This is a genomic window from Collinsella ihumii (assembly GCF_030385545.1).
In the GTDB taxonomy this organism is placed as follows: domain Bacteria; phylum Actinomycetota; class Coriobacteriia; order Coriobacteriales; family Coriobacteriaceae; genus Collinsella; species Collinsella ihumii.
Genome location: NZ_JAUEIQ010000012.1, coordinates 1 through 57,671, shown reverse-complemented (window position 1 = coordinate 57,671; position 57,671 = coordinate 1). Strand labels below are relative to the sequence as shown.

Below are 57,671 nucleotides of genomic sequence, written 5' to 3'. Positions count from 1 at the left end.
AGCAGATGTCGAGCATGCCGTCGGCAGGATCGGCATCCGGGCAGATGCGAAAGCCGGAGCCGTACGTCGGGCCTATCTGCACGGCGAAGGCTATGGTGCGCATGCGCTCGGCCGGCGCCCCGTCGATCGATGCCATGACCGGGTAGTCGCGGTAGTGCCTCCCCGCGGCAGAGAACCCGCTTGCGAGATAGAGCGGCGTTCCGGTAAGTCCGGTCGATGCGCGCAGCCTGTACGTGCCGAGTGCGATCGCCGCGTCCATGCCGAACGAGAGCGTCTGCACGAAATACTCGGTGCGCGCGCCTCTGGCACGGCCGACGGGTCCCTGCGTGACCTCGTCTGTATCCGCAGGCGTGTATTCGATGCGCCCCACGTCGAGCGGCTTGGCCTTGCACGACAGGATCGCCGCCAGATCGCGGTCGCGCGAGATCTCCCGCATGCCGAGCGTGCGCGCGTAGTCGTTGCCCGACCCGACGGGAATCACGCCGAGCGCGGGGCGCGCCTGCGCCTCGATGCGCATGAGGCCGTTTGCCGTCTCGTGCACGATGCCGTCGCCTCCCACCGCGAGCACGGTGTCGTAGCCCATCGCGCGCGATGCCAGCTGCGTGGCGTGGTGCGGCCGCTCGGTGCACACGAGGTTGAACGCGCTCCCGTCGTGCAGATACATCTCGAGAAACCGCTTGAGCTGCTCTCCGACTTCGGCCGCGGCGCCCGACTGCGCGGCGGGGTTGCAGATGATGAGGGTTCTTCCCAGGTTCGTCTCGTCGCTCATGCTTTTGCATCCTCACTCGTTGCCGCGTCCTCGCGATGGCGCTCCAGCGCTGCTTCGACCGTGTCGCCCTGATCGACTTCGAGCGAGCGGCGCTTGGGCGTGACGATGCGCTGGGCGGGGTACACGCCGCGGTGCCCGGCGACGAGATAGCTGATGAACGCCACGATGACGAAGTAGGCAGCCGCCTGCCCCCCGAACATGTCGACCGAAAGCATGATGGTGGTGATGGGCACGTTCAGCGCGGCCCCGAACACGCCGACCATGCCGAGCGCCGCCATGAAGCTCGGCTCCACGCCCGAGATCTGGCCGATCCAGCCTCCGAGCGCGGCGCCGATGCCGAACAGCGGGGTCACCTCGCCGCCTTGGTAGCCGGCGCCGAGCGTGAGCGCCGTGCACGCCAGCTTGGCGACCACGTCGGCCGGGCCCGTCGAGCCCTCGAAACCCGCCGTGACGAGCCATTCCGACAGGCCGCCGTAGCGGTACAGACCGCATGCCGCATAGACGCTCAGCAGCACGAGCGACCCCACCAGGGCGGCGACCAGATAGTTTTTGATGCGCGAGGCGTAGATGCGCTTGACGGTGCGGATGGAAAGCGAGAACAGCCGCGCCATGAGGCCGAAGGCGACGGCGGCCGCCACCACGAGCGCGACGGTGGCGGGCTCCATGGCGGGGACGGAGGCGATCGTGTTGAACGCATGGGTCGTCCCGAGCGTGCGCGCGGTGAGGTCGCCCACAAACGAGGCGATCAGGCAGTACAGGCCCGCGCTGTAGTTGAGCTTGCCGATGGTGCACATCTCCATGCCGAAGAACGCCCCGGCCAGCGGCGTGCCGAACACGCCGCCGAACGCCGCCGAGATGCCGGCGAGCATGAGGTCCTGGCGCTCGCGCCCGTCGAGGTGGAACAGCGTCGCCACGTTGCTCGCGATGGTGCCGCCGATCTGCACGGCGGTGCCCTCGCGTCCGGCCGATCCTCCCGCCGCGTGCGTCGCCACCGAGCACACGAACGTGAGCGCGGCCATGCGCGCGTGGATGGGCGTGCCGGTGATGGAGCTGTCGATGACGAGGTTGTTGCCCCGCGCGGCGCGCAGGCCGTGGTTGCGGTAGACCCAGGCGGTCGCGAGGTTCACGACCGGCAGCAGGGCGAACATCCACAGATGGTTCTCGCGCGCGCCGGTCACGAGGTCGAGCGCCGCCAGAAACGCCCAGGCGGCAGCCCCCATCAGGGCCGAGACGAGGACGGTCAGGCAGACGGTGCGCAGGCTTGCGCGCATGTTGCCCAGGTCGCGCATGGCATCGCTTGCGAGCATGCGCTCGGTATGCGCCAGCTCGAGCCCCAGCGTGTTGACGAAGCCGGTGCCGTGGCGCCTCAGTTTTCGCTGTATATCTTCAGGTCGTCCCGACATGGGCGCGTCCTTGCTCTAGAGGGGTGGATAAGGGTACGGATGCATTATACGCACCGGCGGCGTCGGGGGACGGGCGGCGCGTGCGGGAAGCGGAATGTAATGCGCCCGAAAGAAACTCAGCACATATGCGGGCTCCTGATTATACTTAACTCAGAATACAACCATCGAAAGGCGGGGTGTGATGGCCGACGAGAACATGATCGCGCTCGAGCAGGCGCAGGCTATCGTTTTGGATCACGTGGAGCCGACCGAGCCGATACGCCTCCCATGCTGGCGCGCCGTGGGCTTTCCGCTCGCGGCCGACGTGGCGACCGATATCGACCTGTCTCCGTTCGCGAACAGCGCGATGGACGGCTACGCGGTGCGCGCTGCGGACCTTGCGGGCGCATCTCCCGAAGCGCCCGTGGTGCTCGACGTCATCGGGCACGAGGCGGCGGGCCATGTCTTCGAGGGCACGATCGGGGCGGGCCAGACGGTGCGCATCATGACCGGGGCGCCCATGGCCGACGGTGCCGACGCCGTGGTGAAATACGAGGTCGTCGAGGTGCTTGACGGCGACGGGAACGAAGGGTCGCGCGTGCGCTTCACCGCGCCGATCGCCGAGGGCGAGAACGTGCGCGCCGCGGGCCTCGAGGCGCATGCCCAAGAGGTCGTCATGCGCGCGGGGGAGACCGTCACCGCGGCGGGGGCGGGCCTGCTTGCGTCTGCCGGCGCCGCCGAGGTCGAGATCCACCGCCGGCCCGTGCTCGGCATCATCTCCATCGGCAGCGAGCTCGTCGCCCCCGACCGCGTGCCCGCGCGCGGGCAGATCCGCGACGCCAACTCCTCGGCGCTCATGGCGTCCGCCCTGCAGGCGGGCGCGGACGCGAGGTTCTACGGCATTGCGACCGATGACGAGGACGAGATCTCCGCCAAGATCCATCAGGCCATGGCGGAGTGCGACTTCGTGATCACGAGCGGCGGCGCGTCCGCGGGCGACTACGACTACGTGACCGCGCTCGTCAGGCGCGAGGGCGAGGTCCTGTTCGACCGCATCTCGCTGCGCCCCGGCAAGGCGATCACGTTCGGCCTGATCGGCGGCGTGCCCTACCTGGGCCTTTCGGGCAACCCCGCCGCCGCCGCGGTCGGGTTCGAGATGCTCGCCCGCCCCGCGATCCGCAAGATGCTCGGCTTTCGCGACCTGGTGCGCCCCGTGCAGTCCGCGCGCGTGACGCATGATGTCAAGAAGGGGCAGCAGCGCCGCTTCTACGACCGCGCGCGCGTGGAGCGCGACGATGCGACCGGGGAGCTGCTGGTCAGCGAGGCGTCGTCGCAGAACTCCGCCTTGCTCGGGACCCTGCATCATGCGAACTGCCTGCTCATGGTCCCCGAGGGTCTCAAAGGCTACCAGGCGGGGGACGAGGTGTGCTGCGTGCGCATCGATATCGAAGAGGGCGCGGTTCTGTAGACGGCCGGGGGCCGAACGTTTTGAGGAGAGGTAGCTGCATGGATATCCGTATCGCCATCGTCACCTGCTCGGACACGCGCGACATGGCGGCCGACGAGGCCGGCGCCGCGCTCGAGGAGCTGATCCGCGCCCAGGGCTGGACGGTCGCGTCCCACGAGGTCGTGCACGATGAGGTGGACGAGATCTCGGCGGCCATCGTGCGCGCGGCCGACGACAACCGCTCGAACATCGTGATCACCTGCGGGGGAACGGGACTGTCGTTGCGCGACGTGACGCCCGAGGCCACACGCGCCGTGTGCGACCGCGATGTGCCCGGCATCGCGGAGGCCATGCGCGCCTACTCCATGACCAAGACGAGGCGCGCGATGCTCTCACGCGCCGTCTGCATGCAGCGCGGGGGCACGCTCGTCGTCAACTTCCCCGGGTCCACGAAGGCGGCGCGCGAATGCTGGGAGGGGATCGCCGACCAGTTCGAGCATGCGGTCAGCATGACGGCTGGAGCCGGCCACTGAGCGGTTTGGCATGTTGACGGCGTCGTATCGCCCTTCCGGCGGTGCGGCGCCTCACGGGGAAAAGGTCGATTAACTCGTCCCCGCTCTCCCCGGGAAAGGGAGGGACAAGGACCGATGACACAAAGCGGACCGTTTGGCACGCTAAAGGGGGTCAGTAAAGGCTCTTGGCGTGCCAAACGGTCCGCTTTGTGTCATCAGGCCCCGCTTTCCTTCTCGAAAGACGCGGCATGGCCTTCGCGACTCCTCGGGAATAAAAAATTATTCTTAGGCAAGGACACTCTCGAACAGAACTATTCTGAACTCAGTATAATAATAGCAACGAATTGCGAGCGTTCGCCGCACCGTGTTGGGAGCGGGGCGGCGAGCGTTAGCGCAAAACATCTCGGGAAGGATGAACCATGCTCAAAAACCATCTGACTCGTCGCGCGTTCGCCGCGATGGGCTGCACGCTCATGCTGGGCGCCGCGCTTGCCGGCTGCAGCTCCGATACCACGGCCGCCCAGGGTTCCACCCAGGCGGATTCCGGCTCGGCAGAGCCCGCCGCCGAGTCCGTCGAGCTGCAGATCTTCGCCGCCAACTCCCTTGAGAAGGCTATGCCCGAGGTCGAGGCGCTCTATACCGAGCAGACCGGCGTGACCTTCGCCGACACCCAGTACAAGGGCTCCGGCGACCTCGTCGAGCAGATGCGCGGCGGCGCCCCGGTCGACATCCTGATCACGGCCTCCGCCGGCACCATGGACGACGCGGTCGAGGGCGAGCTCGTCGATGAGTCCACGCGTCAGGACATGTTCGTGAACGACCTCGTGATCGTGCGCGGCGAGGGCTCTGACGTCCAGATCAACTCCCTCGAGGACGTCGCCAACGTCGACGGCAGCATCGCGATCGGCGAGCCGGGCGCGGTGCCCGCGGGCAAGTACGCCAACCAGTCGCTCGCCAGCGTGGGCCTCTACACGAACGCCGAGGGCGAGGGCGGCGAGTACGCTCCCGAGATCGCCGACAAGGTGAGCCTCGCCGACAAGGTCGGCACCGCGGCTCAGTACGTCTCGACCGGCGACTGCACGATCGGCTTCGTCTACACCTCCGACGTCTACCGCTACGACGGCATCGAGGTCGCCTACACCTGCCCCGATGACTCCCACAAGCCCATCGTGTACCCCGGTGCCGTGTCCTCTACGTCCGAGAACGCCGAGGCTGCTGCCGACTTCCTCGAGTTCTGCATGACCGACGAGGATGCGCTCGCCATCTGGGCCGAGTACGGCTTCGAGCTGGCGTAAGCCGCGCGGCTGATATACTCGAAAGCCGGGCTGCGCCTGCAGTTTGGCACATGAAGAGGCGGTCTCGTTCGCTCGGGGCCGCCTTTTTTCCACAGGGCGATGTGATGGGGATGAGGGCATGACGGGAAGAGCCGCAAGATACTTCCGGGGCCGCCGGAGCCTGCTGGTCGCGCTGCTCGCGACGCTGCTGCTATCGGTGCTGTGCGCGCTTCCGGCGCGCGTGTGGGCGGACGGCGGCGAGCAGGCCCAGGAGGATTCGGCGATCGACGAGACGGCGGGCTTCGGCCTGAACGGGTTCGTGCGCTACAACCGCGGCGCCCAGCGCCTGGTCGATGATACCGATCTGGGCTACCGCTTCCCGGTCGCTGAGGGCAGCACGGTCGTGGTCATCAACATGCCCCAAAGCATCTGGGTGCATGTCGATCCGGATGCGGCCCAGGCCGCCGGGTTCGAGGCCGATGACGAGGACGACGTGAACGCGCTCATCGCCTTGATAAAGCAGCTGGACGAAACCCATTCGCGTGGCGGCGTGCTGCTGGCGGATGAGGACAAGGTCTGGGTCGTCTCCACGCAAGACGAAGTGGTCGATGGCTCCTACCGCTACATCTTCCGGGTCCAGGTCGGCGACGGATATTACACGTCGGTGCAGCCCGCCGAGGTCGCGCAGGGCTCGACGCCGTCGGAGACCGCCGCGGTGAGCGGGCTCGATTTGGGCGAAGGCGCCCTGTGGGTCGATAACGCGCAGCTGGTCGCCGCCGCGGATGTGGCGATGGAGGCCGCCCCCACCTGGCAAGACGAGCTCGCCTCGTTCTTCACCGGCTTGGACATGCGGCCGTTTTGGGTGTCCCTCAAGACGAGCGCCGTCGCGCTCGTGGTGACGTTCGTGCTCGGCCTTGTCGCCGCATGGAAGACCATGGGCACCTCGAGCCGGCTGAAGGGCCTGCTCGATTCGGTGTTCACCATCCCGATGGTCCTGCCGCCCACGGTCTGCGGCTTTCTGCTCCTGCTGCTGTTCGGGCAGTCGACGCCGGTCGGTCGCTGGCTGATCGAGCACGGGGTCGCGCTCGTGTTCACCTGGCCGGCCGCCGTGATCAGCGCCATCGTCGTCTCGTTCCCGCTCATGTACCGCACCGCGCTCGGCGCCTTCGAGGGCCTGGACGCGCAGATGCTCGACGCAGCCCGCACGCTCGGGTGGTCGGAGGCGCGCATCTTCCGCTGCCTCATGCTGCCGCTCGCCTGGCCGTCGATCGCCGCCGGCACCGTGCTCGCCTTCGCGCGCGCCATGGGCGAGTTCGGCTGCACGCTGTTTTTCGCCGGCAACTACGCGGGCGAGACGCAGACCATCCCCATCGCGATCTACTTCCAGTGGATGAGCGGCAACACCGACGTCGCGCTGTTCTGGGTCATCGTCGTCATCCTGTTCAGCTTCCTCGTGATCCTGTTCATCAACATCTACACGGCGCGCTCGCAGCGCTACCGTGCCCGCGGCATCTCGCGCGCCGAGCGGCGCCAGATGGCCGCCTCGGGCAAGGCGGATGCGCTTGAGGAGCATGGCGGAGACGCGCTGCGCATCGATCGCGAGGCGCTTTCTGAGCTTCTGCTGGGCGGCTCCTCGACGGACGCGGCATCGACGGAAGGGAGGCGGTAGCCCATGTCGCTGTCCTTGGCGATCAAGAAACGCTACCCCGGGTTCACGCTCGACATCGAGCTCGAGGCGGGCGAGGAGCGCATCGGTCTTCTGGGCGCGTCGGGTTGCGGCAAGAGCGGCACGCTGCGCTGCATCGCGGGCGTCGAGACCCCCGATGAGGGTAGGATCGTGGTGAACGGCGTCACGTTCTTCGACTCGAGCGCGGGAATCAACCTCACGCCGCAGCAGCGGAAGTGCGCCCTGCTGTTCCAGAACTACCAGCTGTTCCCGAATCTGACGGTCACGGACAACGTCCGCGCCGGCATGGACCATGCGGTCGATTCCCGCAGGCAGCAGGAGGATGCCCTGCGCTACCTGCAGATTTTCGGCATGGCCGAGTACGCCGATCGCTACCCCTCGCGTCTTTCGGGCGGGCAGCAGCAGCGCGTGGCGCTCGCCCGCATGCTCGCCGCGCGACCCGGGATCCTCATGTTCGACGAACCGTTCTCCGCGCTCGACTCCTATCTCAAAAGCGCCCTCGAGCAGAACCTGCTCGACGTGTTCTCCGTCGTCAATCGCACCGTTCTGTACGTGAGCCACGACATCGACGAGGCCTGCCGCCTGTGCCAGCGCATCGCCGTGATGCACAACGGGCGCATCGAGGAGGTCGGGACCGTGTCCGACCTCATGGAGCGTCCCGCCACGCTGGCGGCGCTGCACCTGACGGGATGCAAGAACACGAGCCCGGCGCGAAAGGCGGGCCCGACCACGGTGGAGGCGCTCGACTGGGGCATGGTGTTCGACGTGGGGCACGAGGTCCCCGAAAACGTTGCCTACCTCGGCATCCGCGCGAGCTATTTCCATATCGACCGCGAGCGCCCGGCGGGGGAGCGTGGGCGCAACAGCTACGAGCTCAAGGTCGCCCGGGTGAGCGATGCGCGCTTCGAGCGGCTGGTGCTGCTCGACGTGCCGCGCGCCGACGCGCCGAGCCGCCTGCAGTGGCGCGTGAACAAGGTGGGCGTGCCCGAGGAAGGGCTTCCGCACGAGGGCGACGTGCTGCGCATGCATTTCGATGCCCGGCGCATCCACCTGGTTTCCCGCTAACGATGGGTTCGTTCCTTAAGACATCTTCGGTGCTTCTTGCCGTTCGCTTAATGCTGCGACGATTCTGAATAGGGGACTCGCGATCGAGCATAATGGCCCCAGCGGCAGACGCCGCGTGCACTCACAAGGCGGTGAGCCATCTGGAACAGGGCCGATGTTCTCGAGCGCGCCGAGAAAGCCGGCCCCGCTGCAGGTGGCCTCCGCCGGACGAGAAGGTCCGCCGGAATAGCTGTCTTCCGACGGACCTTGCTGTTTCGCCTTGTTCTGCCGCATCGCTCGCAGGTCACTCGATCGTGACGCGCGTCCCGTTCGGGAGGTTGTCGTAGAGCCACTTGGCATCCGATACCGTCAGGCGCACGCAGCCGTGCGATGCGGGCTGACCGAGCTTCTCACCCTCGGCGGGCATGTAGTTCCCGGCTGCGTCGGTCGGCACGCTGTGGAACAGGTAGTCGCCGTAGAACTGCACGTAATAGCGACCGCCCATGGCCTCGCGGCGGTTGTAGAACGAATAGCCGCGGCCCGTGACCGAGTAGGTCCCGCGCGGGGTGCAGTCGTTGATGCCCAATGAGCAGACCATCGCGTACAGCACCTCTGTGCCGTCGCGCACGAGCACGACCTGGTTGGCGATATCGACGTGCACGTTGAGGTTCGCGCGACCGGAAAGCGAGGGATACGCGCCTCCCGAGGCCCCCTGCCAGTCGCCCATGGGCATCCCCTCGTACCAACGGCCGCTCACCTTGTCGAAATAGCGCCACGTATCCCATGTCGGCACGTACGTCATGCCGTAGCTCACCGCTCCCGTGATGGGGTCGAGGTAGTACCACGCATCGTCGATGAGCTGGAGCCCATAGGCCATGATGCCCGTCGCCTGGTCGTAATACACCCATTTGCCGGACGGGTCTCCGTCGAGATAGGCGAACCCGTGGACCATGGCTCCCGTGTACTGATCGAACAGGTACCAGCCCGTATGTTCGGCATCGTAGTTCACGAACGCCTCGCCGTGCGCCATCTTGCCGGTCGTCCAGTCGTAGTAGACCCATTTGGGCCCCGCGGAGTCCTCGATGAGCGTGATGCCCTTGGCCATCTCGCCGGTTATGGGGTCAAAGTAATACCAGGCGTCATATCGATAGTCCTCGCCTTTGACCATGGCGCGGTTCTCGTCGAAGCGGACCCATTTTCCTCCCTTGTCGCGGTCCGATTCGTCGACGGGGATGAACACGTCCTTGTCGCAGGCGATGGAGCCGTCGGCGTCCGCCCAGTACCAGGCATCGCTGTCGGGGTCGTAGAACGCATGGTCGCGCGCCATCTCGCCGTCTTCGTACCAGTGCTCCTTGGTCGCGTCCCAGCCGTCGCGAGGTGCGGAATCCTGCTCGCTTTCGGTGGTGCTAGGCTGGACGGGCTCCCGTTCGGCGAATGCCGGCGGGGGCGCGACGACCAGCGCGAGCGCGAAAGCCAGAGCGCACGGGAAGGCGAACGTACGGTTTCGTGACAACATTTCCGCTCCTCTCAGCTGCAAGGTCGGTATGTTCCATAAGTGTAGCGCTCCGGAGTAGCGCTCTGGACGATGGTGCGAGCGCGATCCGAGCGGCGCCTTTTGGCGGGAGCGGTACTGCTTGGGACGGGGCCGTTCATCTCGCCGAGAGCGCCGTTTGCCGAACGGAGCCTTGTTCGACATAATTCCGGCCCCCTATATTATCCTCGCGATGTGATAAAGCTGTCCGCCGGCAACACATCTCGCACGCGATTGAAGCGAACGAGGGGAACGCGAGCATATGCCCTTCGATTCGGCGCCGTCGTCGTGCTGGCCAGGTTCTCGCGCCCTCGGTGTGAAGGGAGACGGGTGCGAGACGCTGCGGGAGAGGACGGACTGCCGAGCTTTTGCCAGAGCCTTGCCGAGCGGCATGGCGCTGTGGCGACAACACGGAAACGATTCAGAACTCACACCTTGTGCCTGATAGTCGGCGCATCGATCGACCCGCCTGGCTGAGCCTGAGCCCGGTTGGCCCTGCGTGCGCCGTGAAAAGAGAGAAGAGGGGTAACCATGAGCGACAACACCAACGAGACGACCGCGGCCGCCGAGTACGATTTCTATCCCATGTGGGAATCGCTCGGCATGGACGTGCCCGCCCACGACATGCTGCTGGGGGCGGTGGGGCAGATGTTCGGCGACGTGTTCCTCGCCCAGGAGAACCGCCCGGCATCCACGGATTACCTCAACCAGGTCGTGGCGGGCATCCACTCCGGTCGCATCAAGGAGATGCTCGACAAGAAGGCGTCCGGCGAGGCCAAGAAGATCGTCGGGTCGTTTTGCCTGTATGTGCCCGAGGAGATCGTGATCGCCGCCGGGGGCATCCCGGTCGGCCTGTGCTCCGGCGCCGATTGGGCGACCGACAAGGTCGAGGAGCACCTGCCGCGCGCGACCTGCCCGCTCATCAAGAGCTTCGCGGGCTTCAAGCTGGGCAGCGTCTGCCCGTACATCGAGTCGAGCGACCTGGTGATCGGTGAGAACACCTGCGACGGGAAGAAGAAGGCCTACGAGTTCATGGCCACGCAGGTGAACATGTACACGGTCGACATCCCCAACGTCCACAACGCCCAGACGCTTGAGCTGTGGAAGGGCGAGGTGCGCAAGCTCGCCGAGCGCGTCGAGCAGGAGACCGGTCAGAAGATCACTGCCGAGAGCCTCAAGGCCGCCATCAAGCTCGCGAACGACAAGCGCCGCGCCCTGCAGCGCCTGTCCGCCACGCGCGCCGCGGATCCGGCGCCCATCTCGGGCCTCGACAGCCTGCTGACCGTCCAGGCCGCCTTCATGGATGACGCCGAGCGCCTGACCGGGGCGATTAACGCCATGGCCGACGAGTGCGAGCAGCGCGCGGCCGACGGGGTTGGCGTGGCGCCCAAGGGTGCCAAACGTATCCTGTACACCGGCACGCCGATGGCGGTGCCCAACTGGAAACTCTTCAACATCATCGAGAAGGCCGGCGGCGTCGTCGTGGGCGAGGAGGCGTGCACGGGCTCTCGCTACTACAAGGACCTGGTGGACGAGTCGGGCGAGACGGTCGACGAGATGCTCGATGCCATCGCCGAGCGCTATTTCGGCATCAACTGCGCGATCTTCACGCCCAACGACGGGCGCATCGAGGATATCGTGCGCATGGCCCGCGAGCTCAACGCCGACGGCATCATCGACTGCTCGCTGCAGTTCTGCACGCTGTACGAGATGGAATCCTTCACGGTCGAGAAGGCCGCCGAGCAGGCGGGCATCCCGTTCATGCACATCACGACCGATTACGCCAACGAGGATGCGGGCCAGCTGACCACGCGCATCGAGGCCTTCCTCGAGATGCTGTAGTCCCGCATACCGGGGATGCGCGCCGGCGGCGCGGGCCTGTCATCGACTGCATGCAGAGGCCCGCGCCGCCGGTCGCAAGAGATCTCGCAGGTATCTGCGTGCCCGCTGGGCTTGTTGAGGGGAAAGGGGATGCCGGCCATGGCAGGCGGATATGGAATCGGCGTCGATATCGGTTCGACGGCAACGAAGGTCGCGGTGCTCGATGCGGACGGCGCGATCGCGCACACCGAGCTCATGCCGACGGGCTTTTCAAGCGTTGACGCCGCCGGTCGCGTGGAGAGCGCGCTGCGGGCCGCCGGTTTTCCCGTCGACGACCCGGATACCCGCGTCGTCGCCACCGGGTACGGCCGCATCGCGGTGCCGTACGCGGACAAGGTGGTAACCGAGATCACCTGCCACGGCATCGGCGCCGCCCGTCTGTTCGGCCCGACGGGCACGGTCGTCGACGTTGGGGGGCAGGACACCAAGGTCATCCAGCTCAAAGGCGGCCGTGTAGCCAAGTTCGCCATGAACGACAAGTGCGCTGCCGGCACGGGGCGCTTCCTCGAGATCATGGCGGACCGCCTGGGCGTGTCGCAGGCCGAGCTGTCGGCGCTTGCCCGCGAGGGGTCCGAGACCAAGATCTCGAGCATGTGCACGGTGTTCGCGGAATCCGAGGTCATCAGCCTCATCGGTCGCGGCGTGCCGCGCAGCGATATCGCGCGCGGCGTCATCGATTCGGTCGTAGCGCGCGTCGCGGCGCTTGCGGGCCAGTCGTCCGGAGGCCCGTTCTTCCTGACCGGCGGCCTGTGCGAGAACGGCTTCGTCATCGAACGGCTCGGGGCGATGCTGGGCTCTCCGGTGGCGACCTGTCCCGAGGCGCGCTACGCCGGCGCCTTGGGCGCCGCCGACCGCGCCCGCGCGCTGGCGCGTTGATGCAGGCCGGCACGCTGCGCCCCGCGGCGTTGTTCCGTCGACGGTACGCATAGGGCACGCGCCTCCGTCGAGGGTACGGTATAGGCACGTTTTTCGCTCGGAAGCGTGCCTATACCGTACCCTCGATAGGGTGACGTGCCTATAGCGTACCGTCGACCGTCCTTAGGCATCCGCCCCGCCCTCAAGCGACTCGAAGGGCGGGGCGGCTTTTTGCGCAGGCGGCAAGATGCGCGGATGCGGCCTGTCTATACCGCGTTGCCGTCCTGTACCCTGTCGGCGCTGCAGGTATGCTACGATGGCGTGCTGTTGTCCATACAAGTCGATCGCCTGGAGAAGACGCAATGCCTGCCGGATTGCTGCCCATCATCTACCTTGCGTTCGTGGCGCTCGGTCTGCCCGATTCCGCCATCGGCTCGGCATGGCCGGCCATGGCCCCGTCGCTCGGGGCGAGCCTTTCGTGGGTCGGCGCCGTCACGATGATCATCTCTGCGGGCACGATCGTGTCGAGCCTGATGTCGGTGCGCGTGGTCGAGCGGTTCGGGACCGGACGCGTGACGGCGGCAAGCGTGCTTCTGACCGCGCTCGCGCTCATCGGCTTCTCGCTGTCCCATGAGTTCTGGCAGCTCTGCCTGCTGGCCATACCCTACGGCCTGGGGGCCGGCGCCGTCGATGCGGCGCTGAACGCCTATGTCGCCGTTCATTACGAGAGCCAGCATATGAGCTGGTTGCACTGCATGTGGGGCGTCGGGGCGAGCGGCGGCCCGATGATCATGGGCGCCTGTTTGGGGATGGGCGTGTGGAACGACGGGTTTCGCGCGCTTGGCGCCATCCAGCTTGCGATCGTGGCGGTGCTCACGCTGTCGCTGCCGCTGTGGCGCGACCGCAAGCTGCCCAAGGCGAAGGGTCGCGAAGGGGGTGCTCCGGTTCGTCGCACGCGGCGCGAGCTGCTGCGCATCGACGGCGTTGTCGCGGTGCTCCTGTGCTTCTTCTGCTACTGCGCGGTCGAGGGCACCTGCGGCAACTGGGCCGCGTCGTACAGCTCGCTCGCGGCGGGCGTGCCGACGCAGACGGCGGCGAGCTGGGCGTCGATGTTCTACATCGGCATCACGGTCGGCAGGGCCCTCAGCGGCTTTCTGTCGCTCAAATGCTCCGATAGCCAGATGATCCGCTTGGGGCAGGCGCTCATCGCGGCCGGCGTGCTCACCATGATCTCGCCATGGGGCCACGACGTGCTGGCGCCCGCGCTCGTGCTGATCGGTCTTGGCTGCGCGCCCATCTACCCGTCGATCATCCACGCCACGCCGGCGCGCTTCGGCGACGACGTGGCGCTCGAGCTTACCGGTATGCAGATGGCGATCGCCTACGTCGGCTTCCTGGTGTGCTCGCCTCTGTTCGGCATCCTCGCGCAGTACATCTCGATCGAGCTGTACCCGATCTACCTCGGCGTGTTCCTCGTGATCATGGTCATCGCCGCGGAGAAGGTGAACCGCGTCCAGAAGACCCGTGCGGCGCGAAGAGCGTAGCGGCAGGTTTTCGTCCCGCTGCGTATGGGGGGCTGTCCCTCGTATGCGCGGTGGAGCAAGGCTCCTGGTCTATACCACAATGTGATGCACAGGTCGAGGCGGCTTCTCGGCGAACGGATGCTATTTGGGCTTGTCCGCGCATCCCTTACACGATGCTGACACAAGCGTTACCGCATCCTCATGCTGCAGGTGGCAAATAATGGACCCCTCCATGGTAGGCTAATCGTGGGCATACGCCCGCAGGCGCAATCGACTAGGAGGAGACAAGATCATGCGCATCAACGACAAGGCGTGCCGCGCTATCGTGGCCGGCCTCGCCAGTGTGACCGTTGCCGCCGCCGCCTTTGCACCCGCAACGGCCTACGCAGCCTACAAGAGCTACCATGATGTTCCCGCCGACCATTGGGCGGCGACGAGCGGGGTCATCGACTGGGCGGACCGCAACGGCGTCATCAACGGCTTCCCCGATGGATCTTGGGGAGCGGACCAGCCCGTCAACCGCGCCCAGGCCGCGGCCATTCTCTACAACCTCGCCGGACAGCCCGCCGTGTCCGGAGAGCCGCGCTTCGATGACGCCTCTGAGCTCGGCTGGGCAAAGACCGCCGCGACATGGGCCCAGCAGCAGGGGATCTTCTCCGGCACGGTGCATGCGGACGGCCGGCTCACCTTCGATCCCTGGGATTCGCTGACCCGAGAGCAGGCGGCAAAGATCCTGTGCGTTCTCGCGGGAAACAGGGCCGGCAACACGTCTGTTCTGAACCGCTATCAGGATGCCGGGTCTGTCTCGGAATGGGCCCGCGAAGTCGTCGCTTGGGCGGTTCAGGCCGGCGTCATGGGCAACGGCGGCGCGCTCAACGGCAACCAGCCCTGCACCCGCAGCGAGTTCGTCTCGATGACCAAGACGACCGACAGCCGCTTCCTCCACTATGGAGACGAGTGGGATGACGACTGGGATCTCGACGACGACGGGTGGGACGACGACCGCGACGACTGGGACGACGACTGGGATGATGACCGGTACGACGACGATGACGACCAGTGGGACGACGGTTGGGATGACGACCACGATGACAACTGGGACGACGACCACGATGATGGCTGGGACGACGATCGGTTCGACGATGACTGGGATGACGACCGGGACGACAATGACGACGATGACGACGATGACGACGACCGCGACGACTGGGATGATCACGACGATGATGACGACCGGGATGATCGCTGGGACGACTAACGCTGCCATAGCGCTTGTGGTGACAATTTGAGTTGTTGCGAGCTTGCGGGACGTGCCCTATACTGAGTAGGCCTTGGGACAAGCAGGGTCAGAGACCCCAGCTGCTCAACACCTTCGGGACGTGGCGCAGTTTGGTAGCGCGCCTGCTTTGGGAGCAGGATGTCGCAGGTTCGAATCCTGTCGTCCCGACCATATCTTGCGGGCGTAGTTCAATGGTAGAACCCCAGCCTTCCAAGCTGATGACGCGGGTTCGATTCCCGTCGCCCGCTCCAGAAAAACAGCAGGTCAGACACGGCAAACGGTCTGACCTGTTTTCTTTTTGTCGTAGGTGCCAGTAAGCGTTGCCAGTAAATTGCCAGGATGGGTTGCTTGGGTAAGTGCAAATCAGGGACGTACCTTCTGCATGCACTTTTGCAAATCGGGGACACCCCTTTGGCGTGCACATCGGGCTCTCTGGGCAAGCCGGTACACGAACCGCAGAGTCCGGATATGCGCTCGGTGGGCGTCCGGCACCGCAAAACCTCAGGAAAGCGGGGGTCAATATATTAGATAAATGAATTTGGTATCAATCTTCGAGGTACTTAAGAGACACGGACAAATCCGACAAGCTCCTGACCTGCGGTTTCTCCGAGGAGACTACCGCGAGGGTCATCGCAGAACGCCTGGAGCGCCCCGAAAACGCCCTTTTTACTGCGAAGATTGATACCAAATTCAAAACGAGGCACCCGCGCACCTTGATAAAACCTTTTACCAAGGTGCGGTTTCGCCGCCGGGCGGATACGGCGCATCGGTGCGCTCTGAGACGCGGTCGTTTTGCCCACCGATGGGTTGTTTGGGGACGGGTTCATTTCAACCCATTCTGCCCGAACCCACTTCGTTTCAAATCGTCACATCGAAACCGTCTGGCGTCCCCGCCCTTCCGGCAGGGGCGTAAGATAGATGCGCGGTGAAACGATGGGAAAGGGGTACCGCATGTCTCAACAGCAAGCTCATGATCTTCCGACGCCCGAATGCCTGGCGCCCGCTGCCATCGAGGCCAAGGCGGAGGCCGCTGCCGTCACCAAGGCGCAGCTTCCGTTCGGCAAGGCGTTCGTGCTCGCCATGTTCGCCGGCGCGTTCATCGCGTTCGGCGGGTTGTTCTTCACGGTCTTCCTCGCCGACACCGATCTTACCTGGGGGCTGCAGCGCGTCATCGGCGGCCTGTGCTTCTGCCTCGGCCTTGTTCTCGTGCTGCTGTGCGGGGCGGAGCTGTTCACGGGCAACTCGCTCATGGTCTGCGCCCTCAAGTCGGGAAAGATCTCCGCGGGCGACCTCGTGCGCAACTGGATGACGGTCTGGCTCGGCAACTTCGCCGGCGCGCTCGTCGTGGTGGCCCTCGTGTTTTTCGCCGGCATCTACAAGCTCAACGGCGAGACGGTCGCCGCGTCCATGGTGTCTGTCGCGGCCGGCAAGGTGACGCCCGACTGGGTCACGCTGTTCTTCCGGGGAATCCTGTGCAACATCTTCGTGTGCCTTGCCGTATGGATCGGTTTCGCGGGCAAGACCGTGGTCGACAAGGTCGTGGGCATCCTGCTTCCCATCTCCGCGTTCGTGGCCTGCGGTTTTGAGCACTGCGTGGCGAACATGTACTTTTTGCCGATGGGTGCCATGATGGTCGCGAACGGCTACGGGTCGGAGATCGCCGGTGCGGCCTCGCTGAACATCGGGGGCATCCTGTTCAACCTGTCAGCGGCGACGCTCGGAAACATCGTCGGCGGCGCGCTCATCGTGGCGCTCGGCTATTGGTTCGTCTATCACAAGCAGGAGTAGTCTCGGGAGCGTTCTGCGAACGAGCTTCTCGTCTGGGGCGGGTGCGTCGCGGCGCGCCCGCCCTTTGCCTTGTGTCGACGGGGCCCGCCGTTCGCATCGCGAGGGCGTCCGCATAGCGAAAGATCGTGCCTGACGAATTGTCTGGCAATCAGATTATTTATAATTATCCTTACCGTGAGGATAATGATTGCCCGCCAGCCTGCCGCGCGGACGGGTCGAGTTGAAAGGACGACGCCCATGATCGAGATCAACTGCTTCGGTGAGACCTGTCCCAAGCCCGTCATCCGTGCCATGAAGGCGCTGCAGGACCCCGCGTCGAGCGGCTCGGTCCGCGTGCTCGTGGACAACACGGTGGCGGTCGAGAACCTCAAGCGTCTGGCGTCGAGCAAGCAGGGCGAGGTGGCGGTCGACGAGATCGAGGGCGGATGGGCCGTCGCGATCTCGGGCGTGTCCGCCCAGGCCGCCGAGAATCCCGCGGGGGATGAGGCGGCGCTCGCCGAGGCGGGCATCGCGTGCCCGGTGCCGGAGGCAGCCCCCACAAAGCAGCCGGTCACGGTCTTCGTCGGCTCTCGTGCACTCGGCCAGGGCGCGCCCGAGCTCGGGAACATCCTGATCAAGGGCCTCGTGTACGCCATGTCGCAGGCGGAGGAGCCCCCGCACCGCATCGTGTTCTTCAACGACGGCGCCGCCCTCACCTGCGAGGGCTCCGAGCTCGTCGAGGACGTGCGCGAGCTTGAGCGTCGCGGCTGCGAAGTGCTGACCTGCGGCACCTGCCTCGACTTCCACGGCCTGCGCGACAAGCTCGCCGTCGGCGGTGTCACGAACCTGTACGCCATCTCGGAGTTCGTGCTCGGTCCCGACAAGGTCGTGACGCTGTAGGCCACGCGGTCTGGGGGAACCTCGGCATGATCTACTTGAACAACGCTGCGACGACGATCCGAAAACCGCCCGCGGTGACCGAGGCGGTCGTTGCCGCCCTCGCCGGGGCGGGCAGTTGCTCGCGCGGCGCGTCGACAAGCGATCTGGTCGCGGCCCGGTCGGTCGCGAGCGCCCGCGTCCGGCTCGCCCGCCTCATCGGCTTCGCGCATCCCGAGCGCGTCGCCTTCACGCAGAACGCCACGATGGCGCTGAATACCGCCCTGTTCGGCATGCTGCACGAGGGCGACCATGTGATCACGACCGATTTCGAGCACAATTCCGTGCTGAGGCCCCTGCACGAGCTCGAGCGCCGCGGTGTCATCGAGCTTGACTACGTGCGCGCAGACGCCAGCGGGCGGCTTCGCATGGAAGAGCTCGAGGGGCTGTTCAGGCCCACCACGCGCGCGGTCGTCGCCACGCACGCCTCGAACCTCACGGGCGCGGTAACCGATGTGCCGGAGCTTGTCCGCGCGGCGCACGGGCACGGCGCCCGGTTCGTGCTCGACGCGTCCCAGACGCTCGGCGCGCTGCCGGTCGGCATGGACGCGCTCGGCATCGACGTCCTCTGCTTCACCGGTCACAAGGCGCTCATGGGTCCGCAGGGCACCGGCGGCCTTGCGGTCGTGCCTGACCTGGAGCTCGCTCCGCTCGTTCACGGGGGCACCGGCGTCAAGAGCGCCGACCCCTTCCAGCCGCCGAGCTACCCGGAGCATCTCGAGGCGGGGACCATGAACGCCCATGGGCTCGCGGGCCTCGATGCCGCCCTCGAGTTCCTGCTCGAGCTGGGCGTCGAGCGCGTGGCGGAGCACGATCGGAAGCTGAGGGAGCGTTTCATCCAAGGCGTCTCGTCCATCCCCGGTATCGTCGTGTACGGCGATCGCGACGGCCACGGGCACACCGGCGTGGTGGCGCTCAACCTCGAGGGCATCGACTCGTCGAGTCTGGCCGACAGGCTCGCCTGCGAGTACGATATCGCCACGAGGGCCGGTTTGCACTGCGCCCCGCGCATGCACGCTGCGCTCGGCACGCTCGAGCGCGGAGCGGTACGGTTCTCGTTCGGATGGTATACGACCGAAGAGGATATCGATGCGGCGATCTTTGCGCTGCGGGACATCGCATGCAATCTGTGCGATGACAGGTGATCTTCGGGCTGTACGAAAGGGGACCCGATGGGTCGTGTAAGGACCGAGCGCTACGTCGCCTCGTTCTCCAGCACGTTCGATGCGATGGAAGCCGAGCGCCTGTGCCATGAGGCCGGGGTCGAGGGGCGCATCATCCCGCTGCCCGTCGAGATCGACTCCGAATGCGGCATGGCGTGGTCCATGCCGCATGACGAGGCGGTGCTCGCGGCGTTCGAGGCCTCGGTCGCCGGGCATCTCGTTCCCGAGGGCATCTACGCCCTCGTGCTGTAATCCACCCACGGCGCGGTCTCGTGCGAGCGGGCCCTTAAGGCCTGCACGGGAGCCGGCCGCGCGCCGCGCGGGGCGCGGCGAGGAAGGAAGGTCCTATGGAAACCAAGGTCAAACTGACGAAGCTCGCCGACTGCGCCGGATGCGGGGCCAAGGTGGGCGCAGGCGAGCTCGCGAGCCTGTTCGAGGGCTTTCCCGATATGCGCGACCCCAACCTGCTCGTGGGCTTCGACCATGCGGACGATGCGGCGGTCTACCGGCTGCGCGACGATCTCGCCATCGTGCAGACGCTCGACTTCTTCCCGCCCATCGCCGACGATCCGTTCACGTTCGGGCAGATCGCGGCGGCAAACGCCCTCTCCGACATCTACGCGATGGGCGGCCGCCCCATCACGGCGCTGAACATCATGGCGGTGCCCGAGAGCATGCCCAAAGACGCGGTGCGCGAGATACTGCGCGGCGGCGCCACCAAGGTCGCCGAGGCGGGCGCCATCGTCGCGGGCGGGCACAGCATCTACGACGACGAGCCGAAATACGGCCTGTCCGTCACCGGCGTCATCGATCCGGCAAAGCTTCTGCGCAACGACACCGCGCAGGTCGGCGACGTGCTCATCTACACTAAGCCGGTCGGTATCGGCGTGCTGACCACGGCGCTCAAGGGCGGGCTCGCGGGGGAGGACGAGCGCGAGCTCGTCGAGCGGATCATGAGCACGCTCAACCGCGCGGCGGCCGAGGTGGCGCGCCCGTATCGCGTGCACGCCTGCACCGACATTACGGGCTTCGCCGTGCTCGGGCACACACTCGAGCTGGCGCAGGGCTCCGACACCCAGGTCACGTTGGATTCGACGGCGTTCGAGTTCCTGCCGGGCGTGCTCGACTACGCCGCCATGGGCATCCTCCCCGCGGGCGTGTACCGCAACCGCCGCTATGCCGAGGCCGAGGTGAGCATCGCCGATTCGGTCCCGCTGGCCGTGGCTGACGTGCTGTTCGATCCGCAGACCTCCGGCGGCCTGCTGTTCTCCGTGCATCCCGATGACGCGGATGCGCTCGAGGCCGCGCTCAAGGCGGCGTCTCCCGCCGTCCCTGCCGTCCAGCGTATTGGAGCGGTCGGGGAGTACGAGGGGTCCTCGCGCGTCATCGTGAGATAGCCTTCCGGGCATGGGTCATTTGGGGACGGGTTCGTTTCAGCCCATCCCCAGATGACCCAAAGATGTTTCAGGCGCGTAATAATGCGAAACAACCGTGAAACGTTTTTGCAACATCCGAAACCATTACGACATTTGTGAGCAGGCAAAACGCGTCTCACCAAAAATGTTCCATATACTTTGTTACGGTAAAGAAGGCTTCGCGCGTGTAGCATGGGTGCCGCATTCGAGAGGAACGAATGGAGAGGTAACCCATATGTCGTATTCTGAGAAAGTTATCGCTGAGCTTCGCGATCGCTATGCCGATCAGCCCGAATTCCTTCAGGCCGCCATCGAGGTTCTCGAGACCATCGAGCCCGCTCTCGAGGCGCATCCTGAATTCGAGGAGGCCGCCTTGCTCGAGCGCCTCGTCGAGCCCGAGCGCGTCGTGATGTTCCGCGTGCCGTGGGTCGACGACGAGGGCAAGATCCAGGTCAACCGCGGTTTCCGCGTTGAGTACAACTCCGCGCTCGGCCCCTACAAGGGCGGCCTGCGCTTCAACCCGACCGTCACGCTCGGCATGCTGAAGTTTCTCGGCTTCGAGCAGATCTTCAAGAACAGCCTGACCACGCTGCCCATGGGCGGCGGCAAGGGCGGCTCGGACTTCGATCCCAAGGGCAAGTCCAACCGCGAGGTCATGGCGTTCTGCCAGAGCTTCATGACCGAGCTCGCCCGTCACATCGGCCCCAACACCGACGTGCCCGCAGGCGACCTCGGCGTCGGCGGCCGCGAGATCGGCTACCTGTTCGGCCAGTACAAGCGCCTGAAGAACGAGTGGAGCGGCGTGCTCACCGGCAAGGGCCTCACCTTCGGCGGCTCGCTCGCCCGCACCGAGGCCACCGGCTACGGCCTCGTGTACTTCGTCGACGAGTACCTCAAGAGCTCGGGCGATTCGTTCGAGGGCAAGACCGTCGTGGTCCACGGCTCCGGCAACGTCGCCATCTACGCCATCCAGAAGGTTACCCAGCTCGGCGGCAAGGTCATCGCCGCTTCCGACACCAAGGGCTGGATCGAGGATCCCGACGGCGTCGACTACAAGGTGCTCGAGGGCATCTACAACAAGAAGCGCTCCGGCCATGATGCCGGCGTGAGCCTCGCGATGTACGTCGACGAGCGCCCGGGTGCCACGTGGCACGACGGCGACGGCCGCGGCGTGTGGCAGCTGCCCTGCGACATCGCGCTGCCCTGCGCCCGCGAGAACACCCTGCACCTCGACGACGCGAAGGCGCTCGTGGCGAACGGCTGCAAGGTCGTCGGCGAGGGCGCGAACATGCCCACCACGCCTGATGCCACCATCTACCTGCAGAAGAACGGTGTCGCGTTCATGCCCGGTAAGGCGGCGAACGCGGGCGGCGTGCTCGTGTCCGGCCTCGAGATGAGCCAGAACGCCGAGCACCTGTCCTGGTCGTTCGAGGAGGTCGACGGCAAGCTCGAGAGCCTCATGCGCGGCATGTTCCACAACGTGGACGACACCGCCCGCGCCTATGGCCACGAGGGCGACTTCGTCACCGGTGCCAACATCGCCGGCTTCCTGAAGGTCGCCGACGCCATGATGGCCCAGGGCGTCTGCTAACGGCCCGAGGCGCATCGCAGCGGATCTGCTGATCGCAATACGTCCGAGATGATGGGCGCCCCGCACCTTGGTTGGTGCGGGGCGCCCATTCGTTCCGAATGCGAGGCCTTCATTCCGGCGCTGCCCGGTTCGGGCCTCTCGGTTTGTATCATGGGGACGGCCAGGAGGGCTGCGGCAGCGCGGCTCGCAACGATTGATACATGCGAGATGGAGGGGCATATGGCTGACGAGAGGGATCGCGTGCAGGGCGAGGAACTGTCCGACGACGAGCTGAACGAGGCTTCCGGCGGGTTCTTTGGGGCGAGGTTTCCCGTGACGTTCGTGTGCCCCGCGTGCGGCAGGACGGTCGAGTACATGTTTGGATCGACTCCGGAGTGCCGGGTGTGCCGTAAACCCATGAAGCGCATGCTCATCAACTAGGGAACACCGACCGATTGCTTTTGTGCCGATCGGACTCCCGGAGCGTGTGAAGGGGCGGTTGTATCCGTCCGCGTGCGGAACCGCACCTTGGTTAAAGGTTTTATCAGGGTGCACGGGCGCTTCATATTTAATTTGGTATCAAAACTTGGGCAATAAGGGCCGCTTACGGGCTGATCGAAGGTCCTCCCCGGGGGCTCCGGAACCGGCCCGCCAAGGAAACCGCAGGTCACAGGCATGTCAAATATGGCCGTTTGCTATTCATACTTTCCGTTTTGATACCAAATTCTATTTTGAGATATAGTGACCCCCTCTTTCCTGGGGTTTTGCGGTGCGGTTTGCCCATCGCGCGTATACGGGCAGATTCCGTGTCTTACGAGAGGGGCGAAGAGGTGCCGATGACACAAAACGGACCGTTTGGCACGCTAAAGGGGGTCTGTAAAAGGAGTTAGCGTGCCAAACGGTCCGCTCTGTGTCACAGGGCCCGCCCCGCGGAGGTTATTCATGTTAGTCCCTGTTATGCCACCGTGGATACGGGGCTCGTGCAAGCGCGCGCCGAAGGGGCGTCCCCGCCGTGCAAAAGTGCATGCAGAAGGTACGTCCCCGATTTGCATTCCGGGCTCCCGGGCCGCTGTGGCGCCTTCCCGCAGAAACCGTCGCGACGTCGAGCATGGGTTGGAAAGAACCCGTTCTCAACCAACCCACCCGCGCCCCGCGCCGGGAATCCCGATGCGAGGCGCGGGCGGCCCGTGCAACTACAGCGCGGAGGCGCCCCGTTCGCCCGTTCGGATGCGGACGACTTCCTCGACGGGAGCCACGAAGATCTTGCCGTCGCCCACCTCGCCGGTGCGCGCGGCGCTGCAGATGACCTCGATCACCTCGTCTACCTGGGATTCCTGTACAACAAGGTCGAACTGCACCTTGGGGATGGTGTTAAGAAGGACCTCGGTGCCGCGCACGTACTCCTTCCATCCGTGCTGGTTGCCGCAGCCCATCACCTGGACGATGGTCATGCCGCGGACGTTTGCGGCGAACAGCGCGTCCTTCAGTGCCTCGAGCTTCTCGGCGCGAACGATCGCGGTGATTCTCTTCATTTCGCTTCCTTCCTTCTTGTGTCGTCGTCGTGTCGGCGCCCGCTCCCGTGCGCGGCTTCCCCGTGCGCGGCGGTGCGTCCGAACGCGAGCGAGCGGACGCGGCGGATGAGCTGAGCCGCGGGGATCGGGGATCGCATCATGGAGCGGCTCATGATCAGTCCAATCCGCTGAACGCCGGGTACGCGCTCTCGCCGTGCTCGGCGACGTCGAGGCCCAGCGCCTCGTCGGCTTCGTCAACCCTGATCTTGCCGCCCATCAGCGCGCGCACGACGAAGGCGATGACGAGGTCGAGCACAACCACGATGACCAGGGTCACCGCGATGCCGAGGATCTGGTCGATGAGCAGCGCGGGGTCGCCGGTGTAGAGCAGGCCGCCGTGCTCGGTCCATGAGAGCTCGGGCACGCAGAACAGGCCCGTGAGCACGCCGCCCAGGATGCCGCCCACCCCGTGGCAGCCGAACGCATCGAGCGCGTCGTCGTAGCCGAAACGGGCCTTGAGGTGCGAGATGGCCAGGTAGCATACGGGGGACACGATCGCGCCCATGACGAGGGCCGCCCACGGCTCGACGAAGCCGGCGCCCGGCGTGACCACCACGAGGCCCGCCACCAAACCGGTGCTCGCGCCCACGAGGGTGGGCTTGCCGGTGCAGACGCGCTCGACCACCATCCACGAGGCCAGGCCCGCGGCGCTCGCGGTCACCGTGTTGAGCACCGCCAGCGCGGCGATGCCGTCGGCCGCGAACGCGGAACCGCCGTTGAAACCGAACCAACCGAACCACAGCAGCCCGGCGCCGAGGGCGACGAACGGCACGTTGTGCGGACGGTAGCTCATGACGCCGAATCCGCGGCGGCCGCCCACCATGAGGCAGAGGATGAGGCCGGTCACGCCCGAGGAGATGTGCACGACGTCGCCGCCCGCGAAATCGAGGGCTCCGATGACGTCACCTATGAGCGATCCCTCGCCGCCCCATACCATATGGGCGAGCGGTGCGTAGACCACGAGCACCCAGATGCCCATGAACAGCGCGATGAACCCGAAGCGCACGCGTCCGGCGAGCGAGCCGGTCACGATCGCCGAGGTGATCATGGCGAAGGCCATCTGGAAGGCGATGTCGACGACGCCGGGGTAGGTCGCGTCGGCGGGTGGGTTGCTCGCCTCGGCGAGCAGGTCGGATACGGTCGGCAACGCGAGCATCTGGTCAAAGCCCCCGAAGAACGAGAGCGAGCCGTCGCCGCCGTAGGCGAACGACCAGCCCGCGACAACCCATAGGATGCCGACGAGCCCGATGATGCCGAAGCACATGAGCATCGTGTTCACGACGTTCTTCCGGCGCGCTAAGCCGCCGTAGAAGAACGCCAGACCCGGTGTCATGAGGAACACGAGCATGGTGCAAACGAGCATGAAGGTAGTGGAGCCGCTGTCGAACATGGTCACTCCTTTGTTCGGATGTGCAGGACGCGGCCATGATGGCATGGGGTCCTGGCGAATCCGGGAGCTGGATTTCGAAAACCCGAATCGTAACCGGTGCGAATCCTTCTCGCATCCGGCCGGAAACCGAACCGCAACGTTGGAAACGAGGATTTATCGCAGCCGGTACTTTTGGGGACCATCGGGTGGGGCCGGTGGGGACGGGGTCGTTTTTACTTACTTCGGCACCCGGGCACACCGAGGGGCGCACGGTCGGGCGCGTATTTTGTGCTTGCACCGACGCATGGGCGCATATGTTGTGCCGCTCCGTTACACTAATCGGGTTCTGCCAAGGAATCGACCTATCTTGAGGGATGGGGGAGGAATGCTCAGATTCGGAAGATACGTCCGGGCGGCGAACGTCGAGGACGCCCTCGAGGTGCTCCGCTTCCGCAAGGGGGCACAGGTCATGGGAGGCGGTATGTGGATGCGTCTGTCCGACCGCACCGTGCCCTGCGTGATCGACCTGTCGGACTGCGGTCTCGACAAGATCGAGGAGACCGAGGACGAGTACCGTATCGGTGCCTACGTGACGCTGCGCGACCTCGAGTGCGCGGCGGATTTCAACTACCGTACGGGAAACGTGCTCAACGCAGCCGTCCACGATATCGTGGGCGTGCAGTTCCGCCAGCTCGCGACCGTCGGCGGCAGCGTGTTCGGGCGCTTCGGCTTCTCGGATGTGATCTGCGCGCTGCTCGCGCTCGACTCCGAGGTCGAGCTCGTCGGAGCCGGCCGCGTTCCCCTCGCCACCTTTATCGATATGCCCTACGAGCTCGACGTCCTGACCCACGTCATCGTGAAGAAGCACGACTACCAGGCGTCCTATCAGTGCCTGCGCAAGGCGGCGACCGATTTTTCGACCATCAACGTGTGCGCGGCGCGCTGGGACGGCACCTGGCACGTCGCCGTCGGATCCCGTCCGGCGAAGGCGCGCCTGCTTGCCGGCGAGGCGCTCGGCGTGAGCTCCGCCGAGCCGACCGCCGATGAGATCGCGCGCGCCGTCGAGGCGGTCCGCGGCCTTGCCTACAGTTCCAACATGTGGGGTTCCGAGCGCTATCGCCGCCACCTTGCCGGCGCGCTCACGGCCCGTTCCATCGTACAGGCGGCGCGCTACGCCTCGACCGAGGCTTACCAGGCGGCGCTTGCCGCGTGCACCCGCGAGGAGGCGATTCGATGAGCGGAAAGCTGATGGATATCACGATCAACCTGAACGGCAAGAAGGTCGCCGCCGAGGTGGCGCCCGACATGTCGCTGCTCGCCTTCGTGCGCGACCACGGCTGCAAGTCCGTGAAGTGCGCCTGCGAGACGACGAACTGCGGCCTGTGCACGGTGTGGCTCGACGGCCGCGCGGTGCTGTCGTGCGCCGTGCCCATGGCGCGTGCGAACGGTCACGCCGTCACCACGCTCGAGGGCCTGCAGGAGCAGTCCGCCGATTTTGCCCGCTGCATGGCCGAGGAGGGCGCCGAGCAGTGCGGATTCTGCTCCCCGGGCCTCATCATGAACGTGCTCGCCATGGAGCGCGAGATCCGCGAGCGTGCCGAGGCGGCGGGCGAGCAGGCGTATATGCCCACCGATGCCGACATGGACTCCTATCTCGCCGGCAACCTGTGCCGCTGCACGGGATACGCGAGCCAGCGCCGCGCCATCCGCCGCTACATGTCGAGCCGCTTCGAGCCGGCGCCCGAGGGCGCACCGACGGCAATCTTCGTCTCCGGAGAGGGGGAGTAGTCCATGAGCATGATCGTCACGCGGGAAAGCGAGCGCGAAAACCTCACCCACGTCGGCTCCCGCACCGTGAAGCGCGACGCCGCGGCGCTTCTGTCCGGCAAGCCCCTGTTCACCAATGACATCGCCCCGGCAGACGTGCTTTGCGTCAAGATCCTGCACAGCCCGCACGCCTTCGCGCGCATCCGCGACATCGACACGTCGCGCGCGGAGAAGGTGCCCGGCGTGGTCGCCGTCTACACCTATAGGGACGTGCCGAACCGCCGCTTCACGCTCGCCGGCCAGTCCTATCCCGAGGCGAGCCCCTACGACCGCCTGATTCTCGATCGGACCGTGCGCTACGTGGGTGACGAGGTTGCCATCGTCGCCGCCGAGAACGATGACGCCGCAGCCCGCGCGCTCAAGCTCATCAAGGTCGACTACGAGGTCATGGAGCCCGTGCTCGACTTCACGAAGGCGAAGAACAACCCCATCGTCATCCACACCGAGGACAACTACCACGTCAACGGCGCGTGGATCAACAACGACCGCATGCACAACGTCGTGGCCTCCGGCCTCTCGGAGCACGGGGACCTCGACGCCGCATTCGCGCAGGCCGACATCGTGGTGGACGAGACCTACCACACGCTTGCGGACAACCAGGGCATGATGGAGACGTTCCGCTCCTTCGCCGAGCTCGACGCCTACGGCCGCATCACGGTGACCTCCTCCACGCAGGTGCCCTTCCACGTGCGCCGCATGGTGGCCAACGCCCTCGACATCCCGCAGTCGCGCGTGCGCGTGATCAAGCCGCGCATCGGCGGCGGCTTCGGCGCCAAGCAGAGCGGCTGCAACGAGATCTTCTGCGCGTTCGTCACCTACAAGACTGGGCGCCCCTCCAAGATCATCTACACGCGCGAGGAGACGTTCAGCTCGTCCAACTCGCGCCACGAGATGCAGATGCACGTGCGCCTCGGTGCCAAAAACGACGGCACGATCGTGGCGATCGACCTGTATACCCTCTCCAACCAGGGCGCATACGGCGAGCACGGTCCCACGACGGTCGGCCTGTCCGGCCACAAGAGCCTGCCGCTGTACAATCGCGCGCTGGCGAGCCGGTTCGCCTTCGACGTCGTGTACTCCAACACCATGCCCGCCGGGGCCTACCGCGGCTACGGCGCCACGCAGGGCCTGTTCGCCGTCGAGTCGGCCGTCAACGAGCTGGCGGACCGCCTGGGCATGGACCCCTGCGAGCTGCGCCTCAAGAACCTCGTCCAGGAGGGCGAGCGCCTGGCCCAGTACGACGACAACGTGCTGTACTCGTGCGGCGTGTCGGCATGCCTCGAGCGCGCGATGGAGATGATCGGCTGGAAGGACAAGCCGCTCCGTCGCGACCTGGGCGACCGCGTGCGCGCGCTCGGCTGCGCGCTGTCCATGCAGGGCTCCGCCATCGCGCGCATCGACATCGGCTCGGTCGACCTGCGCCTGGAGGAGACCGGTTTCTACACGCTCTCCATCGGCGCGACCGATATGGGAACCGGCTGCGACACCATCTTGGCCCAGTTCGCCGCCGAGGCGCTGCGCTGCGATACCGACCGCATCGTCGTGCACGGCGTCGACACGGACGTGTCGCCGTTCGACACCGGCTCGTATGCGAGCGCTTCGACCTACCTGACCGGCATGGCCGTGGTGAAGGCCTCAGAAAAGCTCATCGCCGAGCTGCGCTGCCGCGCTGCGGGCTTCATGGGCGTGGACGCCGCCGACGTGCTGTTCGATGGCGACGAGCTGCTGGCGTTCGAGCCCGGCATGCTCGATATCGACGGCGCCGAGGCCGATCGCCCCGAGTTCACGGACATCGACGACGACATCGACGCGATCGCGCGCTCCTACCGCGTGGCCCAGGAGGCGCCCGATGCCGAACCGGTGGCGCGCATGACGCTCGCCGAGCTCGCCAACAAGCTCGTGTCGGGCGGCGACGGCGACTGCCTGACGGCGCATGCCGCCGCGAGCTCGCCCACGAGCCCGCCGCCCTTCATGAGCGGTATCGCCGAGGTCGACGTCGACAAGGCGACCGGCAAGGTCACGGTCGTCGATTACGTGAGCGTGGTCGACTGCGGCACGGTCGTGAACGAGAACCTCGCCCGCGTGCAAGCCGAAGGCGGCATCGGCCAGGGCATCGGCATGGCGCTCACCGAGGACGTGCAGTACAGCGACCGCGGCCGCATGCGCACCCGCTCGTTCATGAGCTACAAGGTGCCCACGCGCCTCGACGTGCCCAACATCCGCGTGGAGTTCGCGCCGAGCTACGAGCCGACCGGCCCGTTCGGCGCCAAGTCCATCGGAGAGGTCGTCATCAACACGCCGAGTCCGGCCATCGCGAGCGCCGTGGCGCACGCCACCGGCAACTATGTGCGCACGCTGCCGATCACGCCCGAGAAGGCGCTGTTCGGAGAGTAGGGATCTAGGGCTGCAGGGGATGAGGGCCGCATCGGCGCGGCCCCGCCCCTGCGCGTCCCGGCTCGCGCGGGGTGGGAAAACCGCCGTTTGCCCCGCGCATGTGCGCGTCGCGTGAGCATGGGTAGCGCGAAAAGCTTCATCGCCCGCGTGCAGGCGCTATCTGCTATCATTCATAAACTGTGCGCAAATAGGCGGGCGTGGCGGAATTGGTAGACGCGCTGGATTTAGGTTCCAGTGGGCTTCCCGTGAAGGTTCGAGTCCTTTCGCCCGCACCATTTTCGCCGTATCAACCGGTTACAAGGGCTATCGGCACCCTGACCATGCCGACAGTATGTAAGAGGAGGAACGTTGAACATCACTTCTGACGTGAAGGACGCAAAGCTCACCGCGACGGTCACCATTCCGGCCGCCGACGTCGACGCTGCCATCAAGAAGGCCTACCGTGAGGCTGCCAAGAAATACCGCTTCCCGGGCTTCCGCGCTGGTCATGCTCCTCGTCCCGTCATCGACAACATGCTCGGTGCCCAGGCCGTGCTGGCTCAGGCCACCAACGACCTGATCGGCGCCAACGAGGCCGACGTCCTGAACGAGCTCGACATCGTCCCGGTCAAGGCCGGCAACTACGACAACGTCGACAACATCGTCGTGGACCACGAGGACTACGTCTACACCATCGAGTTCCAGCTGCGCCCCAGCTGCGAGCTCACCTCCTACGATCCCGTCGAGATCGAGATGCCTCCCGCGGAGGTCACCGAGGGCGAGATCGACGCCCAGATCGAGATGCTCATGGGCTATCACGCTTCCTTCAACGACGCTGAGCGCGCCGTCCAGAACGGCGATTACGTCACCGTCGACATCGAGAACGTCAAGAACGCCGAGGCGCTCGCCGGCGAGGGCCGCATGATCGTGGTCGGCTCCGGCAACCTGCCCGCCGCCTTCGACGAGGGCCTGGTCGGCATGAACATCGACGAGACCAAGGAGATCTCCTGGACCCCCGAGGTCGAGGGCGCCGAGGAGGCCTCCGTCAAGGTGACCGTCAAGAGCGTGAAGGAGCGTGTCCTGCCCGAGCTCACCGACGAGTTCGCCAAGGAGTCCTTCGGCTTCGACGACATCGCCGCCATGCGCGACGCCGTCAAGACCGAGCTCGATGCCGACAAGTCCTCCAAGCTCCCGGGCATCAAGGAGAACCGCGCCGTCGCCAAGCTGGCCGAGCGTCTTGAGCTCGAGAAGGTCGACGAGGACTACGAGCAGTCCGTGTTCTCCGAGCTGGGCCAGAACTTCCTGCAGAGCCTGTCCGGCCGTGGCATGACGCTCGACTCCTGGCTGAAGATGTCCAACATGTCCACCGAGGCCTTCCTCGCCGACCTGCATCACCAGGCCGACGACGTCGCCCGCGAGTCCCTCGCCCTCGACGCGCTGGCCCGCCAGCTCAACATCGAGGTCACCGACGAGGACGTCGACGCCGAGTTCGAGCGCGCCGGCATCCAGGATGTCGCCGCCTCCAAGGCCGCGTTCCTCTCCGAGGGCCGCATGCCCGCCGTCCGCGACTCCATCCGCCGCTCCAAGGCCGTTGACTGGCTGGTCGACACCGCGGTCGTCACCGAGGTCGACGAGTTCGCCAAGAAGGACGACGCCGAGGCTGACGCTGAGTAACATCTGCCCCCAGGTGGGTATCATACCGGGGTAACCGGGATCGCGAGTACGGTGCATGATCGGGCGCGTGGCGCCAGACGTGCACCGTACCTACGTAAATGAGAAAGATTGCGAAAGGGGAAGCACCATGTACCGGATTGATTCCGCGCTCGTGCCCTACGTCATCGAGCAGACGCCGCGCGGCGAGCGCAGCTACGACATCTATTCTCGACTCCTCAACGATCGCATCATCTTTTTGGGCGAGGAGATCAACTCCACGACGGCCAACCTCGTCATCGCTCAGCTGCTGCACCTTGAGAGCCAGGATGCCGAGAAGGACATCTCGCTGTACATCAACTCTCCGGGCGGCGAGGTGTATTCGGGTCTTGCCATCCTCGACACCATGAACTTCATCAAGCCCGACGTGTCCACCATCTGCGTGGGCATGGCAGCGAGCATGGCCGCCGTCCTGCTGGCGAGCGGTGCGAAGGGCAAGCGCTTCTGCCTGCCCAACTCCATGATCATGATTCATCAGCCGAGCGGTGGCGCCCAGGGCCAGCAGACCGAGATCGAAATCGCGGCGCGCGAGATCAAGGAGACGCGCCGCAACCTCAACCAGATCCTGTCCGACGCGACGGGCCAGCCCTTCGAGAAGGTCGAGGCCGACACCGAGCGCGACCACTACATGCGTGCGAACGCCGCCCTCGAGTACGGCCTGGTCGACCGCATCGTCACGTCCCGCGCCGCCACGCAGGGGAGTGCTGAGTAATGGCCAACGACATGACGCCCGGCGAGGTGGGGTTCGGCCCCATCCACTGCTCGTTTTGCGGCAAGACCCAAGATCAGGTGCGCAAGCTCGTCAAGGGTCCCTCCAACATCTTCATCTGCGACGAGTGCGTAGCCGCGTGCTCCGAGATCCTCGAGGAATCGCTCGCCCAGGATTTCCTGGCGGCGCAGCAGCAGATGCCGTTCCCGCCCGAGGGGATGGGCTTTGCGGCCTCCGAACCCGAGCCCGAGCCGGAGCCCGACACCAAGCACGTTGCCTCGCAGCTCATCAAGCGCGTGCCGACGCCCCATGAGATCTACGACCAGCTCTCCGCCTACGTCATGGGCCAGGAGGAAGCCAAGCGCGCCATGTCCGTGGCGGTGTACAACCACTACAAGCGCGTGCTCGAGCGCGAGGCGGACACCGAGGCCACCGATAAGGGCAAGGCGCTCGGCAAGCACGCTGTCGGCGGCGACCTCGATGATGTCGAGCTCGCCAAGAGCAACATCTTGCTGCTCGGCCCCACGGGTACGGGCAAGACGCTGCTCGCGCAGACGCTCGCGCGCATCCTCGAGGTTCCGTTCGCCATCGCCGACGCGACGGCGCTCACCGAGGCCGGCTATGTGGGCGAGGACGTCGAGAACATCCTGCTCAAGCTCATCAACGCGGCCGACGGCGATATCGCCCGCGCGCAGATCGGCATCATCTACGTCGACGAGATCGACAAGATCGCGCGCAAGGCGGAGAACCTGTCGATCACGCGCGACGTCTCCGGCGAGGGCGTGCAGCAGGCGCTGCTCAAGATCCTCGAGGGCACGGTCGCCAGCGTGCCGCCCACCGGCGGACGCAAGCATCCGCAGCAGGAGCTGCTTCAGATCGACACGACGAACATCCTGTTCATCTGCGGCGGCGCCTTCGTGGGGCTCGACAAGATCGTGTCCGATCGCGTGGGCAACAAGGGCGTGGGCTTCAACTCCGAGATCGCCGGCCCCACGTCGGCCGACGAGAACGACCTGCTCAAGCAGGTTCTCCCGCAGGATCTGAACGCATTCGGCATGATCCCCGAGTTCATCGGCCGTACGCCGGTGATCACGCAGACCAACGCGCTGTCCGAAGACGACCTCGTGTCGATTCTGACCGAGCCCCGAAATGCCATCGTGCGCCAGTACCGCAAGATGTTCGAGCTCGAGGACTGCGATCTGGAGTTCGAGGATGAGGCCCTGCACGAGATCGCCAAGCTCGCGCTCGCCCGCAAGACCGGTGCGCGCGGCCTGCGCAGCATCTGCGAGGACCTGCTCCAAAAGACGATGTTCGACCTTCCGAGCGAGCAGGATGTCGCCAAGGTCGTCGTGACCGGTGCCTGCGTGCGCGGCGAGGAGGAGCCCCGTCGCGTGTACGAGGTCGACCTGGACTAAGTTCCGGCTCATTTCCGCGCAAGGGCGCGTCCGGGTTCGTCCCGGACGCGCCCTTGTTTAGTGTGGCGGCTGTGTGCCGGCTTGCAGCCGCCGCGTTGGGCTGGGATGGGCGTGCGGAGCGCGGCTGCTGCGGTATAGATTCCGGATCGTGGTCAATTTGCCCATCGAACCGGGATTTTGCCGAGTTGCGAGGGGTTCTGGCGGCCTGAAAGCCGGGCGTTTTCAGGGATATCGTGCCGACGGAGGCTTTGATGCCGCCGTCGGGCCAAGAACATTAATATCAGATATTGCGATTTCACTTGCGCGTTAGGCCCTCAGGCGGGGTGCGGCGCGCCCGGCTCCCGGTTCGATGGGTAAATTGACCACGATCCGGAAATCATAGATTGCGCGACGGCGGCGGAGGACATGCACGTCGTCCCGTCTTCTCCCGACAATGGGGTCAACCTACGATTTCCCGTAGGTATGGCGCAACCGCGGGGACATTCGTGGTAACCTCAAGACTTGTGTATCGCAACAGAAAGGGAATTTCGCATGGAAGAGATGCCCAAGACATACGATCCGTCTGAAAACGAGCCCAAGATCCTTCAGAAGTGGCTCGACGGCGGCTACTACCAGCGTCGTCCCGGTGTGGGCGACTGCACCGTGACCATCCCGCCGCCCAACGTGACCGGCGTGCTGCATATGGGCCATGCGCTCGACGACTCCATCCAGGACGCCATCGTCCGCGAGGCGCGCATGCGCGGCCGCTCCACCCAGTGGATCCTGGGTACCGACCACGCGGGCATCGCCACGCAGACCAAGGTCGACAAGAAGCTGAAAGAGGAGGGCAAAAACCGCCTCGAGATGGGCCGCGAGGCCTTCATCGACGCCTGCTGGGACTGGACGCATGAGTACGGTGGCACCATCAAGGAGCAGATCAAGCGCATGGGCTGCTCGGTCGACTTCGAGCACGAGCGCTTCACGATGGACGATGACTACGCCGAGGCCGTTCGCCGCGTCTTCTGCGACTGGTACCACGACGGGCTCATCTACCGCGGAAAGCGCATCGTCAACTGGTGCCCTTCCTGCACCACGGCCATCTCGGACGACGAGGCGGAGTACAAAGACGAGTCCGGCCACCTGTGGCACCTGCGCTACCCGCTGACCGAGCCGGTGAACGGGCAGGACTACATCGTCGTCGCCACGACGCGCCCCGAGACCATGCTCGGCGACACCGGCGTCGCCGTCAGCCCCAAGGATCCCGAGAAGGCCGCCTTCGTGGGCAAGACCGTGATGCTGCCCATCGTCAACCGCGAGATCCCCATCTTCGAGGACTGGCACGTCGATGCCGGCTTCGGCTCCGGCTTCGTCAAGGTCACGCCCGCGCACGACCCCAACGACTACGCCATGGGCGCCGCGCACGACCTTCCGCAGATCAACATCTTCGACGAGCACGCGGTCGTCGTGGACGGCTACGGCGAGTTCTCCGGCATGACGCGCGACGAGTGCCGCGAGGCCGTCGTGGCATGGTTCGAGGAGCACGGCCTGCTCGACCACATCGAGGACCATGACCACTCGGTCATGCACTGCTACCGCTGCGACACCACGCTCGAGCCCTGGCTGTCCGAGCAGTGGTTCGTCGCTGTCGACAAGCTCAAGGGGCCCGCGATCGAGGCCGTGGAGTCCGGCCGCGTCCGCTTCAACGCGGAGCGCTGGAAGCAGTCCTACCTCACTTGGATGGAGAACCTCAAAGACTGGTGCATCAGCCGCCAGCTGTGGTGGGGCCATCGCATCCCCGTGTTCTACTGCGAGGACTGCGGCTGGGAGGACGCCCTCATGGAGGACACCGACGTGTGCCCCAAGTGCGGCGGCCACCACGTGCATCAGGACGAGAACGTGCTCGACACCTGGTTCAGCTCGCAGCTGTGGACCTTCGCCACGCAGGGCTGGCCGCAGAAGCCCGAGGCGCTCGAGGGGCATCATCCCACGACGGCGCTCGTCACCGCGCGCGACATCATCGCGTTGTGGGTCGCCCGCATGATCATGAGCTCCGAGTACTTCCTGGGCGAGGAGCCGTTCCACGACGTCGTCATCTACCCGACGATCCTCGCCAAGGACGGCAGCCGCATGTCCAAGTCCAAGGGCAACGGCGTGGACCCCATGGTCCTCATGGACAAGTACGGCGCTGACGCCATGCGCTTCAACCTGCTCTCCCTGTTCACCAACAACCAGGACGTCAAGTTCGATGCGGACATCGATAAGAAGACGCATGAGTTCAAGGGTAGCCCGCGCACCGAGCAGGCCAAGTCGTTCGTGACCAAGATCTGGAACGCGAGCCGCTTCCTCCTTATGAACATGGAGGGTTACACCCCGGGCGAGCCGGTGGCCGAGACGCCGGCCGACGCCTGGATGTTCAGCCGCCTTGCCAAGACGGTCGCGGCGGTGACCGAGGGCATCGAGGGCTACACGTTCGGCGACGTCGCGCGCAGCATCCAGAGCTTCTTCTGGAACGAGGTCTGCGACTGGTACGTCGAGGTGACCAAGAGCCGTCTGAAGGACGAGGGCGCCCGCCTGCAGGCGCAGCGCAACCTCATCTTCGTGCTCGATACGAGCCTGCGCCTCATGCACCCGCTCATGCCGTTCGTGACCGAGGCGATCTGGGACGTCATGCCCGCGAGCTGCCTGGATATGGGCGGCGAGCGTGCCGAGGCCCTCATGGTCGCCGCATGGCCCGAGCCCGCTGACTTCGAGCGCTGGGTGAACGAGCCGGCCGAGCGCGCCTTCGAGCTCACCCGCGCCGTGGTGACCGACGTGCGTTCCACGCGCGCCCGCTACCGCATCAGCCCCAAGGAGCAGCTGGATGTGCACGTGTGCGCCCACAGCGCCGAGGTCGCAGAGGCGATCGAGGGCATGGCCGAGTTCATCCGCGGCTTTGCGAGCGTGAAGGCGCTGAACGTCATGGGCGAGGAGGGCTTTGCCAAGCCCGAGGGATCCATCGCTCTGGCCGGACCGGACTTCAACGCCTACGTGGTCGTGGGCGACCTGGTGGACTTCGATGCCGAGCGCGCCCGTATCGAGAAGACCATCGCCAAGGACGAGAAGGAGCTGGCGAGCGCCAACAAAACCCTCGCCAACGAGGGCTTCGTGGCTAAGGCTGCGCCCGAGGTCGTGGCAAAGAAGCGCGAGCGCGCCGCTGAGCTCGAGGCCGAGATCGCCGCGCTCAAGGCCCAGCTGGCCGATTTCGCGTAGCCAAGCCGGAGGGGCTGCTGCTTTTGAGGATCCGTCCCAAAAGCTGCGGCCCCCTCGCTAAGAGAAACGGGGCCCGTTGCCGTATGCGGCAACGGGCCCCGTTTCTGTTGCAGGGAGTCTCAGCGCATCGGCTAGGCGATGCCCATGTACTCCTTCATGCCCTCGATGGCCACCTTGGCGCCGGCGACTGCGTGCACGACGGTGCGGGGGCCGGTCGCCACGTCGCCGGCGGCGAAGACGCCGGGAACGGTGCACATGTTCTTCTCGTCCACCTCGAGCAGGCCTCGGTCGTTGGTGGCAAGGCCGTCGGTCGTGAGCACGAGCTTGTCCTTCGGCAGCTGCGACACGGCGATCACGACGGTGTCGCACGACACGTGGTCGAGTTCGTCCTCGTAGCCGACCACGTTGCCGTCCTCATCGAAGATCGCCGTGCGGAAGACGGGGCCCTCCTTCTCGATGGCGATGACGTCCTTGCCGCGCACGATCTCACAGCCCTCGAGCTCGGCGTACTCGACCTCCTCCGAGCTCGCCGTGACGTTGTTGGTGTTGGAGTACAGCGTCACGCGGTGCGCGCCGTGGCGCAGCGCGGTGCGCGCCACGTCCATGGCGACGTTGCCCACGCCGATGATCGCCACGTCGCGGCCCAAGTCGACGGAATCGGGGTCCACGAGGTAGTCGATGCCGAAGAAGACGTTGCCGCGCCCCTGGCCGCGGATGTCGAGCTTGCGGGCGCGCCAGGTGCCTGTGCCCACGAAGACGCTGTCGTAGCCGTCGCGGAACAGATCGTCGATGTTCAGCGCGCCGCCGATGGTGGTGGAGGGGCGCAGGCGCACGCCGAGCGAGACCATGATGTCGCGATAGCGGCTCACGAGTTCCTTGGACAGGCGGAACTCCGGGATGCCGTAGCGCAGCACGCCGCCGACCTCAGCCTTCTGCTCGAACACGGTGACGTCGCAGCCCGCCTCCGCCATCTTGATGGCGACGGTGATGCCCGCGGGACCCGAGCCGATTACGGCGACAGACTTGCCGTTGGGCTCCGCGCGCTTGGGCGTGTAGCGGTCGAGGTAGGTGCGGGAGATGTAGCTCTCGATGCTGGAGAAATGCACGGGATTGCCCTTGCGCCCCTGGATGCAGTTGCCCTCGCACTGGTTGGAATGGTTGCAGATAAGCGAGCAGACGGCGCTCATGGGGTTGTTTTCGAACAGCAGCGTGCCCGCCTCGTCCATCTTGCGCTCTTTGAACAGGTTGATCACCTCGGGGATGGGCGTGTGGACGGGGCATCCCTTGATCTGGCACATCGCCCGCTTGCACCCGAGGCACCTGTTTGCCTCCTCGACAACATGAATCGCCATGCTCTTCTCCCATCGTTCGCGTCGTGGTCCCAGCTGAGTTCGTTTCAGCGTGCGGTTGTGCTTTAGCATATCGCCTGGTGCGGCCCGTTTATATGAAATGGCCTGCACTTTGCGTGGTTTTGTTCTAGGTGCCATCTGCGGGTCTGTGCGTGAGCCGACAATGAGGTACCGGTACCCGCATTCTTGACGCTCCCTCCACATGCGGCGCCCGCGGTGGCGCCAAGCGCCCGCATCCACATTGCCCGCGTCCGCCCGCGTGGGGACGCCGCGTGGTAGTATCTCGGGAAGCACCGATCAATTCATTCCGCACCGGTCGGCCCCGTGGCGGGCGCCTGCGCGCTCAGGCTGCGTCGGCGCAGGTACACTGCGCCTTCCTCGCCTTCGCCCGCATCCGCCTCGCCACGAGACCGACCGCCGCGAAAGCAATTGATCGGTGCTTCCCGGCCGTGCCCGCAGATGGCGCGGCGCTCTGGATCACATGAAACGTAGGAGCTGACCCATATGCCTAAACGAACCGATGCGTACGCGGTGCCCTTCGAGGTGCCCGAGCTTTCCTTTAACGAGGCGGTTTCGCTTGCCGCCGACACGGGCCGCATCTCGGGCGACGCAGGCCCGCTGCTCGAGACGGTCGTCGACATGCTCGACGAGCTCGGGCGTCCCGACGAGCACTACGACTGCCTGCAGATCGCGGGCACGAACGGCAAGACCTCGACGACCCGTTTCGCCGCGGCGATCCTTGCCGGGGAGGGCCTTCGCTGCGCGCTCTACACGTCGCCCCAGCTCGTGCGCTACCCGGAGCGCATGGAGATCGACGGCCGCGTGATATCCGACGCCGCGTTCGCCCATGGCGTGTCCGCCGCGGTCGAGGCGGGCCGGCGCGTCAACGCGGCGCGCACGGCGGCAGGGCAGCGCGCCTACACAATCACGCCGTTCGACCTGCTGACCGTTGCCGCGTTCGTCGTCTTCGCCGAGGCGAGGGTCGATGTCGCGGTGCTCGAGGTAGGCATGGGCGGCCGCTGGGACGCCACGAGCGCGGCCGATCCGGTGGCGGTCGCCATCACGGGCATCGGGCTCGACCACATGCGCATCCTGGGCGATACCTTAGGCGAGATCGCGGCCGAGAAGGCCGCCGTCATCAAGCCGGGGCGCATCGTCGTGCTCGGCGAGGGGACGCACGAGCCGGAGGTGCAGCGCGTGATGGACGAGCGCTGCGAAGCCTGCGGGGTGACGCCGCTCGTCGTGACCCATGAGGTGCGCGAGCTTCCGCGCCATGTGGGGGACATGCTCGTCTTCGCCACGGCAACTGAGCGGACGACCTACGAGGTGCGCTTTCCCAAGCCGAGCTACCAGCCTCAAAACGCCGCCTGCGCCATCCATCTGGTCGAGGCGTATCTCGGCCGCCAGCTGAGCCCCGCCTCGCTTCAGCTCAGCCTGGAGACCTGTCCCACGCCCGGGCGGTTCGATATCGTGCGGCGTCGGCCCCTTGTCCTCATCGATGCCTGCCACAACCCCCAGAGCTGCGAGAACTTTGTCAGTGCGCTCGATGAGGTCGACGAGGACGTCTCGAAGCGACCGCTGCTGCTCATCGCTGCGCTTTCCGATAAGGACGTGTCCGGCATCGTGCGCACACTCGTCCCGGCGTTCCCGCGCTTCGCGGTGACCGCGACAGCGTCCGAGCGTGCGCTTGCTCCAGCTGAGCTTGCGCAGCTTGTCGCCGAGGAGCTCGAGCGGGAGGGGAGGGCGCCTGACGGCCTGCTTTCCGTCTACGACACGGTCGCCGACGCGCTGGACGCGCTCACCGGGGCGGGAGAGCCCGTTGTCGCCGCCGGGACCATCACACTTGCCGGTGAGGTTGCCGGGTTGTTGCGGAGGCGGTAGCTTGAGGCGTCTCGAGGTGGCCTGCGGCCGTGTTGTGCGGTGGCGGGTCGCCTTGGGACGCGCCGGAGGCGCTTGGGTTTGATGGGGCATCTCGATTAACCCGGGCAGGCTCTTTTTTCTGCATGATCTTTCATGCGACTTAATCAACAACATTGCTACTAAGAATCCTGGACGGGTCTGTGAATCCTCTTCTTGCGTCCTGAAGACACGCTGCGAGGAGCCTTAAAATAAGGTGGAACCACTCGCGTGATCCTGCCTTGCAAAACCCGGAGGTGTTTACGTCCGGCGCCGTTATGCCGCATTCGTGCCCTGGATAAAACTAGAGCGCATCCGGTCTCCCGGACACGCCCTTACAAAACCCTGAGGTTTTTTCAACTGCTGTCATTATGCCCGCTTTTGGCACCAGATGTAAACGAGCTTCATGATGAAATCGAAGTAGCTGGCGAGAGAGCGTCTGTCGGGCAAACGGGGCGCGCGGCATCGAGCGCGCAGCGCATCGCGAGGCCCCCGGTCGAGGGGCTTCGCGGCGATGTTGCGAGTCCGGATCGCGTTGGGATCGCGGGATGTCAAGCGTGCTTACAATTTATGCTGCGGAGTGCGGTGCCGGCGATTTCGCTTGGCTTAGGACATGGTGCCGGCAGCTTCAGACCGAGCGCGGGGCGACGGCAGTTCCGCTTATCCGGTTGCGGGGAAGCCGTCCGAAACGAAAACGGGGCAGAACCGCTTTCGCAGTCCCGCCCCGATAAGCCCGAAGGCTTTGCAACGTGACCTTAGTTTAGCAGGCCGAGGGAAGCCGTCAAGCGCTTCATGAAGAGAAGTGCCGCAAATCCTGGGTTCTCCGGGGGCAGGCCGCATGCGTCGCCCGCCCTGAACAGTGCGCCGAGGGCCGACTCTCTTGCGGAGCGGACTGAGCCTGCGGGTGCGATCTGCGAGAAGAGGTACAGGAAGCTACATATCTGAACCATGCGGCGGCTGCTGAGCCATTTCGTGCGCAGGCGCTTCGGGATGCCGTGCGCGCCCATGGCGTTCACGAGGACGGCGGGCGGGCGCGAGGCGGGTGCGGAGGAAGCTATCTCGTTGAGGACGCAGGCTCCGTGGGCCCCGGCATTCCGAATCTGCCGAGAGTATAAGGGCGCGAAAGCGCAGGTAGTTGGTAGCGCGGATTTCGTCAAAAAGTACACGTTTTGAAGGGGTACCCGATTATCAAAAGGCAAGAGTGGGACACATGTGGAGAGCTGCGGTTTCCTTACACGCTGCGGTGCGCGGATGTGTATAATGGGGTCCGAAATATGAGTCTAAAAAGGTGTACCTTTTCGCGCCCTCTGGGGCGCGGCAGGGCCGGGGAGGAGGGATCGGATGCCCGTCGCAACAGTGCCATCAGCGAGGTCGGGAGCCCGCGGCGGCAGCCTGGCCACGGGGCTCCCCATGGGGCGGCGCAGCCCCAGGGGCCGCGAGCGCTGGTACCTCCTGCGGATGCCGGAGGGGCGCGAGGCGTCGATCTGCGCCGAGCTCAAGCGCCTGCTGTCGGCGTCCGTCCTCACTGACGCCTTCGTCCTGCGCAAGGAGCGCTGGATGAAGCGCGGCGGCGTGTGGTTCCTGGAGCCCGTGAACATGTACCGGGGCTACGCCTTCGCGGTCTCGCCCGACGCGGCGGGGCTCGCCAAGGCGATTGCCGGCCTCACGCTCCCGGTCGAGCTGGTGGGAACGGACGTCAGGTCCTGGGCCCCGCTCGCCGACGAGGCCGCGGCGTGGTACGCCGCCGCCATGGACTCGTCGCACGTCATCCGCAGCTCCACCGCCGTGATCACGGACGGCGTGCTGCACGTGCAGTCCGGCCCGCTCGTGGGCCAGGAGGCGCGCATCTCCAAGGTCGACCGGCACCGCAGGCGCTGCCAGGTGCTCGTGGGCGAGGGAGACTCCGCCTTCACCGAGCAGGCGCCCATAGACGTGCCGTTCAAGAGCTGACGCGAACGGCTGATTGCCAAGCACCACCGCAACTGCAGGAACACGGGATCAGGGTCGGGATCTTTGCCAATGAGATTGATGGAACAAGGCATGCCCTCAAATCTTGAGGGAGGGGGCACTCGATGCCCCGCTTAGTCATACGGGGGCTGGCGTGGTGACCCCCGAGGAGGCGGTGTTAGGGGCCTCCGCACCCCAAGCGACAACCGAAGATAAGACCGGTTGGATCCGGACGAGCGTCACCGACGCCGAGGCGGCGCGCATGCTGCGCGGCGCAGACTCGGGCGTGCGCCCGCTACCGCACCGCCATGGCTACCGCACCGCCAAGCGCATCATCGACATCGTTGTTTCTGGCGCGGCCATCGCCGTGCTGCTGGTGCCCGGACTCATCCTCTCGGCCGCGATCTGCATCAAGTCCCCCGGCGCGGGCCCGCTCTACAGCCAGATGCGCGTGGGGCGCGTGCGCGGGAACGGAACCTACCGCCTGTTCCGCATGTGGAAGTTCCGCTCCATGGTGCCCCATGCCGACGAGATGCTCGACCAGCTCCAGGAGGCCAACGAGGCGGACGGGCCGCTCTTCAAGATCAAGGACGACCCGAGGGTCATCCCCGGCATCGGCAAGTTCATCAGGAAGCACAGCATCGACGAGCTGCCCCAGCTGCTCAACGTGTTCGCGGGGCAGATGAGCCTCATCGGGCCCAGGCCGGCGCTGCCGAAGGAGGTCTTCCAGTACGACGAGCGCGCCATGCAGCGCCTGCGCGTGAAACCCGGATGCGGTGGGGCTTGGCAGGCGTCCACGCGCTCGGACTCTTCCTTCGAGGAGATGGTCGACCTCGACCTCGACTACATCGAGCGCCGCTCGCTCCACCACGACCTCGGCCTCGTGTTCGGCACCATCCGCTCCATGCTCAACGGCAAGGGGGCGTACTGATGGCAAAACCCGTGCGCATCTTGGAGGTCGTCAACGCGATGGACCGGGCCGGCCTCGAGACGATGATCATGAACTACTACCGCGAGTTCGACCGCGACCAGATCCAGCTCGACTTCCTCGTGCATCGCGACTGGCGCGGGGACTACGAGGATGAGATCGAGTCGCTCGGCGGGCACATCTACCGCGCACCAAGACTCTATCCGCAGCACTGGCCTTCTTACCGGAGGTTCATGCGGCGTTTCTTCGCCGAGCATCGCTACCCGGTCGTGCACTCCCATATCGACTCCATGTCCGCGTTCCCTCTTGCGATGGCGAGGGAGTGCGGCGTGCCGGTGAGGATAGCGCACTCGCACAACGATTCGGTGGACCGAGATTTGAAATACCCCATCAAGGAGATGGCGCGCTGGAAGCTGCCCAAAGTGGCGAACCGCTACTGGGCCTGCAGCATGGCCTCCGGCGTCTACCTGTTCGGCGAGTCGCATCGCAGCGAGATCCGCGTCGTGAGAAACGCCATCGAACTGGATTCGTATCGGTTCGATTCGGAGGCGCGCGATGAGGTTCGCGCTGAGCTCCACATAACTCCGGGCCAGACGGTGATCGGGCATGTTGGGCGCTTCTCGAAAGTCAAGAACCACGCCCTCCTCATCAGGCTGCTGGGTGAGCTGCGCTCGCGAGGCGAAGACGCTGTTCTCGTCCTCGTCGGTGACGGCGAGCTCCGCCAGGAGGTTGAGGGGGCTGCCGAGCGGGCGGGTCTCGCCCCCTTCGCGCGCTTCCTCGGGGTGAGGGGTGACGCGGAGCGTATCGTCAACGCATTCGACGTCGTGGTGTTCCCGAGTATCCACGAGGGTATTCCTTTGGCGCTGATCGAGGCTCAGGCCAACGGTCTTCCGGTGCTCGCATCCGAGGCGGTGTCGGGCGAGACGCTGCTCCTCCCGACCGCCGAATCCCTGCCGCCCGATGCCCCCATCGGCGTATGGGCCGATGCCGCCGTCCGCCTCGCGGGCGGCGGACGCGCCGCAAAGCCCATAGAGGTGCTCTCCGGAGCGGGATACGAGATACATGCCGCCGCCGAGGACCTCGCCGCCGCCTATATCGAGCTGTATTCCGCTGCCCTGAGCAACGGGGGACGACCATGCGCATAGCGATGATCGGACAGAAGAGGACGGGCTCGCGCGAGGGCGGGATCGAGGTCGTCGTGACCGAGCTCGCCACCCGCATGGCCGCGCTCGGGCACGAGGTGATCTGCTATGACCGCAGCGGCACCGACGTGAACGGCAATCCTGCGCCGACCGAGCCCTATGAGTACGAGGGCGTGCGCGTCGTGCCCGTCAGGACGGTCGACGTCAAGGGGCTCGCCGCCCTGACGTCGGCCTACGCCGCCACGCGCGCGGCATTGAAGAATCGCCCCGACGTGATCCACTACCACGCCGAGGGGCCTTGCAACGCGTTGCCGCTCACTGCGCGCGCGGGCGTTCGCACCGTGGCAACCATCCACGGGCTCGACTGGCAGCGCGCCAAGTGGGGCGGCGTTGCCTCCCGCGTTATCAAGCGCGGTGAGCGGATGGCGGCCCAGAAGGCTGATGCCCTCATCGTGCTGTCGAGGTCTGTGCAGGACTACTTCCAGAGCGAGTACGGCCGCGAGACCCACTTCGTGCCCAACGGCGTTGATATTGCGAAGCGCGTCCCCGCCGACCTTATCGCCGAACGATGGGGGCTTTCGGAGGGCTCCTACCTTCTCTACCTCGGCCGCATTGTGCCCGAGAAGCGCCCCGAGCTGCTGCTGGAGGCATTTCGTCAACTGGACACCGACAAACGCCTGGTGATGGCGGGCGGGTCGTCCGACACATCGGGGTTCTATGGGGAGGTGCGCGCCTGCGCCGAGCTCGACCCGCGCGTCATCATGACGGGGTTCGTCGAGGGCCGGATGTTGGAGGAGCTCTACTCCAACGCCTATCTCTACGTCCTGCCCTCCGACGTGGAGGGTATGCCCATGAGCCTGCTCGAGGCCATGGCGCATGGCCGCTGCTGCGTCACGAGCGACATTCCCGAATGCGCGGAAGTCATCGCTGAGACGGGAGCTGTCTTCGGATGCGGACAGGTTGCAAACTTGCGAGCGGTGCTCGAATCCCTGCTTGGGGATTGTCGCCATGTCGCTTCTTTGGGGCGTGCCGCCAGCTCTCGTGTGTCAACCAAGTACAGCTGGGATTCTGCCGTCACCCGAACTCTTGAGATCTATGAAGGGGTGCAGTAATGACATCTCTGCAGAATTTGAATGGCACCAGGCAAAACATGGCCGAAGACGAATCGTTACAAGAAGTGCCCAAGATAATTCATTACTGCTGGTTCGGCGGCGGAGAGCTTTCTAAATCGGCGAAAAAGACCCTGGCTTCGTGGGAGCGCTTCGCCCCGGGCTTCGAGATTCGTCGATGCGACGAAACGACATTCGACGTGACCTCCTGCGACTGGACCAGGAAAGCGTACGACGCAAAAAAGTATGCCTTCGTGGCCGACTACGCCCGGTTCAAGATGATTTACGACTACGGCGGCGTATACATGGATCTAGGGAGCAAACTGATAAGGGACATCACATCACTTGTTGAGGATTATTCACCTTTATCTGCAATTGAAGAGTTGTCGAGAATGGTTGCCCCTGGTCTAATCCTCGTTGCAAGACCGCACGACCCTGTGGTCGCATCCGTTCTGTCCCGGTATGAGGTTATGAGCTTTATTGATGATCCAGAATATCTTATCCGTAATACGGTGAACGATGTCTTCGTTGCCGAGCTTGAAAAGCTTGGCTATTCACATAAGGATGAATGGCAAACAGTTGGTGATTGGACTCTACTTCCGTCAAGCGCGTTCAATCCGGTATATGGCATCGGCGGCTATCACATCAAGAGGGACACCTACAGTATCCATCAATCATCGGGAAGCTGGACTGAGCCTGAACTCAGAGTAAAGCAAAAGATTGTGCGTTTACTAGCCCCATTTTTGGGACGTCGAATCGCGCAGATCATTGGGAGAACCATTGGGGAAATTAAAGTAAAAGGGATTCGTAATGGCGCTATAAGCCTCTTCAATGTTACTCGCGATGTTATGACAAGAGAGCAAAGATGAATAAAATGGCAAAATCTATCCTGACGGAAGATACGGCTGTCAAGCTTGGAACTGCTTCGAATCGGAGCTCAATCCTACAGTTGTCAGCGACATTTGTCGTTGGATTTCTATGCATCTACATTAGGTCTTTTTTCAGTATGACATCACTGCTCGTTTTGCCCGAGCTGCTTGATGATGGTCTTCTCTTGTTGGGCTCGATATTTCTACTCTTCCACGTACTCTTTCACTCAAAAGAATATGGGAAAAGGATTATCCCCCTTCTTTTAATCATTATTGCTTGTGCATATGCCTACCTTGCGTCGGGAGAAACGATTCCCCTGACAGTGACACTTTGCATAATCGCCGCCGCAACAGCAGGTAACGTCAGAGATATTGCAAAACTATGGTTTGCCGTAACGGCCATGTCGGTAGCCTATCTTGTAGTGGTATCGGGAATAACAGCCATTCTAGAACCTGACAGGCTGAGCTATTCCTATCGTTACGCAGGGGGAACTGCGAGATTCTCGTTCTTCTTTAGTCATCCCAATATGTTTGCGGCAATCGTTATGATGATGTGTGGCATATATATGTATCTGCGTTATGAATGGCTAAGATTCTCCTCTTTTGTTGTGTTGGCGTTGATTGCAGCAGCAACGTTTTTGTTTACAGATTCAAGGACCTCGTTCACCCTCACGTTGCTCGAAATAATCTGTTTTGCCGTTCAGCGGGAACGGGGCCTGTTTTCAGGTCGTTGGGTAACGCACTTTGTCGGTGTCATGCCAATCCTGCTGTTTGTGCTGGTCTATTTGATTTCTGGCCCACTATATAGGGACTCATTAGGAAGTTTGCTTACAGGAAGGGTCTCGCTTTGGCATAACTGCTTTGTGACTCAAGGCATCACAATTCTTGGCCAGCAGTTTGAACCGTCGAGAATCGTGAGCAGCACAGGATGGGTATCTTATTTCGGAACCCTGGACTGCGTTTATGCATCGGGCCTATACGTATTTGGTCTCGTATTCTCGGGATTTTTCTGTTGGTGTGTTTTTGCTCGAACGCGTCGAGAGGACTCACGACTTGGGATAGAACTTCCTCTAATTCTAGTGCTTCTGCTATTCGGAGTCACCGAGGTTCACGCACTCAACCCAGTGCTTTGCGTACCATTGCTTTTTTTGGCCGGCGGAATTCTACCAAAAGAAAGCCATCATGCATGGCGTCCGGTGTTATCTAATCAAGCGAAGTCATCACGGGGATAAAATGGGGCTGCTTATCAAGATACTCATGAAAGCCGCCCGTGCCGCCCTTAGATCAGGCGGCCTGTACCGTATGGTGAGAAAATGGGCGGTAAACCGTGGCCGCACTGTGCTTCCGTCTACGGAAAGCGCGCGGACTGTTCTAGAGAACGCATCCCCTAGGCCGGCAGCCTGCGACTTGCCAGCGTCTAGGGATTGGCCAAGTGATCCCGAGGCGGATGTCACCATTATTATCCCTTGCTACAACGCCCGGGCGTACGTCGAAAAGTGCGTCAGGTCGGTACTCGGACAAAGGACCTCTCGTTCTGTCGAGGTTATTGCGGTCGACGATGGATCGACCGATGGCACAGGCGACATCCTCGACCGTCTTGCTCTGGATGATGTTCGCTTATGCGTCATCCACCAAAGTAATAGGGGGTTTTCTGGGGCACGAAACATCGGTATTTCAAAAGCGAGGGGAGCGTTGATTTCGTTCGTTGACTCCGACGATATGCTCGTGCCAAACGCGATAGAAACCTTGTGCCGCGAGTACGACAAGGGCGGATGTGATTTTGTCACAGCGGACTACCTCACGGTGTCGGCAGATGGCTCGAAACATTCATCGCATAAGGGTCAGAGGAGTCACGGTGCTCCTTGGGGTCGTATCTATTCGCGTGAAGTATGGCGGAGAATCGAGTTCCCCGAGGGGTTTTGGTTTGAGGACACAGTTCAGGCGTTTTGCATAGATCCGATATTCAGAAACCGTTACATAGACGAAGAGCTCTACGAGTACCGCAAGCATCGGGGAAGCATATCAAAGCGTTATCACTTTCAGAAGAAGGGGCTGGATACCTATTGGGTTATTGAGGAAATGCTTCGCTGGTGTGAACAACTTGGCATTGGGTATGGGCAGCATATTCTCGACCAAGTCGTAATGCACATGGGCCCGTTGATGCTTGCTAGAACAGTCGCACTGACTAAGGAGGAGAAACTCGCGATGTTCACTGCCTGCTGCTCCCTCTTGGCATCTATCTCGGAATTTGAAGGAATGGGAACCACGCTTGGCGACAGATGGGACGACGTCCTCATTGCGCTCCGAACATCGAACTACGCCCTCTGGTGTCTTGCGGCTACAGCCGCCTAATCTGCAAAGGGGATCACAAAGTGGCACTTTGTAACAATGATCGCTTCTTAGAAGAGAAGCGAGCAAACTACGTGATAAACAAGAGCTTCAAAATGAGGAGGGAAAACTGTGCTTCGCCTGTGATTTCGATTGTTATTCCTGCATACAATGCTGCTGAATCCTTGAAGCGTGCGTTGATGAGCATAAGCGCTTGGAAGGGAAAAGATCTTGAAGTCATTGTTGTTGATGATGGATCCGAAGACAACACCATTTCAGTCGCAAACTCAATCGCGTTAACGGATAGCAGGTTAACTGTAATCCATCAAGACAATATGGGTCGTTCGTCCGCCCGCAACACCGGAATATCAATTGCGCACGGGGAATGGTTGATGTTTGTTGACGCCGACGACTATCTATTAGCTGGATGGGACGGGGTAACAAAAGACGCGCTGAATCAGTATGGCAACTCGGTCGATTATCTCATCTTTTCGATGACGAGAAGCGATCTCGAGGATTCTACGGTATCCATATCATCCGTCGACGGTAATCATACATCGACCAAGATTACTGCATCGGTGTTAAAAGATGCGCTAATCAAAGGGAAGTCAATCGGCTACGATTCCATCAAGTCTCAAGGCTTCGAGTGGAATGCATGTTGGGCACGTCTTTTTCGGAGAAGATTGGTCATAGAAGCAGCGGAGGGACATGGTGGTCTGCCCTTTCCTCCTTGTTTGCGTTTTTCGGAAGATCGGCTATTCAATCTAGCCGTTCTAGACACAATGGGAGACAGCGAGATAGCTCTAGTAGATGTCCCTATCTACTATTGGGATCTAGGTCTTTCATCAACTGTAGGGAATGCTTCCCCCGATGACGCCCTGAGCCTAAACGACTTTGTGGTTGCAGTTGATGAAATGCGGCTCGAGCACGAGAAGGCAAACTTGGTAGCCCAGGAAGCTTTCTTCCAGTTTAGAAGGTCGGCATCACTTAGCATCTTCAAACTGGCTAAGGCCACAAGGACATGGAAAAATCTACTTGAGAACTCGTGCATTTTGGAAGCAGTTCCACAGATGTCTCGGTTTGCAGGGAAACATGTTCGTCTTCATCGCTTGTCTCTTGTCTTATTGAAAAAGCGATACGTACTGCCAGGTCTATTCATTCAGCACGTCACTCAGAGAATTGGCGGGGCGTTACGAACGGCAAGAGGGTGGATGAAACGGCGCCGAAGCAAGCTAAACACTGGCGCTGAATGATAGCTCTGCACAGGTATTGAAATCCGCCATGATTGCGCGCTTATACAAAAAGTATGAATTGAAGTGTGGAGGATAGCGAAATGACAGAGATTGGACCGTGGTGCCAATGAGGATTGGCATTGTGACATTCCATTGTTCATATAATTTTGGGTCTGCGCTCCAGGCGTATGCCATTCAAGAGGCGATTTCGAAACTTGGTCATAGCGTGCACCTTATTGATTACCGTTCAAACAATTGGGAGCAATATCGATTAATAGACCCCAAGCATCCACGCAAGACGATCCGAACGCTTCGACGTTTCAAACGCTTTTGGTCTAGAGAAGTCGCCTTCAAAAAGTTCGCTGCTCAACGCTTCCAACTAACGAGAAGGTTTGACTGGAGGAACGAGAAGAAACTTGAAGTGTTGCAAAGAGAAAATGATTGCTTTGTGTGTGGGAGCGATCAAATATGGAATCTTGACTGCACCCAAGGGGTGGTCGAGCCCTTCTTCCTTTCTTTCGCAGGGGACAAGCGTCGCGTCGCCTATGCCCCCAGCTTGGCACACACCTCGTTCAGACCGGAGAATTTCGACAAGGGCAAAGTGGCGAAGTTGCTGTCGAAGTTCGATTACCTCTCGGTACGCGAGGGGGAAACCGTCCCACTATTCCAGCCACTCGTTAACAAGAAAATCGAGGTCACGCTCGATCCCACGCTCCTGCTCGATGCCGACGCCTACGCCGGCATGGCGAATGCGTATATCAAGGAGGGACCTTACATCTTCACGTACCTTCTTCGGGAATGCCCTGAGCTCATCGAGAGCGCAACGGCGATGGCGAACGAAGGTTCATACATCTACTACATATCCGAGAAGGATCTACACATCCCTAACTCGGTGAATCTCTTTGGCGCAGGCCCAGAGGAGTTCGTTTCGCTCATAGCTCATGCGGATGCGGTGCTCACTAATTCGTTTCATGCCACAGTGTTCTCCATCCTCTTTCACCGCCCCTTCCGTGTGTTCGCAACCGACGAAAGTGCTTCTCGCATGCACAACCTCCTAGGCAAATTAGGGATATTAAAGAGAAGTGTGGCGGATGTCGATGCTTCTCCTGTCGCTGACGAGAATTGGAATGAGGTCGATCGAAGGCTCAGCGACCTGCGCAAAGGTTCATGGGATTATCTCAGAAGGGCGCTGTCGTAGCGTATGGACGAAACGAAGAGACTTGTAAAGAACACCGGCGTGCTGGCTATCGGTGGGATGGCGACGAAGCTCGTGTCGTTCCTCCTCCTGCCGCTGTACACCTCCGTACTCTCAACGGCGGAGTACGGAACTGTGGACTATATCAACACCATCGCGCTTTTCCTGGTGCCGGTGGTTTCCGTCCTCATGGACGAGGCGCTGTTCCGCTTCCTGATCGACTGCGAGAACGATGCGCAAAAGCGGCGTGCGGTCACTTGCTCCTGCGCCGCCATGGTAGTCGGCTGCTCGGTGTTCGCTGTCGGGGCGGCTGCTGCGTGGGCTCTTTTCCGTCCGGGAAATCTCGCCTGGGTGGTCGCGCTCGTCGTCGCGCAGGCCCTCCTGCAGATGACCGGTGCGGTGCTCAGGGGTTTTGGCAAGACGCCCTCTTACGCACTCATGAACTTCATCGCATCTGCCGTGACCATCGTGCTTAACGTCGTGTTCATAGCGGTGTTTCGCTGGGGAGTGGTGGGTATGCTCTCGGCGACGGTGGTCGCGCAGGGCGGGGCGGCGCTGGCGTTTCTCGTGCGCGAGCGCATCTGGCGCTATGTCGATCCCAAGGCCTTCGACGCCTCCTACGCCGTCGACCTCGTGCGCTACGCCGTGCCGCTCATCCCCAACAAGGTCTCCTGGACCATCATGAACATGGTCGACCGTCTCATCATCATGAACGTGATGGGGGCATCGGCCGCGGGCGTCTACGCCGTGTCCTACAAGTTCCCGAACGTCATGGACACCGTCTACGGGTTCTTCTACCAGTCGTGGAAGGAGAGCTCCGCGCGGGCGCTGGGCTCCGATGGCGACGAGGTCGCCTTCTACAACGCGGTGTACCGGGCGCTGCGCCGCTTTATGGCAGCCGTGGTCCTCGTCATGACGGCTCTCATGCCGCTGGTGTACGGGCTCCTCGTCGAGGGCGACTACGGCGAGGGCATGCTCTACGTCCCGATCCTGCTGCTCGCGACCTACTACAGCAACATCTCCGGGTTCTACGGCGGCATCTTCACCGCGCACCGCGACACGGGGATCATGGGGACGACCACGGTGGTCTCAGCGCTGCTGTGCCTCGTGCTGTGCTTCCTGCTCATCCCGGCGATCGGCCTGTGGGGCGCCTCGGTGGCCACTCTAGCGGCGACCTTCACGGTGAACGAGTACCGGCTCGCGAAGGTGCGCCAGCACGCGAATCTCGACCGGGACTACAAGGGGCGTGCCGTCGCCCTGTTGGCGCTCGCGGCGGTGTTCGCGCTCTACTACGCCTACTGCTACACGGGGGCACCGGCGGCGCTCGCTCTCTGCATCGTAGCCGCCCTTGCGTACTCGGTGCCGGCCAACTGGCCCATCGTCAGAAGGGTTCCGGCTATTGCCCGTTCGGTTCTCAAGAGGGGGAAGTAGATGGAGACAAGGGATCTTTGGGCGAAGCCGGCAAACTGCTGCGGGTGCGGGGCATGCGCAGCGCACTGCCCGAAGGGCGCGATCTCCATGGAGGAGAGCCCGGAGGGGTTCGTCTATCCCCGCATCGACGCCGGACTGTGCGTAGGCTGCGGCCTGTGCAGGAAGGCCTGCGGGCTGCAGAACCGCTATGCGCAGGAGACCTCGGGGCCGTGGTACGCGGCCTGCTACCGTGGGGACTCGTCGCTTTCCGCCTCGGCGGGGGCGTTCTACGGGCTGGCTCGCTCGGTCGTGGATGGTGGCGGGGCCGTGTTCGGCGCGGCGTACGTGCGGGATGACGACGGCCTTCACGTCCGGCACGTCATGGCGGAGGATCCGGAGGGGCTCTCCGCCCTGCAGGGGTCGAAGTACGTCCAGAGCGACGCGGGCTCCTGCTTCCCTGAGGTGAAGAGGCGGCTCGAATCCGGCGGGGAGGTGCTCTTCTCCGGCACCCCATGCCAGGTGGCGGGGCTGCGCGGCTACCTCGGGCGCGACTGGCCCAACCTCGTCACGGTCGACCTCGTCTGCCACGGCGTCCCGTCGGAGGCCATGTTCCGGTCGCTCGTGGCTTCGATCGAGCGCCAGCAGAGCAAGCGCGTCGTCGACTTCCGCTTCCGCTGCAAGCGCAGCGGATGGGGCCACTCCCTCCTCCTCCTCCTCCTGAGGCCACTCGATGCTGCCGACTCGTCGCGTGACGAGGAGGTCTTCATCCCGGCGCACGACTTCGCGTATTACGACCTCTTCCTGAACCTCAAGACGCTGCGCGACAGCTGCTACTCCTGCCCGTTCTCCGGCCCGCTGCGGCCGGCGGACATCACCGTCGGCGACTTCTGGGGGGTGCAGCACAGCAGACCGGACGTATTGGAGGGCGGGCGCTTCGATTTGGAGCGGGGCGTGTCTTGCGTGCTTGTGAACACCGAGCGCGGCAAGAAGTCCCTAATGCGTCACGGCTCCGGGCTCGACCTATTCGAGGTCTCCTTCGGTGACATCGCTAAGGGAAACGACCAACTTCGACATCCGAGCGAGCTGCCCGAAGATAGGGACGCCTATCTCGATGCCTATCGCAATAGCGGCTGGGGTGAAGTAGAGACGCTTTGGCGCGGTCGTGAGCGTGGCACAGCATATCGAATAAAACGGATTGCGCAATCAATAGTTCCGAAAAAGATAAGGAATATTATTAAGAGGTTGCTGAGACAGGCATAAGCGAGATGCTGAACATGTGGCGAATAGACCATGCCGAAGAAATGTCAAAGATTGGCAGATAAACGTTTGAAGCGAGGAGGAACGTGAACGAGTTCATAGCGAGCGATCTGTTTAGATTGTCGGGAAAAGTAAGCGGTAGAGAATTCATCAAGCAATATCTCAAGAGCAGCGGCTTTAGGTACTTGGTAGCGTTTCGTAAAGCTCAGGGGGGGGGATTACTCGGTCGTCTGCTCTGGCTGTTTCGTTCGAGGCGAAATGATATTGGCATCGGCGCTCAGATTGGATACGGACTGTACATCGGCCATGATGGTCCCGTCGTGATAAACGGAACGGTGACGATAGGAAATAACTGCAATCTATCACAATTTACTACAATTGGATCCAATCATGATCATGCAGCAAAAATAGGTGACAATGTCTATATAGGTCCAAACGTGTGCATTGTAGAAGATGTCGTAATAGGATCGAATGCAACCATTGGAGCAGGAAGTGTCGTCACGAAAGACATTCCCGAAAACGCCACCGCCGCCGGAAATTATGCGAAAGTACTCAACTGCCGAAACCCGGGCCGCTACATCAAGAATCCCTGGCCGGTAAAAGTTAAAGAGTAGCAGCTCCCATTGCCTCGCCCGAAGCGCCGAGACGTTTATCCCTATCGGCGCTTCACAATGTGGCGGAGGTAATTCTCGTAATATCACCTCAATATCTTCCGCAGTCATATTGGCGGACATTTAGCGACTATTGTCGTCGCTTTCCCCAAACCACTTTCTGCGGTATTCGTTAGGCAGCATCAGCCCTGCAGCCACCTCGGCCATGTCCTGCCGCTTCTCGGCCGCAGTGTCCGTGATGATCGAATCGTCGAAGCTGACCCGCACGTCACCTTCGTCCGGCAGCGAGACGCCAAGCGACCGCGATGCTGCCATCGCCGCCCGGCATATCCCCACGACCGCCTTCTCCAGCACGTGCTCGTGCCGCCGGATGTTCCGCATCAGCGCCGAGTTGTCCGACGACACCTCGGTCGCCGTCTTCACGTACCCGGCCCCGTCGAAGTCGAAGTAGCTGATGCCGAATCCGCACAAATCCCCGAGCATCTGCAGCGCCATCCGCAAGGCCTTCGCCTGCGCGTCCGTGCGCAGCTGCGGCGCGAACTCCCGTATCGTGTCCTCCGTGCTCATGGCCTTCCGGAACACCGTGCAGTCCTGCCGCCCGAACGGGATGGACACCTTGCGCCCGCGCCCGTCCTCCTCCTGGTCGAACATCACGTCCGATAGGAAGACGCGCATCTTCCCGTTGTCCACCTCCGAGATCATAGCGTCGAACGCCAGGTCCACCGCCTGGATGGCGTCGATGGCGTCCGCGAACACCGACTGCCCGTAGGGGCCCATGTCCACCCTCGTGTTGTCAATCGCCGGCTTGACGAGCGCAAATGTCGGCAACTCCGAATCCGTCGCGTACGCAGGGCACGCCCCGACCGGCTCGACCTCGTTGCCCCGCCTGTCGAAGCACGCCGTCTCGATGCGGTAGCCCGAATCGCCGCGCAGGTGCATCTGCAGTTGGTTGACCGCGCGCACCTGGTAGAACGCCCCCGTCACGAACGCGCACTTGGCCACTCCCTCCTCGTCCCACGTCAGCGGTGCCACCATCCGTGCGTCGTAGTGCCGGATGCGCACGCGGCTCGCGTCGGCGTCCACCCACAGCGCCCACGCGCACATGCCCATGCCGAACGCGCACATCATCGTCGCCTGCTCCGCGGGCATGAACCCCCTCTCCGCCAGGTAGGTCGCCAGCCAGTCGGTGAATTCCTGACAGTCACACACCGCCTGCGTCTTGTCGTTCAGCAGCAGCGGCCTCCAATCCCGGCATGCCCGCAACGCCGTATGGGTCGACTGCTTGTGCACCTCCCACATCCTGCCGACTCCGTCAGTGTCTTTGCCTGTCGTCCGCATCCACTCGTGCTAGCTCCTGATACACGGCTCCAGCGCTTCCAGGGGAAACACGAACCCCAACGCCCGTAGATACCCCCGTACGCGCTCCGGCGCCAAGCGCTGGTCGTGCATGATGTCCAGCACGACAAAGTTCCTCCTTGTATCGAACTGCCCCGCGCATCATCCTGGTTTGTTACAGCGGCTATGCCATTCCAGATGTCATGGGCAAGTAAGCCTCACCAAGCGCCACGTCGCGCCAGCCCGCCCACCCTCAAGCCCAAGCCTCAACAAGACGCACCCCACGAAGAGGGGAGCGCCATCCCTCCGACCTCCTCCCCAAACCCCACCCCCACGCAACACCCCATGCCACTCATGTGAAAATTCTTCAACTTCAACTTCAAGGTTAAGGCTTGCCCTATACTGATGCTTGAACCAAGAGTAAGGAGCAGCTTTTTCGTATGAGTCCCATGTCCTCAGTATCTTCGCGCCCGTCTCGCCCCTGGTCGCGCATCGCGTGCACGGCCGGGCTCGCGACGGTGCTCGGGCTTACCGGTGCGTTTGGCCCCTTCGTGTCAGTCGCCCATGCGGCGACGGCGGAAACGACCGTCGAGCTCGATCGCCTGACCGAGCAGGTCGCGCAGGCGCAGGCGACGCATAGCGACGCCATCGCGCGGGCGACAGAGCTGAACGACCAGATCGCCCAGCAGGCAGACGAGATTCTGCATCTCGAGCAGGACGTCATGCCCGTCTACCGCGAGCGCGCCGCCGAGGCGGCCTCGCGTCTCTACAAGATGCACGAGACGTCGGGCAACATCATCTCGCTGCTCTTCTCGGCTTCCTCGTTCTCCGACTTCATCACGCAGATGAAGTACCTCAACGCCATCCAGGATGACAACGCGAGCGTGCTCGCGGACCTCGAGGAGGCCTCGGCTGAGCTGAACGCCAAGATGGCCGAGCTGACCCAGGCGAAAGACGACGCGCTGTCGGAAGGGCAGAAAGCCGCCGAGGCGCTGGATCAGGTCTCCGCCGCGCAGGCTGCCCTCGAGGAGCGCGCCGCGAGCGAAGACGCCGCCGAGGCGGAGGCGGCGAGAAAGGCTGCGGACGAGGCTGCTGCCATCCAGGCTCAGATGCAGCAGCAATACGAGCAGACGTCCGCTGCGACCGAGTCGGCCGACGACGCGATCTCCCAACAGCCTGAGCAGGATCCCGCGCAGGATACATCCGAATCCGAGACGCCACAGGAATCCGAGCCCGCCCCGGAAACCCCGCAGGACTCGACCTCGGACTCCGAGAGCGGCTGGATGACCGGCGTCGCCTCCCATTACGGCACCGGCGACGGCCTCATGGGTAGCCTCACGGCAAGCGGCGAACCGGTGACGGAGACGTCGATGTGCATCGCCATGCTCGATGTGCCGCTGGGTACGAAGGTCGAGATCCGCTATGGCGGAAAGACCGTGGTCGCCTGCGTGAACGATCGGGGCCCGTATGCGCACGGGCGCGTGATCGACATGCAGCCCGCCGTCGCCCGCGCCCTCGATTTCATCTCCGTGGGCGTCGGCACCGTGGAATACCGCATCCTGTAACGCTATGGGGGATTCGTCCCCCTTTTTCATTGGGAGGTGGCGCCTATGGCGCATGTGGACGAGGCACGCGTCGGGCGCGTGCTGGAGCGGCTCGAGCAGGGGCATCCCTCCTCGCAGCTGCTCGTGACCGATCCCTGGTCGATCTTCTATCTCACGGGCTTCTATGCCGAGATGTTCGAGCGCTTCTCCGGCGTGCTGCTCGCACCGGGCAAGCGCCCGGTGATCTTCGACAACGCGCTGTATCCCATCGATTCGTACGACAACGCGGACGTGGTGGTGTTCAACGACACCGATGACATCGCGAGCGTGCTCATGGAGCATATCGATCCCGAGCTCCCTTTGGGCGTCGATGCCCAGATGCGCTCGGGGTTTTTGCTCCCGCTGCAGGAGCGCCGCGCTGCCTCGTCGTTTTTCCTCGGTTCGTACGCGGTCGCGCAGACCCGTGCGCGCAAGGACGAGCGCGAGCGCGAGCTCATGCGCGCGTCGAGCGCCATCAACGACGCGGTCATGGCCGAGTTGCCCGCGCTCGTGCACGACGGGGTTACCGAGCACGAGATCGCCGTGCAGATGCTCGCGCTGTATCGGGCCCGCGGCGCGCAGGGCTTCTCGTTCCCGCCGATCGTGAGCTTCGGCGCGAATGCGGCGAACCCCCATCATGAGCCGGATGACACGGTGCTGCACGCGGGCGAGGTCGTGCTGTTCGACATCGGCGGCCAGCACGAGGGCTATTGCTCCGACATGACGCGGACCTTCTTCTTCGGCGAGCCCGATGAGGAGTCGGCGCGCATCTACGATATCGTGCGCCGCGCGAACGAGGCGGCGGAGGCTCTGGTTCGTCCGGGCGTTCGCTTCTGCGATCTCGACCGTGCCGCGCGCCGCGTGATCGAGGACGCCGGGTACGGCCCGTACTTCACCCATCGCCTGGGCCATTCGATCGGCCTTCAGGATCACGAGCCGGGCGACGTCTCCGCCGTCAACGAGGATGTCGTCGAGCCGGGCATGACGTTTTCCATCGAGCCCGGCATCTATCTGCCGGGCCGTACCGGCGTGCGCATCGAGGACCTGGTGCTCGTGACGGAGGACGGGGCCGAGATCCTGAACTCCTACACCAAGGAGCCGACGCGGATCTGAGTACGCAGCGGTTCGGGCCCGCTCGATGGGTTGAAACGAACCCCAACGAGCCCATTCTCGTCTCGTGTATGCATCGTCGCGTTTTCCGAGAAGGGCGAAGGGGGCCGATGACACAGAATGGGCAAAATGA

General features: G+C 63.8%; 45 protein-coding genes and 3 tRNA genes (1 of these 48 running past the window's edge). 41 read left to right on the top strand and 7 right to left on the bottom strand.

What is annotated here, in order from left to right; translation table 11 throughout:
• On the bottom strand, positions 1-769 hold the 5' portion of the coding sequence (locus QVN30_RS10675) for a diacylglycerol/lipid kinase family protein (RefSeq protein WP_289836340.1). Its footprint begins 242 nt before the window's first position; the window shows 769 of its 1,011 coding nt (coding positions 1-769); it begins with the start codon at positions 767-769; its stop codon lies beyond the left edge, outside the window.
• Positions 766-2,172 (bottom strand): chloride channel protein, encoded by a 1,407-nt coding sequence (locus QVN30_RS10670; RefSeq protein WP_289836339.1) that lies wholly within the window; start codon positions 2,170-2,172, stop codon positions 766-768. Before QVN30_RS10670 ends, QVN30_RS10675 begins: the two co-directional genes overlap by 4 nt.
• A gap of 181 nt (positions 2,173-2,353) precedes the next feature.
• Between QVN30_RS10670 and QVN30_RS10665 the strand changes: the two genes are divergently transcribed.
• From QVN30_RS10665 to QVN30_RS10645, 5 genes are all read left to right on the top strand, one after another.
• Entirely contained in the window at positions 2,354-3,619 is a 1,266-nt protein-coding gene (locus QVN30_RS10665) for a molybdopterin molybdotransferase MoeA (RefSeq protein ID WP_289836338.1), read from the top strand.
• Between the two features lie 38 nt (positions 3,620-3,657).
• Complete coding sequence (locus tag QVN30_RS10660) at positions 3,658-4,131, top strand: MogA/MoaB family molybdenum cofactor biosynthesis protein (protein ID WP_204541160.1); 474 nt, start codon at positions 3,658-3,660, stop codon at positions 4,129-4,131.
• A gap of 398 nt (positions 4,132-4,529) precedes the next feature.
• Entirely contained in the window at positions 4,530-5,405 is an 876-nt protein-coding gene (modA, locus tag QVN30_RS10655; RefSeq protein ID WP_289836337.1) for a molybdate ABC transporter substrate-binding protein, read from the top strand.
• Positions 5,406-5,523: 118 nt separating this feature from the next.
• On the top strand, positions 5,524-7,053 hold the full coding sequence (gene modB / locus QVN30_RS10650; protein WP_289836336.1) for a molybdate ABC transporter permease subunit: 1,530 nt from the start codon (positions 5,524-5,526) through the stop codon (positions 7,051-7,053).
• Positions 7,054-7,056: 3 nt separating this feature from the next.
• Entirely contained in the window at positions 7,057-8,136 is a 1,080-nt protein-coding gene (locus tag QVN30_RS10645) for a sulfate/molybdate ABC transporter ATP-binding protein (protein WP_289836335.1), read from the top strand.
• Positions 8,137-8,419: 283 nt separating this feature from the next.
• Here the strand turns inward: QVN30_RS10645 and QVN30_RS10640 are convergent, their stop codons facing one another.
• Entirely contained in the window at positions 8,420-9,631 is a 1,212-nt protein-coding gene (locus QVN30_RS10640; RefSeq protein WP_289836334.1) for a L,D-transpeptidase family protein, read from the bottom strand.
• A 546-nt stretch (positions 9,632-10,177) separates the two neighbouring features.
• Between QVN30_RS10640 and QVN30_RS10635 the strand changes: the two genes are divergently transcribed.
• The 13 genes from QVN30_RS10635 to QVN30_RS10575 all read left to right on the top strand — a co-directional run bounded on the left by QVN30_RS10635 (position 10,178) and on the right by QVN30_RS10575 (position 22,476).
• Positions 10,178-11,488 (top strand): double-cubane-cluster-containing anaerobic reductase, encoded by a 1,311-nt coding sequence (locus QVN30_RS10635; protein WP_289836333.1) that lies wholly within the window; start codon positions 10,178-10,180, stop codon positions 11,486-11,488.
• A 138-nt stretch (positions 11,489-11,626) separates the two neighbouring features.
• Entirely contained in the window at positions 11,627-12,403 is a 777-nt protein-coding gene (locus QVN30_RS10630; protein ID WP_289836332.1) for an acyl-CoA dehydratase activase, read from the top strand.
• Positions 12,404-12,744: 341 nt separating this feature from the next.
• Complete coding sequence (locus tag QVN30_RS10625) at positions 12,745-13,926, top strand: MFS transporter (protein WP_289836331.1); 1,182 nt, start codon at positions 12,745-12,747, stop codon at positions 13,924-13,926.
• 271 nt (positions 13,927-14,197) lie between these two features.
• A complete protein-coding gene (locus tag QVN30_RS10620; protein WP_289836330.1) occupies positions 14,198-15,163 on the top strand; it encodes an S-layer homology domain-containing protein in 966 nt (321 codons plus the stop codon).
• Between the two features lie 115 nt (positions 15,164-15,278).
• Positions 15,279-15,355 (top strand) — tRNA-Pro (locus QVN30_RS10615).
• Positions 15,356-15,361: 6 nt separating this feature from the next.
• Positions 15,362-15,435 (top strand) — tRNA-Gly (locus tag QVN30_RS10610).
• Positions 15,436-16,135: 700 nt separating this feature from the next.
• On the top strand, positions 16,136-16,972 hold the full coding sequence (locus QVN30_RS10605; RefSeq protein ID WP_289836329.1) for a formate/nitrite transporter family protein: 837 nt from the start codon (positions 16,136-16,138) through the stop codon (positions 16,970-16,972).
• 237 nt (positions 16,973-17,209) lie between these two features.
• Entirely contained in the window at positions 17,210-17,851 is a 642-nt protein-coding gene (yedF, locus tag QVN30_RS10600) for a sulfurtransferase-like selenium metabolism protein YedF (protein WP_204571477.1), read from the top strand.
• A gap of 26 nt (positions 17,852-17,877) precedes the next feature.
• Complete coding sequence (locus tag QVN30_RS10595) at positions 17,878-19,032, top strand: aminotransferase class V-fold PLP-dependent enzyme (protein WP_289836328.1); 1,155 nt, start codon at positions 17,878-17,880, stop codon at positions 19,030-19,032.
• Between the two features lie 27 nt (positions 19,033-19,059).
• Positions 19,060-19,302 (top strand): putative Se/S carrier protein, encoded by a 243-nt coding sequence (locus QVN30_RS10590; RefSeq protein ID WP_158095764.1) that lies wholly within the window; start codon positions 19,060-19,062, stop codon positions 19,300-19,302.
• Positions 19,303-19,397: 95 nt separating this feature from the next.
• A complete protein-coding gene (selD, locus tag QVN30_RS10585; protein ID WP_289836327.1) occupies positions 19,398-20,447 on the top strand; it encodes a selenide, water dikinase SelD in 1,050 nt (349 codons plus the stop codon).
• 253 nt (positions 20,448-20,700) lie between these two features.
• Positions 20,701-22,056: an NADP-specific glutamate dehydrogenase gene (gene gdhA / locus QVN30_RS10580; RefSeq protein WP_289836326.1), complete on the top strand. Its 1,356-nt coding sequence runs from the start codon at positions 20,701-20,703 to the stop codon at positions 22,054-22,056.
• A gap of 219 nt (positions 22,057-22,275) precedes the next feature.
• A complete protein-coding gene (locus QVN30_RS10575) occupies positions 22,276-22,476 on the top strand; it encodes a hypothetical protein (RefSeq protein WP_204541197.1) in 201 nt (66 codons plus the stop codon).
• Positions 22,477-23,228: 752 nt separating this feature from the next.
• Here QVN30_RS10575 and QVN30_RS10570 read toward each other — a convergent pair.
• Both QVN30_RS10570 and QVN30_RS10565 read right to left on the bottom strand, forming a co-directional pair.
• The gene (locus tag QVN30_RS10570) at positions 23,229-23,567 is read right to left on the bottom strand and encodes a P-II family nitrogen regulator (RefSeq protein WP_204541200.1); all 339 of its coding nucleotides are present in this window, start codon (positions 23,565-23,567) and stop codon (positions 23,229-23,231) included.
• 154 nt (positions 23,568-23,721) lie between these two features.
• Entirely contained in the window at positions 23,722-24,996 is a 1,275-nt protein-coding gene (locus tag QVN30_RS10565) for an ammonium transporter (protein WP_289836325.1), read from the bottom strand.
• 364 nt (positions 24,997-25,360) lie between these two features.
• Here QVN30_RS10565 and QVN30_RS10560 point away from each other — a divergent pair, with 364 nt between their 5' ends.
• The 8 genes from QVN30_RS10560 (at position 25,361) to QVN30_RS10525 (ending at position 36,237) form a co-directional block, all read left to right on the top strand.
• Entirely contained in the window at positions 25,361-26,212 is an 852-nt protein-coding gene (locus QVN30_RS10560; RefSeq protein WP_289836324.1) for an FAD binding domain-containing protein, read from the top strand.
• Positions 26,209-26,763, top strand: a complete 555-nt coding sequence (locus QVN30_RS10555) for a (2Fe-2S)-binding protein (RefSeq protein ID WP_289836323.1) — start codon at positions 26,209-26,211, stop codon at positions 26,761-26,763. Before QVN30_RS10560 ends, QVN30_RS10555 begins: the two co-directional genes overlap by 4 nt.
• 3 nt (positions 26,764-26,766) lie before the next feature.
• Positions 26,767-29,196, top strand: a complete 2,430-nt coding sequence (locus QVN30_RS10550; protein WP_289836322.1) for a xanthine dehydrogenase family protein molybdopterin-binding subunit — start codon at positions 26,767-26,769, stop codon at positions 29,194-29,196.
• A 191-nt stretch (positions 29,197-29,387) separates the two neighbouring features.
• Positions 29,388-29,471, top strand: a tRNA-Leu gene (locus tag QVN30_RS10545).
• A 73-nt stretch (positions 29,472-29,544) separates the two neighbouring features.
• Positions 29,545-30,849, top strand: a complete 1,305-nt coding sequence (tig, locus tag QVN30_RS10540) for a trigger factor (protein ID WP_289836321.1) — start codon at positions 29,545-29,547, stop codon at positions 30,847-30,849.
• A gap of 127 nt (positions 30,850-30,976) precedes the next feature.
• Positions 30,977-31,597 (top strand): ATP-dependent Clp protease proteolytic subunit, encoded by a 621-nt coding sequence (locus tag QVN30_RS10535; protein WP_066832786.1) that lies wholly within the window; start codon positions 30,977-30,979, stop codon positions 31,595-31,597.
• Complete coding sequence (gene clpX, locus QVN30_RS10530) at positions 31,597-33,009, top strand: ATP-dependent Clp protease ATP-binding subunit ClpX (protein WP_289836320.1); 1,413 nt, start codon at positions 31,597-31,599, stop codon at positions 33,007-33,009. Before QVN30_RS10535 ends, clpX begins: the two co-directional genes overlap by 1 nt.
• Before the next feature lie 531 nt (positions 33,010-33,540).
• Entirely contained in the window at positions 33,541-36,237 is a 2,697-nt protein-coding gene (locus QVN30_RS10525; protein ID WP_289836319.1) for a valine--tRNA ligase, read from the top strand.
• Between the two features lie 131 nt (positions 36,238-36,368).
• Here QVN30_RS10525 and QVN30_RS10520 read toward each other — a convergent pair whose 3' ends face one another.
• The gene (locus QVN30_RS10520; protein ID WP_289836318.1) at positions 36,369-37,589 is read right to left on the bottom strand and encodes an FAD-dependent oxidoreductase; all 1,221 of its coding nucleotides are present in this window, start codon (positions 37,587-37,589) and stop codon (positions 36,369-36,371) included.
• 501 nt (positions 37,590-38,090) lie between these two features.
• Here QVN30_RS10520 and QVN30_RS10515 point away from each other — a divergent pair.
• From QVN30_RS10515 to QVN30_RS10455, 13 genes are all read left to right on the top strand, one after another.
• Positions 38,091-39,467 (top strand): bifunctional folylpolyglutamate synthase/dihydrofolate synthase, encoded by a 1,377-nt coding sequence (locus tag QVN30_RS10515; RefSeq protein ID WP_289836317.1) that lies wholly within the window; start codon positions 38,091-38,093, stop codon positions 39,465-39,467.
• Positions 39,468-40,823: 1,356 nt separating this feature from the next.
• Positions 40,824-41,432 carry a hypothetical protein gene (locus QVN30_RS10510; protein WP_289836316.1) on the top strand — a complete coding sequence of 203 codons (609 nt, stop codon included), beginning with the start codon at positions 40,824-40,826 and terminating at the stop codon, positions 41,430-41,432.
• A gap of 103 nt (positions 41,433-41,535) precedes the next feature.
• Complete coding sequence (locus QVN30_RS10505; protein WP_289836315.1) at positions 41,536-42,360, top strand: sugar transferase; 825 nt, start codon at positions 41,536-41,538, stop codon at positions 42,358-42,360.
• Complete coding sequence (locus tag QVN30_RS10500) at positions 42,360-43,502, top strand: glycosyltransferase family 1 protein (RefSeq protein ID WP_289836314.1); 1,143 nt, start codon at positions 42,360-42,362, stop codon at positions 43,500-43,502. The genes QVN30_RS10505 and QVN30_RS10500 overlap by 1 nt, the downstream gene beginning before the upstream one ends.
• A 2-nt stretch (positions 43,503-43,504) precedes the next feature.
• Complete coding sequence (locus QVN30_RS10495; protein ID WP_289836313.1) at positions 43,505-44,611, top strand: glycosyltransferase family 4 protein; 1,107 nt, start codon at positions 43,505-43,507, stop codon at positions 44,609-44,611.
• Complete coding sequence (locus QVN30_RS10490; RefSeq protein WP_289836312.1) at positions 44,611-45,477, top strand: glycosyltransferase family 32 protein; 867 nt, start codon at positions 44,611-44,613, stop codon at positions 45,475-45,477. The genes QVN30_RS10495 and QVN30_RS10490 overlap by 1 nt, the downstream gene beginning before the upstream one ends.
• Positions 45,474-46,709 (top strand): hypothetical protein, encoded by a 1,236-nt coding sequence (locus tag QVN30_RS10485; RefSeq protein ID WP_289836311.1) that lies wholly within the window; start codon positions 45,474-45,476, stop codon positions 46,707-46,709. The genes QVN30_RS10490 and QVN30_RS10485 overlap by 4 nt, the downstream gene beginning before the upstream one ends.
• Position 46,710: 1 nt before the next feature.
• Positions 46,711-47,829 (top strand): glycosyltransferase family 2 protein, encoded by a 1,119-nt coding sequence (locus QVN30_RS10480; protein ID WP_289836310.1) that lies wholly within the window; start codon positions 46,711-46,713, stop codon positions 47,827-47,829.
• A gap of 20 nt (positions 47,830-47,849) precedes the next feature.
• Positions 47,850-49,058, top strand: a complete 1,209-nt coding sequence (locus QVN30_RS10475; RefSeq protein ID WP_289836309.1) for a glycosyltransferase family 2 protein — start codon at positions 47,850-47,852, stop codon at positions 49,056-49,058.
• 106 nt (positions 49,059-49,164) lie between these two features.
• Positions 49,165-50,235 (top strand): polysaccharide pyruvyl transferase family protein, encoded by a 1,071-nt coding sequence (locus QVN30_RS10470; protein WP_289836345.1) that lies wholly within the window; start codon positions 49,165-49,167, stop codon positions 50,233-50,235.
• A gap of 3 nt (positions 50,236-50,238) precedes the next feature.
• Entirely contained in the window at positions 50,239-51,663 is a 1,425-nt protein-coding gene (locus tag QVN30_RS10465; RefSeq protein WP_289836308.1) for a lipopolysaccharide biosynthesis protein, read from the top strand.
• The gene (locus QVN30_RS10460; RefSeq protein WP_289836307.1) at positions 51,664-52,902 is read left to right on the top strand and encodes a Coenzyme F420 hydrogenase/dehydrogenase, beta subunit C-terminal domain; all 1,239 of its coding nucleotides are present in this window, start codon (positions 51,664-51,666) and stop codon (positions 52,900-52,902) included. It abuts the gene before it with no gap.
• Between the two features lie 83 nt (positions 52,903-52,985).
• Complete coding sequence (locus tag QVN30_RS10455; protein WP_289836306.1) at positions 52,986-53,513, top strand: serine acetyltransferase; 528 nt, start codon at positions 52,986-52,988, stop codon at positions 53,511-53,513.
• Positions 53,514-53,633: 120 nt separating this feature from the next.
• Here the strand turns inward: QVN30_RS10455 and QVN30_RS10450 are convergent, their stop codons facing one another.
• Positions 53,634-54,809 carry a phage portal protein gene (locus QVN30_RS10450; RefSeq protein ID WP_289836305.1) on the bottom strand — a complete coding sequence of 392 codons (1,176 nt, stop codon included), beginning with the start codon at positions 54,807-54,809 and terminating at the stop codon, positions 53,634-53,636.
• Positions 54,810-55,294: 485 nt separating this feature from the next.
• Here QVN30_RS10450 and QVN30_RS10445 point away from each other — a divergent pair, with 485 nt between their 5' ends.
• Both QVN30_RS10445 and QVN30_RS10440 read left to right on the top strand, forming a co-directional pair.
• Positions 55,295-56,410 carry an RlpA-like double-psi beta-barrel domain-containing protein gene (locus QVN30_RS10445; protein ID WP_289836304.1) on the top strand — a complete coding sequence of 372 codons (1,116 nt, stop codon included), beginning with the start codon at positions 55,295-55,297 and terminating at the stop codon, positions 56,408-56,410.
• Positions 56,411-56,455: 45 nt separating this feature from the next.
• Positions 56,456-57,541: a M24 family metallopeptidase gene (locus QVN30_RS10440; RefSeq protein ID WP_289836303.1), complete on the top strand. Its 1,086-nt coding sequence runs from the start codon at positions 56,456-56,458 to the stop codon at positions 57,539-57,541.
• The last annotated feature ends 130 nt before the right edge of the window (positions 57,542-57,671 follow it).

What these genes read in the sequence shown, in the direction of transcription:
- QVN30_RS10485 (WP_289836311.1), top strand. Translation starts at nt 45,474, where the DNA reads ATGAATAAAATGGCAAAATCTATCCTGACGGAAGATACGGCTGTCAAG.
- QVN30_RS10645 (WP_289836335.1), top strand. Translation starts at nt 7,057, where the DNA reads ATGTCGCTGTCCTTGGCGATCAAGAAACGCTACCCCGGGTTCACGCTC.
- QVN30_RS10570 (WP_204541200.1), bottom strand. Translation starts at nt 23,567, where the DNA reads ATGAAGAGAATCACCGCGATCGTTCGCGCCGAGAAGCTCGAGGCACTG.
- QVN30_RS10525 (WP_289836319.1), top strand. Translation starts at nt 33,541, where the DNA reads ATGGAAGAGATGCCCAAGACATACGATCCGTCTGAAAACGAGCCCAAG.
- QVN30_RS10575 (WP_204541197.1), top strand. Translation starts at nt 22,276, where the DNA reads ATGGCTGACGAGAGGGATCGCGTGCAGGGCGAGGAACTGTCCGACGAC.
- QVN30_RS10590 (WP_158095764.1), top strand. Translation starts at nt 19,060, where the DNA reads ATGGGTCGTGTAAGGACCGAGCGCTACGTCGCCTCGTTCTCCAGCACG.
- QVN30_RS10620 (WP_289836330.1), top strand. Translation starts at nt 14,198, where the DNA reads ATGCGCATCAACGACAAGGCGTGCCGCGCTATCGTGGCCGGCCTCGCC.
- QVN30_RS10660 (WP_204541160.1), top strand. Translation starts at nt 3,658, where the DNA reads ATGGATATCCGTATCGCCATCGTCACCTGCTCGGACACGCGCGACATG.
- QVN30_RS10460 (WP_289836307.1), top strand. Translation starts at nt 51,664, where the DNA reads ATGGAGACAAGGGATCTTTGGGCGAAGCCGGCAAACTGCTGCGGGTGC.
- QVN30_RS10490 (WP_289836312.1), top strand. Translation starts at nt 44,611, where the DNA reads ATGACATCTCTGCAGAATTTGAATGGCACCAGGCAAAACATGGCCGAA.
- QVN30_RS10595 (WP_289836328.1), top strand. Translation starts at nt 17,878, where the DNA reads ATGATCTACTTGAACAACGCTGCGACGACGATCCGAAAACCGCCCGCG.
- modA (WP_289836337.1), top strand. Translation starts at nt 4,530, where the DNA reads ATGCTCAAAAACCATCTGACTCGTCGCGCGTTCGCCGCGATGGGCTGC.
- QVN30_RS10470 (WP_289836345.1), top strand. Translation starts at nt 49,165, where the DNA reads ATGAGGATTGGCATTGTGACATTCCATTGTTCATATAATTTTGGGTCT.
- selD (WP_289836327.1), top strand. Translation starts at nt 19,398, where the DNA reads ATGGAAACCAAGGTCAAACTGACGAAGCTCGCCGACTGCGCCGGATGC.
- yedF (WP_204571477.1), top strand. Translation starts at nt 17,210, where the DNA reads ATGATCGAGATCAACTGCTTCGGTGAGACCTGTCCCAAGCCCGTCATC.
- QVN30_RS10450 (WP_289836305.1), bottom strand. Translation starts at nt 54,809, where the DNA reads ATGTGGGAGGTGCACAAGCAGTCGACCCATACGGCGTTGCGGGCATGC.
- clpX (WP_289836320.1), top strand. Translation starts at nt 31,597, where the DNA reads ATGGCCAACGACATGACGCCCGGCGAGGTGGGGTTCGGCCCCATCCAC.
- QVN30_RS10495 (WP_289836313.1), top strand. Translation starts at nt 43,505, where the DNA reads ATGATCGGACAGAAGAGGACGGGCTCGCGCGAGGGCGGGATCGAGGTC.
- QVN30_RS10510 (WP_289836316.1), top strand. Translation starts at nt 40,824, where the DNA reads ATGCCCGTCGCAACAGTGCCATCAGCGAGGTCGGGAGCCCGCGGCGGC.
- QVN30_RS10535 (WP_066832786.1), top strand. Translation starts at nt 30,977, where the DNA reads ATGTACCGGATTGATTCCGCGCTCGTGCCCTACGTCATCGAGCAGACG.
- QVN30_RS10445 (WP_289836304.1), top strand. Translation starts at nt 55,295, where the DNA reads ATGTCCTCAGTATCTTCGCGCCCGTCTCGCCCCTGGTCGCGCATCGCG.
- QVN30_RS10670 (WP_289836339.1), bottom strand. Translation starts at nt 2,172, where the DNA reads ATGTCGGGACGACCTGAAGATATACAGCGAAAACTGAGGCGCCACGGC.
- QVN30_RS10555 (WP_289836323.1), top strand. Translation starts at nt 26,209, where the DNA reads ATGAGCGGAAAGCTGATGGATATCACGATCAACCTGAACGGCAAGAAG.
- QVN30_RS10465 (WP_289836308.1), top strand. Translation starts at nt 50,239, where the DNA reads ATGGACGAAACGAAGAGACTTGTAAAGAACACCGGCGTGCTGGCTATC.
- QVN30_RS10515 (WP_289836317.1), top strand. Translation starts at nt 38,091, where the DNA reads ATGCCTAAACGAACCGATGCGTACGCGGTGCCCTTCGAGGTGCCCGAG.
- gdhA (WP_289836326.1), top strand. Translation starts at nt 20,701, where the DNA reads ATGTCGTATTCTGAGAAAGTTATCGCTGAGCTTCGCGATCGCTATGCC.
- QVN30_RS10565 (WP_289836325.1), bottom strand. Translation starts at nt 24,996, where the DNA reads ATGTTCGACAGCGGCTCCACTACCTTCATGCTCGTTTGCACCATGCTC.
- QVN30_RS10440 (WP_289836303.1), top strand. Translation starts at nt 56,456, where the DNA reads ATGGCGCATGTGGACGAGGCACGCGTCGGGCGCGTGCTGGAGCGGCTC.
- QVN30_RS10625 (WP_289836331.1), top strand. Translation starts at nt 12,745, where the DNA reads ATGCCTGCCGGATTGCTGCCCATCATCTACCTTGCGTTCGTGGCGCTC.
- QVN30_RS10560 (WP_289836324.1), top strand. Translation starts at nt 25,361, where the DNA reads ATGCTCAGATTCGGAAGATACGTCCGGGCGGCGAACGTCGAGGACGCC.
- QVN30_RS10665 (WP_289836338.1), top strand. Translation starts at nt 2,354, where the DNA reads ATGGCCGACGAGAACATGATCGCGCTCGAGCAGGCGCAGGCTATCGTT.
- modB (WP_289836336.1), top strand. Translation starts at nt 5,524, where the DNA reads ATGACGGGAAGAGCCGCAAGATACTTCCGGGGCCGCCGGAGCCTGCTG.
- QVN30_RS10605 (WP_289836329.1), top strand. Translation starts at nt 16,136, where the DNA reads ATGTCTCAACAGCAAGCTCATGATCTTCCGACGCCCGAATGCCTGGCG.
- QVN30_RS10520 (WP_289836318.1), bottom strand. Translation starts at nt 37,589, where the DNA reads ATGGCGATTCATGTTGTCGAGGAGGCAAACAGGTGCCTCGGGTGCAAG.
- QVN30_RS10635 (WP_289836333.1), top strand. Translation starts at nt 10,178, where the DNA reads ATGAGCGACAACACCAACGAGACGACCGCGGCCGCCGAGTACGATTTC.
- QVN30_RS10500 (WP_289836314.1), top strand. Translation starts at nt 42,360, where the DNA reads ATGGCAAAACCCGTGCGCATCTTGGAGGTCGTCAACGCGATGGACCGG.
- QVN30_RS10640 (WP_289836334.1), bottom strand. Translation starts at nt 9,631, where the DNA reads ATGTTGTCACGAAACCGTACGTTCGCCTTCCCGTGCGCTCTGGCTTTC.
- QVN30_RS10550 (WP_289836322.1), top strand. Translation starts at nt 26,767, where the DNA reads ATGAGCATGATCGTCACGCGGGAAAGCGAGCGCGAAAACCTCACCCAC.
- QVN30_RS10480 (WP_289836310.1), top strand. Translation starts at nt 46,711, where the DNA reads ATGGGGCTGCTTATCAAGATACTCATGAAAGCCGCCCGTGCCGCCCTT.
- QVN30_RS10630 (WP_289836332.1), top strand. Translation starts at nt 11,627, where the DNA reads ATGGCAGGCGGATATGGAATCGGCGTCGATATCGGTTCGACGGCAACG.